This is a genomic window from Gordonia shandongensis DSM 45094 (assembly GCF_000423025.1).
Taxonomy (GTDB): domain Bacteria; phylum Actinomycetota; class Actinomycetes; order Mycobacteriales; family Mycobacteriaceae; genus Gordonia; species Gordonia shandongensis.
Genome location: NZ_KE383969.1, coordinates 24,742 through 82,412, shown reverse-complemented (window position 1 = coordinate 82,412; position 57,671 = coordinate 24,742). Strand labels below are relative to the sequence as shown.

Below are 57,671 nucleotides of genomic sequence, written 5' to 3'. Positions count from 1 at the left end.
CGCCCGACAGCTCGCGCTGCAGGCTGTCGAAGTCGGTATGAGGAGTGGAGTACTTCAGCTGACGAGCAACCTTCGTCTGCTTTGCCTTTGCCCGGCCGCGGCCCATATGGGACCCCCTCGCACAATGACGGGGCGGCCATCGTCGTGGCGGCCCCGTTCTATCCGTTAGTAGTTTTCGTACCAACAGTCTAGCGCGGAGTTCGAATTAAGTCTCATCGCGCAGGAAGTGACCGTGTCACCGGCGGCCGCGCAGCCGGTCGACGGCCGCGCGGCCGGGTGGGACGGCGTCGTCGGAGGTGTAGAGCGAGGCGTCGATCCGTGCGGCGGCCGACTCCGGTGCACCGTCGGCGTCATTCGATTCGGGCGCCCGCACGGTCAGTTCGGCGTCGACGGGGATCGAGCGCTTGACGAGGGCCAGTGCGATGGGTCCGTTCTCGAAGTGGTCGACGACCGTCCCGATCCGGCCGACGGTGCGCCCGCCCGCGGTCACCGGATCGCCGGTGACCGGACGATACGACGACGACCCGTCGAGGTGCAGCAGGACCAGCCGACGTGGGGGACGGCCGAGGTTGGCCACCCGTGCCACCGTCTCCTGCCCCCGGTAGCAGCCCTTGTCGAGGTGGACGGCACCGCCCTCGTCCGGTCCGCCGATCCAGTCGACCTCGTGGGGGATCGTCCGTTCGTCGGTGTCGAGTCCCAGGCGCGGACGCAGGGCGTTGACGCGCAGGGCGTCGTACGCCCACATCCCCGCGGGGACCGCGCCGGCGGCGGTGAGGATGGTCCACCACTCGACGAGATCGGTCTCGGGGATCACCAGATCGACCACGGGGGTCGACGCGCCCTCGCCGAGGGAGGGCATCACGCGCCAGAAGCCGAGGGGCTCGTCGTCGTGCCGGAGCTCCGGGAGATCGCCGGCGCGGTACCGGTCGGCGTCGGCGGGCAGGGCGATGGCCTCCGCGATCGGGCCGGTGAGCACATCGGGTCCGAGCAGCGTCACCACGGCCATGTCGGGGCGGGCGGCCGCGGTGACCTGAGCCCAGAAGATCATCTTGCTGAGGAAGTCGGTGAGCGTCTGCCCGCGGGACGACTCGGTGTCGATCCAGGTGCACTCGTCGATGTCGGTGAGGACGAAGTGATCCTCGATGCGGCCCTGCAGGTCGAGCGACAGGTTCTCGGCGCTGCGGCGGTCGGACAGTTCGGTGAGGTGCTGCGAGGAGACGGTGTGCAGCCACGTGAGCCGCTCGGTGCCGGTGAGTTCGAGGACGAAGCGGTCGGAGCGGTCGACGATCGCGGCGCCCCGCGTGGCGGCCCGTTGTTCGGCGAGCGGATCGCCGTAGTGCCAGGCGACACCCTGGCTCGGGTCTCCTTCGGGAGTCGGGACGGCGCCTGCCACGGCGTTCAGGATGGGCGAACGATCGGACATGCCGCCAGTCTACGAGCCCGCGGGGAATCGCGGGAGGCTGCACTACGCTGACCCCGACCGGACGCGACGGGAAGGCTGGTGGGCGGGTGCGCGAGGACGCGGAGACCCCGGCGGTGGCACGGGGGGCGGTGGTCGTGGATCACGACGGCCGGGTGGCGGGACTCGACGGCCCGCAGGTGTACGTCGACGATCTGGGGCTCGTCCACGGCGACGGACTGTTCGAGACGCTTCTGGTCCGCGGTGGACGCGCCTGCAATCTCGACCGGCATCTGGATCGTCTCGCGAGGGGGTCGGCCGCGATGGACCTCCCGGCGCCGGATCGGCGGCGGTGGACGGCGATGATCGACGCCGGGCTCCGGGCGTGGCGGGAGACCGGGGCGGCCGGCGACCGGGAGGGGATGGCCCGCCTGGTCCGCACCCGGGGGCGGGAGGCCGACCCCGGTGCGGGGCCCACGGAGTACCTGACGATCGCGCCCGTGCCGGATCGGGTGGCCGCGGCGCGGCGTGACGGTGTGCGCGTCGTCAGTCTGCCGACCGCCGTCGACCCCGACCTGGCACGGCGGTCGCCCTGGCTGCTGGCGGGCGTCAAATCTCTGAGCTATGCGGTCAACACCGCGGCGCTGCGTCATGCGCGGTCGTTCGGTGCCGACGACGCACTGCTCCTGTCGTCGACGGGGGCGGTGCTCGAGGGGCCGCGGGGGTCGGTGGTGGCGGTCGTCGACGGTCGGCTGGTGACTCCGCGCCGCGACGGCGGGGTCCTGCCGGGGACCACCCAGGATGCCCTGTTCGCGGCGGCGGATGCGGCCGGCGTCCCGACCGCCGAGTGTGATCTCGACGTGGCCGATCTGATGGCGGCCGACGGGGTGTGGCTGGTCTCGTCGGTGACGCTCGCCGCCCGGGTCACGCACATCGACGGGATCGGTGTGGCCCAGGGGGATCTGCCACAGGGGGATCTGACCGGGGGTGCTGTGATCGGGGTGGCCGCGCTCGTCGATGAGGCGGCGGGCTGAGTCGAGGGTCCGGGGTTGCCTGCGTCACGACCCCTTTCGCATCGACCCCATTACTACTACCGTTTGTAGTACTACCAACCTGTAGTAGTAGCGGTGCGTCGTGGTGACCGTGTACGGCAGCACCGATTCCTCTGACGAAGCGAGGGTCCCGTGGACGTCGTCGACATCTCCCGATGGCAGTTCGGCATCACCACCGTCTACCACTTCATCCTGGTTCCGCTGACGATCGGACTGGCACCGCTCATCGCCGTCATGCAGACGGTGTGGCACCGGACGGGCAACGAACAGTGGCTCCGCGCCACCAAGTTCTTCGGGAAGATCTTCCTGATCAACTTCGCCCTCGGCGTCGCGACCGGCATCGTCCAAGAGTTCCAGTTCGGCATGAACTGGAGTGAGTACAGCCGGTTCGTCGCCGACGTCTTCGGTGCGCCCCTGGCCCTCGAGGGCCTCCTGGCGTTCTTCCTCGAATCGACGTTCATCGGACTGTGGATCTTCGGATGGGGACGCCTGCCGAAACGAGTGCACCTCGCATGCATCTGGCTGGTCGCCATCGGCGTCAACGCCTCGGCGTACTTCATCATCGTCGCGAACTCGTGGATGCAGCATCCCGTCGGCGTCGAATGGGACGCCGATCGCGATCGGCCGATGATGAACAACTTCCTCGCCGTCATCACCAACAACACGACGCTCGTCGCCTTCCCGCACGTCATCATGGGCGCACTCCTGACCGCAGGCACCGTGGTCGCCGTCGTCGGCCTGTGGTGGATGGCCCGCAACGGACACCGCGCCGCGAAGATCGAGGAAGCGGCACGGACCGGAGACGAGTCGATCATCCCGGAGACGACGTCACCCAGCCAGATCGGTGCCACGCCCGAGAAGCTGCGTGAGGACAACGCGACCCTGTGGCGCCCGATCAGCATCCTCGCGCTGTGGGTGATGATCGGCTCCGGACTGGGCCTCGTCGTCACCGGCGACATGCAGGCACAACTCATGTTCACCCAGCAGCCGATGAAGATGGCGGCCGCGGAGTCGCAGTGCGAGACCGAGGTCGGCGCGGCGTTCTCCGTCCTCAGCATCGGCAGACAGAACAACTGCGACCACATCGAACACGTCATCACGATCCCGAACATGCTCTCGTTCCTCGCCGACCACAGCTTCGACAGCGAGGTCAAAGGCGTCAACGAACTCCAGCAGCAGTACCAGGACGCCCTCGGGATGCCGGGGCAGAACTTCGCCCCCAACCTCTTCGTCACCTACTGGAGCTTCCGCGCCATGATCACCTGGGCCCTCGGGTCGGTCGTCGTCGCCGCCGGCGGCCTGTGGTTCCTGCGACGCAGACGCAGCAACGTCCCGCGATGGTTCGGCCGACTCGCACTGTGGATGCTCCCCACCCCCTTCCTCGCGAACGCCTCCGGCTGGATCTTCACCGAGATGGGCCGCCAGCCCTGGGTGGTCGTCCCGAACTGGGCCGACCCCGACGGCATGCCGCTCAAGGTCCACATGCTCGTGCAGGACGGCGTCTCCAACAACACCGCGCCGATGGTCTGGACCACGCTCATCGGCTTCACACTGCTGTACGGCGCGCTCGGCGTCGTCTGGTTCTACCTCGAACGCCGCTACGTCATCGAGGGCCCCGCCGAGAAGGACTCCGTCGCCATCACGTCCACCGACGACGATGACGAGGCGTCCGCCGAACTCTCGTTCGCCTACTAGAAGGAGCATCCGATGACTCTGGAGAACACCTGGTTCGTGATCATCGCCGTGATGTTCACGATGTACTTCGTACTCGAGGGCTTCGACTTCGGCGTCGGCATGCTGATGACGCTGCCCGATCGAGACGACGGGCACGACCCGGTCCTCGCCGACAAGCGTCGACGGGTCCTGCTCAACACCATCGGACCGGTGTGGGACGGCAACGAGGTGTGGCTCATCACCGGCGGAGCCGCGATCTTCGCCGCGTTCGGCGGCTGGTACGCCACCATGTTCTCGGCGTTCTACCTGCCGCTGTTCCTCATCCTCATCGGCCTCATCGTGCGCGTGGTGGCCATCGAATGGCGCGGCAAGATCGACGACGTCCGGTGGCGGCGCTGGTGCGACGTCGGCATCGGCCTCGGCTCGTGGATCCCGGCGATCCTGTGGGGCGTGGCCTTCGCCAACCTGGTCCGCGGTCTGCCGATCGACGCCGAACACCAGTACACGGGCGGATTCTTCAACCTCCTCAATCCGTACGCCCTGCTCGGTGGCGCCACCACGCTGCTCGCCTTCCTCACCCACGGCACCGTCTTCGTCGCCCTCAAGACCTCGGGCGAGATGCGCGACCACGCGCAGGTCCGCGCCGCCCGGCTCGCCGTGCCCACCGCCCTCGTCGCCGCCGCATTCCTGATCTGGACGCAGATCGCGTACGGCCACGCGTGGACCTGGGCGATCGTCGCCGTCGGGGCCCTCGCCGCCACCGGGCTGGTGGTGGCCGCCGCGGCCCGCCGCGAGGGCTGGGCGTTCGCCGCGACGCTGATCGCGATCGCCGGCACCGTCGTCATGCTGTTCGCGTGCCTGTTCCCGAACGTCCTGCCGTCGACGACCGACCCGGCATTCGATCTGACCGTCGCGAACACATCGTCGAGCCACTACACGCTGGTCATCATGACCTGGGCCGCCGGCATCATGACACCGGTCGTCATCGCCTACCAGGCCTACAGCTACTGGGTGTTCCGCAAACGGCTCTCGACCGATCAGATCCCGCCGTCCGTCGGCCTGCCCCTGCGCGCCCCCGACGCGGTGCCCGCCCCCGAGAGCCCACGGGGCTGAGACGATGACCGACCGCAGGCCGCCGCTCGACCCGCGTCTGCTCCGCGCCTCCCGATCGGCCCGGCGGTACGTCGTCGCGGCCTCGGCGTTCACCCTCGGCGACCTGCTGGCCGCCGTCGTCGCGGCCGTCGCGCTCGCCGGACTGCTCGCCGACCTCGTCACCGATCCCACACGCCGCGGCTTCGGCGCCCAGGCGGGGACGTTGACGGTGCTCGCCGTCGCGTTGAGCGGGCGGGCGGCGATGCGCTACGCCGCCGACCGGTACGCGCGACGGGCGGCCCACCGCACCATCGACGAACTGCGGGTCGCCGCCCTCACGGCGGTCACCGACCCCGACCGGACATCGCCGCGGACACTGCTGGCCCGGCGCGATCACGCGCTCACCGTCGTCCTGCGCGGCCTCGACCGGCTCTCGGACTACCTCTCCGGTTATCTGCCCGCGCTCGCGTCGACCGTCCTGGTGACACCCGTCGTGATCGGCGTGATCGCCTGGACCGACTGGGTGTCGGCGGTGATCATCGTCGTCACCATCCCGCTCATCCCGATCTTCATGGTCCTCATCGGACTCGTCACCCGCGATCGGACGCGCCGCAAACTCGACGCGATGAGCCGGCAGACGTCACAGCTCGTCGACCTCATGACCGGGCTGCCGACCCTCCGCGCGCTGGGCCGCGCCCGCGGTCCGGCGGCCCGGGTCTCGGCCCTCGGCGACGACCTGCGACGCAGCACCATGTCGTCGCTGCGCATCGCATTCCTCTCCGGGGCCGTCCTCGAACTCCTGGCGACGCTGTCGGTGGCACTCGTCGCGGTCAGCATCGGGCTGCGCCTCGTCTTCGGGGAGATGAGCCTGTACGCCGGGGTGCTCGCGCTCGTCCTGGCGCCCGAGGCCTACCTGCCGCTGCGGCAGGTCGGCGCACAGTTCCACAACGCCGAGGACGGAGTCGCGGCCGCCGACGACGTCCTCGACCTCATCGACGCTCCCCACCGGTCGACCGGCGCCGGCCGGTCGGTGCGCGTCGCCGGTGCCGCGATCCAGTTCGACGATCTCGGCGTCCGCGGCCGCGACGGCTGGGCGCCGCACGCGTTCACCGCCACGGTCGCGCCGGGAGAGCTCACCGTCCTCACCGGACCCAACGGGAGCGGCAAGTCGACGACCCTCGCGGCCGTCCTCGGACTCGAGCGGCCCGACGCCGGATGCGTCCGCGTGGGCGGCGTCGCCGTCACCGACCTCGACCGTGACGAGTACACGGCCCAGATAGCCTGGCTGCCACAGCATCCCGTCGTCGTGCCGGGAACCGTCGCCGAGAACCTGGCGCTCTTCGACGCCCGCGGCGACGGAGCTCTCGACGAGCGGGCCCTGACCGCCGCGGCTCGTGCGTCGGCGTTCACCGACGTGCTCGCCGACCTCCCCGACGGGTCGCAGACGCTCCTCGGCGCCGGGGGAGCGGGCCTGTCGGCGGGGCAGGTCCAACGCCTCGCCCTCACCCGCACCCTCGCGTCGCCTGCGCCGCTGCTCCTCCTCGACGAGCCGACCGCGCACCTCGACGACGAGACCGGGCGCCGCGTCCTGGACACCCTGATCCGCCGGGCCCGCGACGGCGACACCGTGCTGGTCGTCTCGCACCGCCCCGAGGTCCTCGCCGCCGCCGATCGGGTCATCGCCCCGGCGCACACACCGCAGGAGGCCCGCGATGCCGTCTGACACCGGCCGCACCGGACGCCCGCGCGACCCGATGCTCGCCGCACTCGCCCTCACCGGGATGCGCGGGCGCGCGCTGGCGGTCCCGATCCTGCTCGGGGTCGCCGGGGCGCTCGCCGCACTCGGTCTGGCCGCACTCTCGGCATGGCTGATCACCCGTGCCTGGCAGATGCCGCCGGTCCTCTACCTGTCGGTCGCGGTCACCGCCGTCCGCGGCCTCGGCATCGGCCGCGGGGTGTTCCGCTACCTGGAGCGATTGGCCACCCACGACGTCGCCCTCGCCGCGATGGCTCGGGCGCGCGTGCGCGTCTACCGGGCGCTGGCCGACGGCGACGCCGCACGCACCGTGGGACTTCGCCGCGCCGAACTGCTGTCGCGGACGGCCGACGACGTCGACGAGATCGGGTCGGCGGTGATCCGCGGACTCGTCCCGATGGCGGTCGGTGCGGTCACCTCCCTCAGCGCGGTGGCGATCATGGCGTCGGTGTCCCCGCCGGCCGCGCTGGTCCTCGCCGCCGCACTGCTGGCGAGCGGCGTCGTCGCACCGCGGTGGGCGACGCACGGTGCCGCCCGTCGGGTGCGCGCCGCCGCACGAGCCCGCGAAGACGCGGCGCAGGCCGCGACGACCCTCCTGTGGCACGGGCCGGAACTGGCGGTCACCGGCTCCCGGGAGGCGATGCTGGCCGCGGTGCGCGACGCCGACCGTCGGACCGAGGACGCACAGGAGGGCGGCATGCGCTGGCAGGCGGCCGCGCAGGCCGTCACCCCGCTCTCGCTGGCCGTCAGCGTGATGGCCGCCGCGATCATCGCCGTCGACCTGGCATCCGGACTGACGGGGTCGCTCGCCGACGTCTCCTCGGGCGACGGCGTCACCCCGATGGTGTTCGGTGTCCTCCTGCTGCTGCCGCTGTCGTCATTCGAGACCACCGCCGCGCTCACCGAGGCCGGCCTGGCGTGGGAGAGCGGACGGCAGGCGGCGCGCCGCGTCCTCGACCTGATCGGCGGTGACGTGGACGCCGCCGGGGGCGGTGGTGACGTGGACGCCGCCGGGGGCGGGGGTGATCCGACCGTCGACCCGCGGCCCGTGACGCTCACCGCCCGCGACCTCCGGTGGGGCTGGGACGAGACGATCGGCGGCCCGCTCGACGTCGATCTTCCGCCGGGCGCGCGCCTCGTCGTCACCGGCCCCAGCGGTGTCGGCAAGTCGACGCTGCTGCTCACCCTCGCCGGACTGCTCCCGGCCCGGTCGGGACGGACGCTGGTGTCCGGCGACACCGGAGCATCCGGCGACCCGCGTCGATCGGTGGTCTATCTCGCCCAGGACGCGCACGTCTTCTCCACCACGGTCCGCGAGAACCTGCGCGTCGCGCGCGGCGACGCGACCGAGACCGAGATGCTCGCCGCCGTCGAACGCGTGGGTCTCGGACCGTGGTTGCGGGGCCTGCCCGATGGACTCGACACCGTGCTCACCGGCGGCGAGTCGGCGGTCAGCGGCGGTCAACGGCGTCGTCTCCTGCTGGCGCGGGGACTGCTGCACCCGGCGCCGATCGTCGTACTCGACGAGCCGACCGAACACCTCGACGCCGCCGATGCGGCGGCGGTGCTCGCGGCACTGTGCGCCGACGGCGAGTCGAGTCTGTTCGGGTCGCGGACGGTCGTCGTCGTCACCCACCAGGACGTGACCGGGATCGCGGCGCCGGTGCTGCGCCTGACCTCGGAACGTGCGGCGGACGTGTCCGCGCGGAACGGGGAGCCGGTGGGCCTCAGCCGATGACGCGGCGCAGTTTCGCCGACAGACGCGGGGTGAGCTCGCCCTCGGGATCGACGCGCTCCTCGACGTAGGCGAGGTCGCCGTCGGGCACCAGACCGTACAGGCGTTTGGCGCCCCCGGTGTGCGCGCCGGTCTCGGTGCGGATGGTGACGTCGGTCGTCAGATTCCACGACGTCTGGTTGATCGGGCGCCCGTAGTACAGCTCGATGGAGCCCTCGGCGTGGGTCAGCATCAGCTCGATGTCGTCGCTCTCGCTGATCCGCCAGAAGCCGGCTTCCCGCAGGTCGGGGCGCACGTAGGCGCCGTCCTCGTCGAGCACCCACGAGCGGGACTGCCACGTGAGGTAGTTGCCGCCGTCGTGCGCGACGATGATCTGCTGACCGAACGGGTAGTCCTCGCCGGTCTGCGGGTCGTGACCCTCGCCCTGTCCCTCCCAGACGCCGACGAGCGGCAGGAGTGCGAGCAGACCGTCGTGCAGGTCCGCGCCCTCGCGGAGGTTCGCGGTGTCCGCGGGCACGGGGAGGTCGCCGAACGACGGCAGGTTCTTGCCGGCCGTCTCCTGAGCGCGCTGCTCGGCGTCGGAGATCGCCTCGTTACCGGAGCGGGTCACGATTCGTCGTTCACCAGTCGGTAGACGGTGTAGAGCGCGAACCAGATGATCAGCACGGTCGCGAGCCCGAGCAGGATTTCGAAGAAGAGCACCATGCGCTCGACTTTACCCACCGAGGCGCCCCCGCCGCATCTCGCCCCACCCGCTCGCCCCCCCGCCCCGCTGCGCCCCCGCCCCGCACCCGCCCCGCTGCGCCGCCGCCCCGCCGCCCCACCCGCTCCCGCGTCACTGGAGCACAGCCGCGGTCGATCAACCGGCCGCGGACGTTCTCGAGTGACGCGGGAGCGGCTGTGGATGGCGGTCGGAACCGGAACGGCGCCGCCCGCGTCCAACTGAGTATGTGGACCACCGACGAGAACGGCCTCATCCGACGCACCGAGCTGCTCGACACGGGGGTGCCCGTCCGCGAGATCACCCGGGCCCTCCGCTCGGGCGCACTGGCGCACGTCGCCCGCGGCGTCTACGCGGAGGCGTCGCGGGTGCGCGGCGCCGACTTCCCCGGTCAGTACCTGTACGGCCTGCGGTGCATCGCCGCGGCGACGGCGCCGTCGGACGGTCCGTCACCCGTGCTGAGCCACGAGTCGGCCGCCGTGATCCACGGGTGGCCGCTGCTGCGCCCGTCGCTGACGCACGTGCACGTCACGAGTGGCCGCGAGAGCGGCGGCACGATCCGCCACGAGCGACGGACCCACCCGGGACTGTTCGGGGACGGCGACGTCGTCGAGGTCGGCGGCGTCCGCGTCACCAGCCCGGCGCGAACGGCCGTCGACGTGGCGCGCGGCGTCGACTTCGCCCGCGCGCTCGCCGTGTTCGACGCCGCGCTCGCCGCCGGGACGCCCGACGAGCAGATTCGCGAGCACCTCCGTCGACGGCGCGTCGGGGTCGGACGGGCCCGGTACGCGTACGGGTTCGCCGACGGCCGGTCGGAGTCGCCGGGGGAGTCGTGGAGTCGTGCGCAGATGATCGAGGCGTCACTGCCGTGCCCCGACCTGCAGTCCGTGCACGTCCTCGACGACGGGCGCGAGGCGCGCTGCGACTTCGACTGGGACGGCGTGGTGATCGGTGAGTTCGACGGCCGCGTCAAATACGAGCGGTACCTGCGGCCCGGGGAGCGGCCCCTCGACGCACTCCTGCGCGAGAAGGAGCGCGAGGGTGCGCTGCGTGCCCTCGGCCTGGAGGTGATCCGGTGGACCTGGGCCTCCCTCGAACAGCGTCGGCTGGTCCCGATGCTCCGGACCGTCCTGCCCCGGTTCGGCGTCGCCGTCTGACCGCGCCGCATCTGACCGCGCCCGTCTGACCGCGCTGCGCTCCCGCGTCAGACGACCACGGGCGCGGCCGGTTGATCGGCCGCGGACGGGCCTGGGTGACGCGGGAGGGCTGAGTGACGCGGGAGGGCTGGGTGACGCGGGAGGGCTGGGTCAGGCGGCGGCTTTCGCGCACTCCCAACCGTCGGGCATCGTGCCGCCGTCGAGGAAGTCGCGGAGGAACGCCTGGGCGTCCTCGTCGAGATCGGCGTCGAGGTGCGGGTAGATCACCGGCTCCTCCTTGCTGTTGTGCGCCTCCAACAGGGCGAGCATCGCCGTGCACGCCGAGATCACCTCGCCGCGCTGGGGCTCGACGTCGACGTCGTCGGCGGCCAGTGCCGCGTCGAGCGACGCCATGGTGCGCCACATGTCGCCGTGCTCGCGCAGCATCACCATGATCGGCATCATCAGCGGGCCCGTGCTCAGCTGTGGGAACACCAACTCCTCCTCGAGGTAGATGTGCCGGCGCAGGGCCGTCATCGCGTCGGTCAGCGGCGCGGCCCACTCGGCGACCGACGCCCCGGGCGGCGTCGCGACGAACTTCTCGATCCCGGCGTCGATCGCGCGGTGCTCGACGGTCAAGACCTCGGCCAAGCTGATGGACATGGTGCTCCCTTCATCGACTCGCCATTCCAGCCTACGACCGCGCGGCGCGGTGCGGCCGACGCGAGCCCGGACGGATGCGAAGAACCCCGGCCCGCTCACATGCGGTCCGGGGCTCCTCTGGAAAACGAAGGACTCCTGCCGAATACTCCTACCGAACAGGACCTCTCATCGGATGGGACGTCCTACCGGGTGACGGTCACGTCGTGGACGTGGACGCCGGGGCCCTCCGGGGCGATCTCGGTCTGGCCGTTGCCCTGCGAGCTCAGTGCGCGCAGCGTCCAGTTGCCCGGGGCGGCGAAGAAGCGGAAGTCGCCGGTCGCCGACGCCACCACCTCGGCGGTGAACTCGCCGGTCCCGTCGAGCAGCCGCACGAACGCGCCGGCGACGGGGTCACCGGAGCCGTCGAGGACCTGCCCGGTCAGGACGGTCTCCTTCTCGGCGTCGACGCCGGCGGGAAGGGTCTGCCCCTGTTTGGGTGCACCACACATGTCTGTATTCCTCTCAGATGACTCGGGTGACGGGTCAGAGCTCGATCGGAGCGCCGACCAGCGAGCCGTACTCGACCCAGCTGCCGTCGTAGTTCTTGACGTTCTTCTTGCCCAGGATCTCCTGCAGCACGAACCAGGTGTGGCTCGAACGCTCGCCGATGCGGCAGTAGGCGATCGTGTCGCGGGAGTCGTCGAATCCCTGCTCGGCGTAGAGCGCGGTGAGCTCCTCGTCGGACTTGAACGTGCCGTCCTCGTTCGCGGCCTTCGACCACGGGATGTTGATCGCCCCCGGGACGTGGCCGCGCTGCTGCGCCTGCTCCTGCGGCAGGTGCGCCGGGGCGGAGATCTTGCCGGTGAACTCGTCGGGGCTGCGCACGTCGACGATGTTGACGGTGCCGATGGCGTCGATCACCTGGTCGCGGAAGGCGCGGATCGAGTTGTCGGGCGCCTGGGCGACGTACTCGGTCGCCGGGCGGTTCACCGGGTCGGACGACAGCGGGCGGCCGTCGAGCTCCCACTTCTTGCGTCCACCGTCGAGCAGGCGGACGTCCTTGTGCCCGTAGATCTTGAAGTACCAGTACGCGTACGCGGCGAACCAGTTGTTGTTGCCGCCGTAGAGGACGACGGTGTCGTCGTTCGCGACGCCGCGCTCGCTAAGGAGCTTGGAGAAGTCCTCGGCGTTGAGGAAGTCGCGGCGGGGCGAGTCCTGCAGGTCCTTGCGCCAGTCGAGGCGGATGGCACCCGGCAGGTGGTTGGTGTCGTAGATCGAGGTGTCCTCGTCGACCTCGACGAAGACCACGGAGTCGGTGGTGAGGTTCTGCTCAGCCCAGTCGGCGCTGACCAGGACGTCGGAGCGTGCCATGGGTGTTTCCTTTCACGAGCCGCCGGAACCGGGAGGGACCCGGCGGCGGACCTGGGGTGGGATCCGATGATCGGACCGGGACGACGGCCGGCGCGCAGCGGGCCGCCGACGTGGGCGATCATCGGTCAGTGACAGCAACCGTCGACGATTCGACACAGGTCGATCGCCAGTCGGCGGGTGAGCATCGGCTCACGGCTTCGTTGCATGAACCAGACACTACAACCGGTTTTCGTCAGTGCTCGGGCCATGACGAGAGGTACTCGTCGGGCCGCACCTCGCGGGCTCCGTCGCGTCCCGTGACGATGAGGTCGCTTCCCCTGCTCAGGGCGCTTTTCGGGGGTACCCCCCAGGCCATCGGAAGCTCGGGAAGGGTGGTCGAGAACCGTTTTAATACAGCTGAGCGAAATTCCTCGGGGACGTCGTCGGAGTAGTGCTCCTCGGGGCCGTCGTAGAGGTCGTAGGCCTGGATCCGGACGCGGCCGTCGACCACGCGGACGCGGGCGCTGACGCTGACCTTGACCTTGGGGTGGCGGTATTCGGCCGCCGACGGCGGGAATCGGCCGTCCCGGTCGGGGGAGCCGGGCAGCGGGACGGTGCCGCTCAGCATGATCCCGTCCGTGCGTTCGAGCAGCCCGTCGCCGGGGCCTCCGCCGCCGGGCTCGTCCTCGGGTGCGGGCGTGTTGACGTAGAGGTCGACGATGTTCATCAGCCGACCGAGGTTCGGTGAGTCGATACGCGTCTCGGCGGTCAGCGACGTCCCGGTCAGCGGTGTGCGGGGGCCGATGTCGGCGGTGGGGCCGGTGCGGGCGTCCTCGAGGCGGCCGTCGACCGTCACGGTGCACTCACCGCGGTCGCCGCAGCCGTCCTGGCGGACGCCGCGGGCGCTGACGAGCACCGACGAGAACTCGCCGTCGGACATCCGGGTGAGGAACGGGAACCCGCCCAGCAGCACTTCGGGTTCGAATCGGACGTGCGGCGACGCCTGCACGGCGCGCGCCAGCCGGTGCTCTGCTCGCGATCCGGCGACATCGTTGACGATGAGGGTCGCCACGGCGGCGACGACGACGATCACGCCGAACCACGCGGCGGCGCGCAGTGCGCGGCGGGACGCGGGGCGCGCGGCGCGGCGCGGGGCGGGGTCAACGGGATCGGGCATCGGCGTTATTCTGTCATTCGATAACCGTGTGCTGCGACCAGCGTCGATTGACAGCCCAAGACCACGACGAGATCGGAGTGGTGTGTGGATCTGTTGCTCTTGACCGATGAGCGGTCGCCGGACGCCGTCCTGGCCTCTCTGGCCCTGCTGCCGCATCGTGTCGACCTGCTGCCGGCGACGACCGCGTCGCTGGTGCGGTTGGGTGATGCGGAGATCGTCGTGGTGGACGCCCGGCTCGACCTCGCGGCCGGTCGTGCACTGTGTCGGCTGGTCAGCGACGTGGAGGGGACCCGCGTGATGGCGGTCGTCACCGAGGGCGGCCTGGTGGCGGTGCACGCCGACTGGGGTGTCGACGACTTCGTCCTGCCGGGGACGGGGCCGGCGGAACTGGATGCGCGGGTGCGGTTGATCGCGACGCGGACGCGGGCCGCCGGCGATGACGAGCCGGATCAGGTGATTCTCGGGGAGCTGGTGATCGACGAGTCGACGTACACCGCGCGGTTGCGCGGGCGGCCGATCGATCTCACCTACAAGGAGTTCGAGCTCTTGAAGTTCTTGGCGCAGAACGCCGGCCGAGTGTTCACGCGCGCTCAGCTGCTGCACGAGGTGTGGGGTTACGACTATTTCGGCGGCACGCGGACCGTCGACGTCCATGTGCGGCGGCTCAGAGCGAAGTTGGGCAGCGACCACGAGTCGTTGATCGGGACGGTGCGCAACGTCGGTTACAAGGCGGTCCGGCCGGCCAAACGCGCCGACCGCGATCCGGCGGCGGACATTCCGGACGCCGATGCGGCCGAGATGGATGCCGAGATGGATACAGTGGGGCTCGATGACTGATCAGAGCCCCCGCATCGTCCGCGGCCCGTTGAGCGAGGCCGACATCACCGCCGTCCGCGAACTGTGTGCGCGCGCCGAACGGGTCGACGGGGTCGCCCCGCTGGCCGAGCAGGCGCTCCTGGCCGTCGCCGGCGGCGCCGACCGGCACGTGTTCACCGAGCACGGTTACGCGAACGTGGTGGCCGCCCGCGACGGCGGTGCCGCCATGGTGGAGGCCGTCGTCGACCCCGACCATCGGGGCCGCGGCGAGGGGAGGGCGTTGGTCGACGCCGCCCTCACCGCCGCCGCCGACGTGCCCGGTTCTCAGGGGCCGCGCGTGTGGGCGCACGGCGATCTGCCGGCCGCCGCGGCGGTGGCCGCCCGGCTCGACCTGGTGCGCGCCCGCGAACTGCTGCAGTTGCGGCGGCCGACGGCCGAGCCGCTGCCCGATCTCACGGAGCGCGACGACGTGATCCTGCGGACCTATGCGGGTCCGGCGGACGACGCCGAGATCCTGCGGGTCAACAACGACGCCTTCTCCTGGCATCCGGAGCAGGGCGGGTGGACGCAGGCCGATGTCGATGAGCGGACGGCGTCGTCGTGGTTCGACCCGGCCGGCCTGTTCCTCGCGTTCGACGCCGCGGCCCCGGAGACGCTGTTGGGTTTCCACTGGACCAAGGTGCATCCCGCGCAGGTGGATGCTCCGGCGCTCGGCGAGGTGTACGTGGTCGGTGTGGATTCGGCTGCGCAGGGGCGCGGCCTCGGCGCGTTGCTGACGCTCGCGGGGCTGCATCATCTGGCGGGTCTCGGCGGGCTCGACGAGGTGGAGCTGTACGTGGAGGGCGACAACGCGGCGGCCTTGAACACCTACACCGGGCTCGGCTTCACCCGATACACCGCCGACATCGCCTACCGCCGCGCCTGAGCTCCGTCCGGTCGGTCACCGGACGTTCACCTGACGGCCCGCACTGTTCTCCCGCGCGTCACTCGCCGGCCTCTCCGTCCTAACCGGGCGTCGATAGCTTCGCCTCGACAGCCGTACAGATGGAAAGGCATCCCACCCTCATGAGCGTGTCCCCGAAGCTCGTCCGCAGGTCCTCCGTCGCGCTGGCGACCGTCGCCGCCGCGTCCCTGGCCCTCACCGCCTGCGGTTCGGACTCCGCGTCCGGAACCATCACCGGTGAAGGCTCCACCGCGCAGCAGAAGGCGATGGAGCAGTTCGCCACCGTGCTCACCGACAACGACGGCGCGGTCCTCGACTACACCGGTTCGGGGTCGGGTGACGGCATCAAGAAGTTCCTGAGCGGCGACGTCGATTTCGCGGGCTCGGACTCGCCCCTCAAGGATGACGAGGTCGCGAAGGCCAAGGCGCGGTGCGGCGGCAACGACGCCTGGCATCTGCCGTTGGTCGCCGGTCCGGTGGCGGTGGCGTTCAACGTGCCGGGCGTCGACGATCTGACGCTCGACGCGTCGACTCTCGCGAAGATCTTCGACTCGAAGATCACGCGCTGGGACGACGCCGCGATCAAGGCGCTCAACCCGGGGGTCTCGCTGCCGTCGACGGCGATCGTCCCGGTGCACCGGAGCGACAGTTCGGGCACCACCGACAACTTCACCCGCTACCTGGGGACGGCGGCGCCCGGCGACTGGCCGTACCCGCACTCCAAGGAGTGGGCGGGCACCGGCGGCTCGGGCGCGGCGAAGTCGACGGGCGTCGGCGACACCGTGAAGAAGACGCAGGGCGCCATCACCTATGTGGAGTGGGGCTTCGCGACCGAGAACGATCTCGGTGTCGCGAAGGTCGATTTCGGTGCGGGCGCGACGGAGCTGACGGCGAAGACGGCCGGCAAGGCGCTCGACTCGGTGACCTTCACCAAGCCCGGTCAGCGTGATCTGGTCGTCGACACCGACGCCCTGTACGCGATGAAGGAGGCGGGCGCCTACCCGCTGCTGCTGACCACGTACGAGATCGTGTGCTCCACGGGGTACGACGACTCGGCGGTGTCGGAGACGTTGAAGGCGGCCTTCTCGACGATCCTCGACAAGGGGCAGGACGACCTCGAATCGCTGGGGTACGTGCCGCTGCCCGCTGAGTTCACCAAGACTCTCCGCGGAACGATCGACGCGCTGTGACGGCGCCCGACACTCCCCTGCCGGCGCCGGACGTCTCCGTGAGCACGATCGCCGACCCCGACCGGGAGCCGTCGGCGCCGAAGCGGCCGGAGTCCCGGCCGTCCGGCGGCCCGGACGGGGCGGGTGAGCCGCGCGGTTCGGCTCCCCGCCGTCTCGGCGACCGGGTGCTGACGTCGCTGTCGACGGGATCGGGGCTGCTGGTCTCGATCGTCATCGGTCTGATCGCCGTCTTCCTGCTGCTGCAGGCGATTCCGGCGTTGGCGAAGAACTCGGCGAACTTCTTCACGTTCCAGGGTTCGTGGGTGGTGTCGGGTGACGCCGTCGAGTTCGGGATCCCGCAGCAGTTCTATGCGACGGTCCTGGTGTCGGTGATCGCGTTGTTGATCGCGATGCCCGTCGCCCTGGGCATCGCGGTGTTCGTCACCGAGTACGCGCCGCGGAGGCTCGCCGGTCCGATCGCGGCCGTCGTCGACCTGCTGGCGGCGGTCCCGTCGATCGTCTACGGCCTGTGGGGCATCCTCGTCCTGGGTCCGGCGCTGGTGCCGATGAACCAGTGGATGGTCGACAATCTGGGGTTCCTGCCGTTGTTCGGGATGCCGGAGAACGTCGCCAACATGTCGACGGGCGGCACGCTGCTCACCGCCGGGATCGTGTTGGCGGTGATGATCCTTCCGGTGATCACCGCGGTGACGCGGGAGGTGTTCGCGCAGACTCCGCACGGTCACCGCGAGGCCGCGCTCGCGCTCGGCGCGACCCGCTGGGAGGTCGTGCGGACCGCGGTGCTGCCGTTCGGGTTCTCCGGGTACATCAGCGGGTCGATGCTGGGCCTCGGCCGGGCGCTCGGCGAGACGATGGCCTTGCTGCTGATCATCTCGACGGCCGGGCCGATCGACTTCAACCTCATGGAGAGCGGGCAGACGTTCGCGACGGTGATCGCCAACAATGCCGCCGAGTTCGATTCGCCGATCAAGACCGGCGCCTACATCTCCGCGGGCCTGGTGCTGTTCGCGCTGACGTTCCTGGTGAATGCGGCGGCCCGCGGTGTCATCGCGAGGAGGGCTCGCTCATGACCATGCGATTGAACCGCCCGGCTCCGGTGGGGCTGTCCGGACTGTCGATGCGGCGCCGCGCCACCGACGTCACGGTTCGTGTGCTGGTGACCGGGGCGGTGGCCCTCGCCGTGATCCCCCTCGCCTGGCTGGTGTTCACCCTGGTGGAGCGGGGTATCGGTCCGGTCCTCGACATCGAGTGGTGGACGCAGTCGGAGCGTTACGGGGGTGCGGCGAACGCGATCATCGGCACCCTGGTGCAGACGGCGATCGCGGCGGTCGTCGCCGTGCCGCTCGGCGTCCTCGTCGCGGTGTATCTGGTGGAGTACGCGGCCGATGCGGAGCCGGGGACCTGGCGCGCACGACTGGTGCGGGTCACGACCTTCATGGTCGACGTGCTGTCGGGGGTGCCGTCGATCGTGGCCGCGCTGTTCGTGTACGCGGTGTGGCGCACCACGCTCGATCTTCCGCGGTCGGGTTTCGCGGTCGCGCTGGCGCTGGTCCTGCTGATGATTCCGCTGGTGGTGCGGGCCACCGAGGAGATGCTGAAGGTGGTTCCCGCCGAACTGCGCGAGGCGTCCCTGGCGCTGGGCGTGCCGAAGTGGAAGACGATTCTGCGGATCGTGCTGCCGACGGCCCTGTCGGGCATCATCACCGGGATCATGCTGGCGATAGCCAGGGTGATGGGGGAGTCGGCGCCGGTGTTGATCCTCGTCGGTTCCACGCGCGCGATGAACGTCAACCCCTTCGAGGGGAATCAGCAGTCCCTGCCGCTGATGATGCTGCAGGAATACAACAAGGGTCCGAGTGGATTCGAGACCGTGTGGGGTGCGGCGTTGACGCTGGTGATCGCGGTCGCGATCGTCTACGGCCTCTCACGGGTGCTCGCGCGTTTCACCGGGACCATGAACGGAAAGAGCTGAGATGGCCAAGAGCCTGACAACGACCGATCTGAACATCTACTACGGCGATTTCCACGCCGTGAAGGACGTGTCGCTGAGGATCGCGCCGAAGTCGGTGACGGCGTTCATCGGACCGTCGGGGTGTGGGAAGTCGACGGTGCTGCGGACCCTCAACCGCATGCACGAGGTGACGCCGGGTGCGTATGCGACGGGGTCGGTGATGCTCGACGACATCGACCTGTACGGCGCGGGCGTCGATCCGGTGGGGGTCCGTACGACGGTCGGCATGGTGTTCCAGCGGCCGAATCCGTTTCCGACCATGTCGATCCGCGACAACGTGGTGGCCGGTCTCAAGCTCGCGGGCGTCCGCGACAAGGCTCGTCTCGACGAGGTCGCCGAGACGAGCCTGCGGGGCGCCAATCTGTGGAACGAGGTCAAGGATCGTCTCGACAAGCCGGGCGGCGGCCTGTCGGGCGGGCAGCAGCAGCGGCTGTGCATCGCTCGGGCGATCGCGGTCTCGCCGCAGGTGTTGCTGATGGATGAGCCGTGTTCGGCACTCGATCCGATCTCGACGCTGGCGATCGAGGATCTGGTGGCCGAGCTGAAGAGCACGTACACGATCGTCATCGTCACGCACAACATGCAGCAGGCGGCGCGGGTGAGTGATCGGACCGCGTTCTTCAACCTGTCGGGGGCCGGGCGGCCGGGTGAACTGGTCGAGATCGGCGACACGGCCGACGTGTTCTCGAACCCGGAGTGTTCGCAGACCGAGGATTACATCTCGGGCCGTTTCGGCTGATCCGCCGCGGCATTCCTGTGCTGCGGGTTGTCATTTCCTGAGAGTGTGGTTAGAGTCACCACAGACTTGATCGACTGATCAACTTCGGAGTGACATGGCCCGGCTGACTGTGCAGGAACGACGCGACGCGGCGATCAGCGCCACGATGCGCGTCATCGCGCGCAGCGGTGTCGAAGCCGCGACCACCCGGAGAATCGCCGACGAGGCCGGCGTGGGGCAGTCCAGCCTCTTCTACGCCTTCGACTCCCGAGACGACCTGCTCGCCGCCGTCGTCGAATACGGGATCGCTCAAGAACTGGCCGCCATGGACGGATGGCTCCGTCAAGCATCAGCGATGTTCACCACCTCCCAGGTGAGCATCGCCGACGTCTTGACCGACGCCTTCACCGCGTTCGTGGACGACCTGGTGGAACACTCCGACCGCGAGCACGCGCTGGTGGAACTGGCGCTGTACGCGCAACGCACCGAGGGTTTGCAGCCGCTGGCACAGAAACTGTACGGCGGATACTACGAACTCGTCTCGGGGCTGCTCGTGCACGCCGCGGACTCGGGCGGCATCGCGTGGACGATGCCGGTGGACCATCTGGCGACGCTGACCGTCGCCATGACCGACGGCATGACGCTCTGCTACCTGAGCACCGGTGATCGCAGCCGGGCTCAGCAGATCGCCGACAGTGCCGTCGACCTCCTGCTGCGGTATGTGGCCGAGCAGGAGCAGCCGGAGCAGGCATCGCCTGGACGCCAGGAGCCGACGTGACGTCGCGCTCGACGAGACACGGGGTTGTGTTGTGAGACGAGGACGAGTGTTCACCAGGGTCGCGGCCGTCGCGGCGGCCCTCATCATCGCGGTCGGGACCGACGGCGTGGTCGCCGCGCAGGCCCACGCCGCGCAGGCCGTCCACGCCGGCGGCGGCGTGACCCAGGCCTACCTGACCGACGCCAAACCGGGCACCCGGCTGACGCTGGTCGACGGCGCCGGAAACGTCGCCGGATCGGGCGTCGCCGACTCGCTCGGGTCGCTGATCGTGCGACGCCTCGCGCCGGGGACCTACCGGTTCGTCGGCGACGGCGTCCGGAGCCGGAACGTCACCGTCACCGGACCCGACTCCCCGCCGCCGAACCCCTCGCTGTACCGGCAGAGGCTGCACGAGGGACTCAACTACATCACGATGCGCGACGGCACCGAGCTCGCCGCCACCGTCCGACTGCCCTACGGCAAGAAGCTCTCGGACGGGCCGTTCCCCACGGTCATCGAATACTCCGGCTACCAGAACGCCGCCCCCGGCGACCTCGTGGTCGGTGCGATCGGCGAGAAGGTCGGCGTCCCCGACCCGCAGGCGCCCGCATCGTCGGTGATCGTCGGAGCCACCCTGGCACCGCAGATGCTCGGCTTCGCGACCGTCAGCCTGCAGATGCGGGGAAGCGGCTGCAGCGGCGGCGACTTCGGGCTGTTCGACTACGCGGCCGCCTTCGACGGCTACGACGCCGTCGAGACCGTCGCCCGGCAGAACTGGGTGAAGGGCGGAAAGGTCGGCATGGTCGGCATCTCCTTCTCCGGCATCTCCCAGATGTTCACCGCGGGCACCCGGCCGCCGCACCTGGCGGCCATCGCCCCGATGAGCACCACCGACGACCTGTACTCGACGGGTCTGCCCGGCGGCATCTACAACAAGGGCTTCGCCAACTCGTGGCTGCGCGAGCGCGTCCACGACGCACAGCCGGGACCGCGCGGCGGCCAGCCGTGGGTCGGCGCCCGTATCAAGAGCGGCGACAAGACCTGTGCCGCCAACCAGAAGCTGCGCAAGCAGACCCAGGACGTCTTCGGGCTCATCGAGGAGAACCCGACGCGCGCCGCGCAGGTGTACCAGGAGCGGTCGATCCCCGACTGGGCCGAGAAGATCGACGTCCCGGTGTTCCTCGTCGGCGCCGCGCAGGACGAGCAGACCGGCCCCGGCTGGGTGAACCTGCTCAAGAAGCTCGAGCACAATCCGAACGTGTGGGCCAACATCATCAACGGCCACCACTTCGACTCGCTCGGACCGCAGATCCTGTCGCGCTGGGCGGAGTTCCTCCAGATCTTCGTCGCCGACCAGGTGCCGCACACGCCGCCGACGATGCAGCCGCTCGGCACCGCGGTGTTCCCCGCCGCCACCAGTGCGCCGGGACAGCTGATCCCGCCGATGCGGTTCAGCAACTCGCCGAACGTGGCGGTCGCCAAGAAGCGGTTCGCCAAGGCCACCCCGCGGGTGTGGGCGCTGTTCGACAACGGTGCCGGCGCGGCGGGCCCCGGCGGTCTGTCGTCACCGTGGCAGCGGTCGCTGAACGCGTGGCCGTCGAGCACCGAACGCATGTACCTCGGCGCGAAGGGCAGGTTGGCGACGTCCGCATCGGACGGTGAGGTCTCGTTCGCCCCGAATCCGGCGAACCGTCCCCTCAACACGCTCAAGGACGCGTCGACCGACACGGCCGTCGCGTGGGGCACGAACCCGCCGTACAACTGGAAGCAGGCGCCGGGCCGCAGCGGACTCGGGTTCATCTCGGCGCCGCTGACCCGCGATCGGGTGATGCTCGGCAACGGCTCGGTGACCCTGCGGGTCAAGAGCACCGCGCCGGTCACCGATCTGCAGGTGACGGTGACCGAGGTCGACCGCGCCGGCAAGGAGACGTCGGTCGCCACGGGCGTGCTGCGCTCGAGTTTCCGCGGCGACGGCAGCGCACCGGACTTCACCGTGGAGCGTCCCCTCGACGCCGGTTTCAACACCATCACGATCCCGCTCGACCCGGTGATGCACGGCTTCCGCAAGGGGACGAGGATTCGGGTGCTGGTCTCGGCTCCGGGCGGCGACCTCCCGTCGTGGCAGTTCGCCACTCGACAGACGGGCGGCAAGGTCACCGACACGATCGACCTGTCCGGCTCGTTCGTGACGCTGCCGGTGATCAGCGGGTCGGTGCCGGGTGCCGCCGCGCAGTGCGGATTCCTCCGCGGCTCGGCGTGCCGCCCGTACCGGCGGGCGTTCAACGGCGGCTGACCGGCGGGTGAGACGATCGCGCCCCGCAGCGTGTGAACGCTGCGGGGCGCGATGCCGTCTCGGTCGACTCAGGAGGCCTCGAGCAGCTGCTCGGGCGTCTTGCCGGTCGCCTGGAAGACCACGCGGCGGGCGATGAGCACGGCGTGGTCGGCGAACCGTTCGTAGTACCGGCCCAACAGCGTCACGTCGACGGCGGCCGCCACACCGTGACTCCATTCGCGGTCCATCATGACCGTGAACAGGTGACGGTGCAGATCGTCCATCGCGTCGTCGTCGCCCATGAGCGCCAGCGCGTCGCGGTAGTTCTGATTCTCCAGGACGCGCCGCGAGTTGTGGGCGAGCTCGACGGCCAGGCGGCCCATCTCGGCGAAGTAGCCGGTCACCTCTTCTGGCAACACCTTGGCCGGATGGCGTCGGCGCGCGACCTTCGCGACGTGCAACGCCAGCGCGCCCATCCGGTCGATCTCGGCGACCAGCTGGAACCCGCTGACGATGGAGCGCAGGTCGCCGGCGACGGGGGCCTGCAGGGCCAGCAGTTGGAACGCGAGATCCTCGGCCTCGCCCGACTTGTCGGCGACACCGTCGTGGTCGGAGATCACCTGTTCGGCCAACTCCAGATCGCCCTCGAGGAGGGCCTCGGTGGCCTGCGCCATCGCCGCGCCGACCTCGTCGACCATCTCACCGAGAACCCTGTTGAGCGCAGCCATCTGCTCCTGATATGCCTCACGCATGTCGTCCACCTTACGTTCGGCGTTCTCGCGGCCGCTCCCCGGACGATGAAGTCGGCGTGAACACTTGGCTCACCGTCTGACGCCCCGGTGACCGGACGAGTCGGCGGGTGCCGCCCCTATGAACAGGTGGTGTCGCCGGCGTTCGTCACCGACAGGTCGTTCGGCAGTTTGGAGTCGGAGTGCGCGGGCAGTTCGTCGACCGTCAGCGTGGACCCCGGAGAGGGCGGCGACGCGATGGTCGACGATCCGCCGAAGTCGTCGCCGAGGATCACCTCGACGCCGTACTTCACCGTCCGGTCCTCCTGGATTCGGGCGCCGGGGAACATCGCCGCCACCGTCGCCGCCGAGTTCTTCTCACCCGGGCCGTACCGGACGATCGTGTCGGTGCGCGTCTCCGACGAGTCGGCGATGCCGGGCACGCTGATGCCCTCGTGCAGAAGAACGCTCTGGGTCTCGCCGGCCAGCCCGTCCGCGCCGGTGCCGTTGAGGACCCGGACGCTGAGGTTGGCGGCGTTCTGCGCGGTGAGCTCCTGCGGTGCGGGGGCCTTGGTACTGCTCTTGGTGCGCTTGGGTTTCGGCGGCTTCTTCTCGCCGGGCAGCGGGTCGTCGTCGATGATGGCGTTGAAGATCGCGTCGATGTCGTCGGTGCGCGGGATCTCGTTGTTCTCGCCGTCCGTGGTGGTGCCGCTGGTCGGGATGGTGAGGAAGGTGACGGCGCCGGCGTCCATGCCCTGCATCGACTCGGCGAGCTGGATCAGGGAGTCGGTGTCGACCCGGTCGACGTAGCTGTACTCGATGAACGTCTCGACGATCTTGGTGAGCTTCGACGGGTTCGACAGGACGTCGTTCGAGAGCGTCGACCGCAGCAGCGACGACATGAACAACTGCTGACGCTTGATGCGGCCGTAGTCGCCGTTCGTCTCGTTCTGCACGTGGCGGGCGCGCACATAGTTGAGGGCGAACCGGCCGTTGAGCTTCTTGCGTCCGGCCTTGCGCAGGATCGGACCGAGCTCGTAGTCGTACAGCGGGACGGTGGAGCACACCTCGACGCCGCCGACCGCGCGGACGATCTTCTCGAATCCGGAGAAGTCCATCGCGATGAAGTGGTTGATGTCGAGGCCGCTCATCGCGGTGAGCGTCTTGACCAGGCATTGCGGTCCGCCCTCGGCGTACACGCCGTTGAGCTTCACACCGGTGGCGGCCGGGAGTGAACCCGAATAGGTGGCCGAACTGTTGTCCCAGCCCTGGCAGTCGGGGCGGTCGACGGCGAGGTCGCGCGGCCAGGAGACGGCGACCACGCGGCTGCGGTCGGCGGGGATGTTGACCAGCAGCACGGTGTCGGAGCGAGCGCCCTCCACCAGGTCGGCGCTGCCGGCGCCGACGCGGGAGTTCTTGCCTGCGCGCGAGTCGGTGCCGACGATCAGGTACGTCTCGTCGCCGACCTGGTCCTGCGGCTTGCGGACGTCCTTGCTGTCGGGGTCGAGGGCCTTGATGACGTTCCACGCACCGTTCCAGCCGCGGTTCAGCTTCCACACGTAGCCGGTGCCGACGAGCGACAGCAGGCAGGCCAGCGCGAGCAGGACGCGGCCGGAGTTGGTGGCGTACCGGCGGGTCTTGGTGGTGGCCGCTCCGCTGCGACCGTCACGGGGCCCGCGGGGTTCGCTGATCTGGCGGGGTTCGCGGCCGCGGACCCGCGAGATGGCCTCGGTGAGGTCGGGCGTCGGCTCCAGCGGGTGTCGACGGCGCTGCGGATCAGGGCCCTGGGATTCGGGCGTACGGGGCTCGCCGTGCCGGGGTTCGCCGTGCCGGGCCCCGGCAGACGGCGACTGCTCGGACTCCGGAGACGCGGGCGGACCGACGGGCCCCTGGGCGCGGGACTCCGCCGACAGCCTCGCGGCCGTCGTCTCATCGGACAGGTCGACGGCGGGGGCGTCGGCGACCGGCGGAATCACCTGGGTGACGTCGACGCGCGGTGACGGTTCTGGCTGGAGCGGTTCTGGCTGGGGAGGTTCGGGGTGTGGCGGGCGAGCGGGCGGCCGGGGACGACCGGGCGGATCGGCAGGCGGCTCGTCGACGCCCATCTGCTCCATGAGCTGCCGGACGGTGAGCCGTCCCCGCGGCCGCACGTACCCCTCGCGCGCCGACGGTTCGCGGAGTCCGTCGCGGCGCCGCTGCTCCTGCGCGACCCGATCGTCGTCGGAGCCGACGGCGGGCGTCTCCCCGGTGGCGTCGCCGAAGCGGGTCCGGAAGTCGTACGAGCCCGACGTCCGTCCCGCGCGGCGGGACCGCCGCGGTTGCTGCGGCGTCTCGTCGCCGGGCTCGGGCGAGCCGGGTCGATCTGAACTCACGGTGCTTCTTTCTACTGTGTCCGGTGGGTGCCCACCGCCGGGACGGCGACCGCTAAGGGCGGTCCGAGCGCACAGGCTCGCCACATTTTACCGACGCCACCTGAGAACTCGCCGAGGGCCGCCGCGGGAGTCGCCGTCATCCGCCGGAATGCATGATCTCCGCGCCCTCGGGCACGATGTCTTCCTCGGGATCGTCGAGCCACCCCTCGGGGAGTGCGACCGACGCGGGCGATCCCTGACGGCCGCGCGGTCCGTGCGCGTCGTCGGGGAACGGGACGTCTCGGGGGAGCGATGCGACCAGCTCGCGCAAGTCGTCCATCGTCTTGACCAGCGCCAGCGACGAGCGCAGGCCGGAGCCGGCCGGGAAACCGCGCAGATACCAGGCCACATGCTTGCGGATCTCCCGCATCCCCTTGTCCTCGCCGTGGTGGGCGGCGAGGAGCTCGCCGTGGCGGATCATGATGCGTCCCACCTCGCCGAGGTCGGGCGCCGTCGGCGCCGCCACGCCCCGCAGGCGGGCCGACAGTTCGGCGAACAGCCACGGCCGGCCGAGGCAGCCGCGCCCGATGACGACGCCGTCGCAGCCGGTCTGCCGCATCATCTCCACCGCGTCGTCGGCTTCGAAGATGTCGCCGTTGCCGAGGACCGGGACCGACGTCACGTGCTCCTTCAAGCGCGCGATCTCGTCCCACACGGCGGTGCCCGAATAGCGCTGCGACGCGGTCCGCGCATGCAGTGCGACGGCCTGCGCGCCCTCGTCGGCGGCGATGCGTCCCGCATCGAGGTGCGTGTGGTGTTCGTCGTCGATGCCGATCCGGAACTTCACCGTCACCGGGATGTCGGTGCCCTCGGTGGCCTTGACGGCCGCGGCCACGATCCGCCGGAACAGTCGACGCTTGTACGGGATGGCCGAGCCGCCGCCCTTGCGGGTCACCTTGGGGACGGGACAGCCGAAGTTCATGTCGATGTGGTCGGCGAGGTTCTCGTCGACGATCATCTTCGCGGCCTCGTACGTGTACTCCGGGTCGACGGTGTACAGCTGCATCGACCGCGGTGTCTCGCTGGGGTCGAACGCCGTCATGTGCATCGTCACCGGATGGCGTTCCACGAGGGCTCGCGCGGTCACCATCTCGCACACGTACAGACCCGAGACGGTGCCGGTCCGCTCCATCTCGAGTTCGCGACACAGCACCCGGAACGCGACGTTGGTGACGCCGGCCATCGGGGCGAGCACCACCGGGCTGCCGAGCTCGATGGAGCCGATGCGCAGGGGTGCGCCCGTCGAGTCGGACCGTGCGGACGACACGGCACCGGCGTCTTCGGAGGGATCCGAAGACGCCGGTGCGGTCAACGTGGTGGAGGTCAGGATGCCTGCTTCTCTCGCTTCGCGGCCTCCCGGGCGAGCGCACGGTCGCGCATCTCCTCGAAACGACCCGCATCCTTGTCGAGCTGATCGAGGAAGGCCGCCAACTCCTCGCGGGTCTTCTCGCCCTCGGGGCTGAAGTCGTCCCGGTCGAAGACCTTCCACTTGCGCAGCACCGGCTGCACGACCTCTTCGAGGTGCTGGCGGAGGTCGTAGATGCCGTGCTTGGCCATCAGGACGCCGTGGCGACGGAAGTTCGGCATGCCGGCGCCGGGCATCTCGAAGTTGGTGACGATGTCGGTCACCGCCCGCAGCGTCTGATCGGGCGCCAGGTCCATGCCGGCGCCGCAGATGTTGCGGTAGAAGATCATGTGCAGGTTCTCGTCGGCCGCGATGCGCTGCAGCATCCGGTCGGCGATCGGATCGTTGCACGCCTTACCGGTGTTGCGGTGGCTCACGCGGGTCGCGAGCTCCTGGAAGGTCACGTACGCCACCGAGTGCAGCAGGCCGACCTCGTCGCCCATCTCCTGCATCTCCGCGGCCCGCTCGGCGGCCGCCAGCATCGGGTCGTAACCGTTGGTCATGTGGATCATCCGCGCCTCTTCGAGGGCGACCGGGTCGACGCCGCGGGTGACGACCAGGTAGTCGCGCATCGCGATGCCGTGACGGTTCTCCTCGGCGGTCCACCGGCCCACCCAGTGGCCCCACGCGGAGTCCATCGAGAAGTTCTCGGCGATCACGCGGTGGTACGAGGGCAGGTTGTCCTCGGTGAGGAGGTTCGTGATCATCGCGGCCTTGGCGACCTCGTCGAGCTGCGACTGCTCCGGGTCGTAGTCGACGCCGCCGAGGGCCGCGAAGTTCTGGCCGTCGTCCCACGGCACGTAGTCGTGCGGGTTCCAGTCTCGCGCGATCTTGAGGTGACGGTTGACGTTGTCCTCGGCGATCGGCTCGAGTTCCCGAAGGAGCTCGAGTTGTGTGAGTTGGCGTGCCATCGGTAGTCCTCTGGTCGGGTGTGGGTCGTCTCAAGTCTCTCGGTCGGGCCGCCGCTGAGGCGCGTCCGACATGCGTATTCACTCCAGGCTACGTCACACGCAACACTCTGCCCAAGTCTCGCGGCGGTGCGCGCGGTGAGAAAACGGAGGGATTCGGCAGTCGGTATATCGCGTGTCGCGGGCCCCGCCGTTAACAGACTCCGGCGGTGGGTTACGTCACCGTAGGTTCGGCGGCGACCGTCAATCGTCGCCGAGGACCGGTTCGGTCGGGAACGGCAGGTTGTTCCACGGCGAGTGCGCCGAGTCCATGAACGGACGAACCCACTCGATGGTCTGGACCACCTGCCTGCCGAAGGTGTCGGGGTAGGTGACGATCCGACCGGCGGCGACGCTCAACGCGTACGACCGCCACGACGAATGGTTGACCAGGACGCTGTCGCGGGCGGCGAGCGCGACGTTGCGGACCACGTGCGGTCCGCCCCACCCCATCGCGAGACCCCACTTGGCCACGTTGCCGACACGGACCAGGTCGTAGCCGTCGAGCGCCTCCACCTCCTCGTCGGCGGCGAGCAGGCGTGCCCGGCGCAGCGTGTTCTCGGCGGTCCGGATGTCGACGATCGACTCCACCAGCGCCTGCGCCCACTCCGGCGGCGCCTCGAGCCGCTGCGCCTCCGCCGACAGCTCCTGCGCCCAGGCGGCGTCGTCGAGCACGCTCAGATCGCGTCGACGCTTCGCCTCGGTGCGCACCTTCGCGGCGTGGTAGGCGACGCTGTCGCCGTACCTGCCGTCGAGCAGCGCACCCAACACCTCCATCCAGTACTCCTCGGTGGAGATGCCCCAGTCCTCGGTCAGGGCGTACTCGGCCTGTCGGTCGTGGCCCCAGTTCCCGAGATCGGTCAGGGAGTTCCACCGGACCTCGTTGGGTGCGGCCATCGGCCCCGCCAGCGCCAGCCCCTGGGCGATCGGCCCGTACAGGGTGCCCGCCGGATCCACCGGCAGGACGTGATCGGTGTAGTCGCGGTCGACGGCCGCGGCGATCTGCTCGGGGGTGTCACCCGACGTCGAGCCGACCCTGTCGCGAATTCTGTCGAAGAGAGCCATTCAGTGCAGTCCTTGCCTCGGTACGGAACAGATCCTCACGGTCGGAGGGCGAAGTCGGTGCCGGTCGGGAACTCGAGGTTCCGCCACGGACTGTCGGGCGCGGTCAGCAGTGTCGCCACATGCGGCAGGGCGGCGTCGAAGCCGGCGCGCGGGTCGTCGTCGTTCAGGGCGGCGCCGGCGACGACCGACGCGGCGAACTCGTTCCAGTCGACGAAGTGCCCGGCGGCGACGTCGCGGGCGGCGAGCAGCGTCTGCCGGACGGCGGCGTAGTCGCCGTAGCCCGAGTACGCGCCCCATCGGGCGACGGTCACCGCCCACGAGATCCGATGCCCGACGATGTCGCGGACCTTGATGCCCGGCGCCAGCAGCCCCGTCTCGGTGATCGCCTCGTCGATGTCGGCGACGGCGCCGATGATGCGATCGACGGCGTCGTGCGCCTCGGGCGTCTGACCGTCTTCGGCCAGCCAACGGTGCATCGCGTCGCGCCACAGTCCGACGGTGACCGTCTCGCCGCTGCGCATCATCTCGGCGCGGAAGCCGAGCACCAGGTCGATGTCTCCGGCGTCCGGGTTCAGGGCGTCGCCGACCGCCGCGGCCCAGTCGCCGGTGCAGTTGACGCCCTGTCGGGCGAGGAAGACGCGAGCCGAATACGGTGTCGCGTCGTCGAAGGTCAGCGCGTTCCATGCCTGCTGGCGCTCCACGCGTGCGGCGGCGCCGAGGGCGAGCGCCTGGGCGACCTCGTCGTACAGGGGGCCGTCGGGGTCCACCACGACGGTCGACGACGCGTAGGCGCCCAGATGCTGCGCCGACCCGGGCAGGGCGATCTGCGCGGGTGCGACGTGGCGGCGCTCCACGGTCAGCTCCGGCCGGGGAACGGGATGTTGGTCCACGGGCTGACCGGGCTCGAGAGCAACGAGCGCACGGTGCGCGCCGGGTCGCCGTAATGGGAGTCGGTGGGGTAGCCGCCGAACAGGATCGACGACCCCGCGACGTATGCGGCGCCGAACGACGCCCAGGTCGGATAGCTGGTGATGCCCGACGCGTTGTGGCCGAGCGCGTCGAGCATCTGCGCGACCGTCGCCGGGTCGGCGACGCCCATCCGTGCCCCCGCGTGAACGAGGTAGGCGGCGCTGGCGAGGTCGTGGGCGAACAGGGTGACGAGACGCTCGCCGGCCGGCAGGAGACCGTCGCCGGCGAGTTGTTCCTCCACGTAGTACGACTTCACCGCCAACCGCACCACCAGGTCGGTGTCCTCCTCGGTCCACCCCGAACGCTCGCCGTGGGCGTAGACGGCGGCGACCCAGTCGTCGAGATCCAAGTAGGCGTCGCCGCGCTTCTCGAGTTCCTCGTCCCGGATGTCGAGGGCGGTCTCGGCCGGCATGGATCGGATGCGCTCACCGCGGATCAGCCGGTCGGTGGCGTGCAGCCAGGAGTCGGCACTGTTGATCTGCCACTCGCGTGCCAGCGTCAGCTTCTCCTCGACGGTCACGGTGACACCGCCGCCGGGTATCTCGGGACTGTTCCAGTGCAGACCGAGCCGCGCGGCGATCGGTGCGCTCATCGCGAGCACCGACGCCTGCGGTCCGTGCGCGGGTCCGTGCGGCGACGTGAGTATCGGAACGTCGAATCCGGATGTCACCTCTGGGTCCCCTCCCCGTGGGTATGCGCTGTGCACGATCGGTGGTGACTATATCGCGCCGGTCCGGCGGCGTCGTTCGGGGCGATGACGAGCACCGCCGGCGGTGTCACCTGCGTCGCGCGAACATCGCGCCGGTGGTCTCCATCCACTGGCGGCCGGCGTCGTCGAGCGTGCCGAGTTCGGCGGCGCGCTCGCACCAGCGCCGGGCCATCAGGCCGAACTCCATCGGGTTGTAGACGTCTTCCTCGCACGACCACAGGCCGTCGCCGCCGTAGGTGAGGATGGTGATGTTCGTCGCGGTGAAGACCGAGCCGTCGCCGGGGTCGCGCATCGGGTTGTCGACTTCGCAGATCACGCGGCTCGTCGCCGGATCGACGACGTGCCACAGCGACGGGTACTCCACCATGTGGCTGCCGGGGAAGGCGTGCATCGTCTTGTTGATCCAGGCGCGGATCTCCTCGCGGCCCGTGAAGCGTCCGTATGCGTGCTCGATGTAGGTGGCGTCCTCGGCGAACTGGTCGGCCCAGCGGTCCCAGTCCTTGCTGACGGCCACCTCGGCGACGGTCTGTTGGAACTGGGCGAAGGCGTCGTCGAGCTCGTCAGCGGAGAAGCGTGGGGTCATGGTGGCCGATGGTAGGTCCGAATCGCCTCTGCGGCGCCGGATTCGGCGACCGCGTCCCGTTCGGCCGCTCCTCGGGTGTTCCCGCGTCACCGCGACGCACCCGCGGCTGCAGGAACGGCCGCGGACGCGATCGGGTGACGCGGGAAGGGCAGAGGGCGCGGGTGCCGAGGCAGGGGAGCGGTCATTCAGCGGGCGGAGTCGAGTTGTTCGAGCGCACAGCCGTCCCGGTAGCATTCGGCGGGTCACAAGTCACCTGGCGAAACGGCGGAGGAATGTTCCAGATCGGCGACGAGATCGCGGGCTATCGCATCGAACAGGTACTCGGTGCCGGCGGGATGGGCGAGGTCTACCGGGCCGCGCACCCCCGTCTACCGCGGAGCGATGCGATCAAGGTACTGCGATCGGCACACGGTGCCGACCCCGTGGTCCGCCAGCGCTTCGAGCGCGAGGCCGACCTCATGGCGCCGCTGGCGCACCCCAACCTCGTGCGGGTCTACGACCGCGGTGTGGTCGGCGACGGACTGTGGATCGCGATGGAGTTCGTTCCCGGAACCGACGCGGCCCGCATGTCGCAGAACTCGCCGGGAGGCATGGATCCGCGGCTCGTGGTGGCGATCGTCAACGGCGTCGCCGCCGGCCTCGACGTGGCGCACCGGCACGGTGTGCTGCACCGCGACGTGAAGCCGGCCAACATCCTCATCACGCCCGGTGTCGACCCGGTGAGCCCCGAGGCCGTCAAGGTGACCGACTTCGGGATCGCGCAGGCGTTGGGGGACGCCGGGGCGGCGCTCACCAGCACCGGCACCACCATCGGGACCATGAAGTACTGCTCTCCCGAGCAGATCGACGGCCGCGCGGTCGACGGCCGCAGCGACGTCTACTCGTTGGCGGCGACGGCGCTGGAACTCCTCACCGGCAGTGCGCCGTTCATCTCCGACAGCATCCAGGGGTTGATGACGGCGCACATGTTCTCCGAGCCGCCGCGCGCCTCCGAGCGGGTGCGGTCGCTGCCGCCGGCGGTCGACGACGTCTTGCGCGCGGGGATGTCGAAGGACCCGGCGGGACGTCCGCCGACGGCGATGGCGTTCGCCAACGCCCTGTACTCGGCGTTCACCGGCGGCACCGTCACCCTGCCGCCGCGGCCGTTCGTCACGGCTCCGGGAGCGGCGTTCGCCAACACGCCGGGTGCACCGGTGCCGGGACCGCGGCAGTTCCACGGCGGGCCGTCGGGGCCGATGGCGGCCGGCCCGGTGTCGTGGTACCGGAAGGTGCCGGTGGTGGCGTCGCTCGCGGTGATCGTCGCACTCGGTGCCGGTGTGGGCGGTGCGTTCGCGTGGAACGCCGCCGCCGGTCTGGGGACCCCGTCGGCACCGGATGTGCAGATGGTGCCGGCGGGCGTCGAGATGTCGTGGGACGGCGTGGACGGTGCCGACAGGTATCTGATCAAGGAGGACGACCGGGTCGTCGGGACCACGGCCGAGACCTCCTACACCGTGACCGATCCGACTCCCGGCGAGCGGACCTACTCGGTGGCGGCACGCGGCAGCTCCGACGGCTCGGACTTCTCGCCGGCCGCCGACCTCACCGTGACACAGACGTGGGGACAGTTCCTCGACATCGCGAAGCTGTACCCGGATCTCATCCCGTCCACCCCGGTGAACACGAGCACCTTCGAGTCGTTGGAGTGCCGCGGTCTGGGGGCGTACCCGGCGGGTGACGAGACGGCCGCGCGGGCCATCATCTGCGAGAAGTCCGAGAACGGGACGGAGCTGTACTCGGTCGGCGTCTACGCGGGGACGACGCCGCTGCAGACGCGCTACCTGTCGTACAGCGAGGTCGATCGCAGTACGAGCGACATCTACACCACGACCCGGGGCACGGAGGGGCATCTCCGGGTGGGTACTGCCAACGGCGACGCCAAGGCGATCTTCACCTATCAGTCGACCGATGAGGGGCCGCACACCAACACCTATGTGTCGGTGACCGTGCCGAAGTCCACCGATGAGAAGAAGGCTCGCGAGATCATGGAGAGGCTGCCCCTGTGATGAGTGCACCGAACGCCGTTCGTCACGGCATCAAAGGCAGGACCCTCGCGGTCATCGCGGCCGGGGCCGCTCTCGTTCTGGTGGCCTCACTGTTCGCGGTGCGGGCGATGACTCAGTCGTCGGCGCCGAGCGCGCCGTCCGGCCTCACCCTCTCGATGGAGGGCACGGCGGTGAAGGCGGTGTGGAACTCCGTGTCCGGAGCCGACGAGTACACGCTGGTCCGCGACGACGACGTGGTCGTTTATACGGGGAGCGACACATCGGCGGTCGACAGGTCGGCACGGACCGGGAAGCACTCGTACCGTGTGCGTGCGGCGGACGGCGGTGCGGAGTCGTCCGACAGTGCGCCGGCCGAGTTCACGGTCGAGGCCGGGTGGGGCACCGGTGTGCAGCGGTTGGTCGACATGTTCCCGCGGGTTCTGCCGGAGTCGCCGACGACGACCGGTTTCGATGACATCTCGTGTCGTTCCCTGGTGCAGGGCACCAGCGGTGAGATGGGCGCCGGTGATCGGGGCAGCGACAAGCCGCTGGTGGAGCGGCGTGTCCACTGCTTCACGCCGACGGTGGCGTTGCAGGTGACGCTGGCGACGTCGAAGGAGTCGGCCGACGCGTTGTTGAGTGAGGCCTCGAAGAAGCCGAGCGCCGAGTCGGTGACCTGGCGGTATGGCACGGGATATGTGGTCGAACAGACGGGGATCGCGTATCTGCGGCCGGACACCCACGATGATGTCGTGATCGTCATGCGCATCGATGACGCCGATAAGGAGAAGCTCCTCGAGTTCGCGAACACCCTTCCGCTCGAGTGACGTCGGGCGTGTCTGCTCCGCCGCGGGATTGATCGGTGGCGGTCGTGGAGATGCGTCGTCGATAATTGACACCTCATTACATAAGGCCAGGTCAGCGGTGTTTCTGGTGGCTGCTGGGGGTGTTATCGGGTCGGCGGGCGGTTGAATTGCCAACTATGAGCATGGGTCTTTAGTCCCTGCTATCGTCCCCAGTGGTCAAGGTTCCGCACACCGGTGCGGAGCCGTACACCCGAGAATTCGAGAGGGGAATTCATGAAGAAGGTTGTACGACGGACTGCGGGCGCTGCGGCAGCGGCGGCTCTCACCGTGACGGTGATCGCCGGCTGCAGCGACGACAACAGCAATGACGATTCGACGGCGTCGGACGCCTCGATGTCGATGAGCCAGTCGGAGGACGCCGGCGGCGCCTCGGAGAGCGAGTCGGCGGACAGCGACGCGGCCGACAAGGCCGAGGTGACCGCCGCGGACGGCTCGAAGGTGACTCTCACCGGCGCCATCGCGAAGAAGTACACCTCCGCCACCGAGAAGCAGAAGAGCGATCTCGGCAAGGTGAAGACCGGCGACGACGCTGCGGGCAAGAGCGATAACGGCGTGGTCTTCCAGCAGTTCGAGGGTGGCGTGATCACCGCGAAGAGCGATGACGCGCCCGCGTACATCACGTGGGGCAAGATCCGTGACGCGTGGAACGTCAAGCGTGACGATTCGGGGAAGCCCGATGAGGACGGCAAGGGCGGATCCACCGGTCCGCTGGGCGTTGCGACCAGCGACGAGACCGACGAGGGATCGATGAAGGTGTCGACCTTCGAGAACGGCAAGATCACGTTCGACCCGGCCAAGGACAAGGTCGAGGTGACCGTCGACGGCAAGGTCGTTCCCACCGAGTGATCGGCTGAGCCGACTTCGATGACGAGATCGCCCCGACCGCGTCCCCGCGGTCGGGGCGATCTGTCGTCTCATGGGGGTCTGCGTGCGCTGTCGCCCGACCGACCGCCGGTCCCGGCCGTCACGGAATGACGATCGGGGCCGCGGTCCGGCCCGCGGAACGATCGGCGGCAGTCCAGCGCAGCGGGCCGGCGTTCGGTGTCCAGCCGGCCAGCAGCGCGCTGACCTTCGCATGCATCTGGGCGCCGAGCTTGTCGAACGAATCCCGGTAGTCGTCGCCGACCTCGCCGAGGAGGAGCCACCACGCCCAGGCGACGGCACCGGCGTTGGCGATGAAGTCGGGAACGACGGCGATCCCGCGGGCAGTGAGATCGAGTTCGGCGTCGACCGTGGTCGGTGCGTTCGCGGCTTCGACGACCACCGACGCCTCCACGACGGCACAGTTCTCAGCAGTGATGGCATACGAGACGGCGGCGGGCACCAGAATGTCGCAGTCGACCGCCAACACGGCGTCGCGCGGCAACTGCGCAACCCGCGCCGGAAGGGCCGCGCGATCGATCTCACCGAAACCGTCGCGCATCGCGAGCAGATGCGGAACATCGAGACCGTCGGCGTCGAACAGCGTGCCGCGGGCATCGGCGACGGCCACCACCCGCGCCCCCGCCTCATGGAGATAGAACGCGGCACCGCCGCCCATCGTGCCGACCCCCTGAATCGCCACAGCCGTCCCGTCGACAGCCCACCCCCGCACTCGCGCCGCGGCCAGGCACGCCTGCGCCACACCGTAACCGCCGATCACGTCGCCCAGATCACCGCCGGGCGCCATCGCATGCAGACCGTCGCGGACACGGTCGGCCGTCGCCCCCGGATCCGCCGACCGCTCGATCGCGGCGTGATACGACTGGCGCATCCCGAGCCGCGCGAACACCGTGTCGATCGTCGACTGCGAGACCCCGAGATCCTCCGCCGTCACCCAGTACCGGTCCAGGAACGGACGCATCGCCTCACAGAACCGAGTCAGCACGTCGAGTGCGCGGGGATCCTTCGGATCGAAGTCGATACCGCCCTTCGCGCCACCGACCGGCAAGTCGAAGGCAGCGGTCTTGTTCGACATCCCGCGCGCCAGATCCGCCACCTCGTCGACCGTGCAGCCGGCCCGCATGCGGGTGCCGCCCGTCGCCATACCGCCGACCAGAGAATCGACCACCAGGTAGCCGACGGCCCCCGTCGGCTCGTCGACCCACTCCACACGCAGATACGGCGGACGGCGCAGAGCCGGAGCCGGGACCACCGCCTCCGTGGCCGCCGATGCGGGATTCATCGGGGTGAGTGTCATGGCTCCTGCCCTCCTCACGAGTGCGCTGCGGCAGGCCGCCGGTCGGCACCGCCTGTGCCCTCATCATGGGGCCGACCAGCGCGATCGGTCCATGTGCACTTAGCGCAGACGATCGTTCGGTAAAACCGATTAGAGTTCACGGCATGGAGGTGTCGCTGCACCGGTTGAAGCTGCTCCGAGAGCTTCGGCACCGCGGTACGGTGACCGCGGTGGCCGACGCCCTCCACTACTCGCCGTCCACCGTCTCCCAACAACTCGCCCTCCTGGAACGCGAAGCGCGGACCCCGCTGTTCGAGCGGTACGGGCGTCGCATCACGCTCACCGAAGCCGGTCTCGTCCTCGCCGAACACTCCGAATCGATCCTCGACGCCGTCGAGAACGCGGGGAACGCCATCGAACTCCTGCGCTCCGGGACCGCGGCCACCCTGCGGGTGGGAGTGTGGGCTTCGGTCGCCACCGGACTGCTGCCGACCGGACTCGGAATCCTCGCGCGCAACGCTCCCGACCTGGCCGTCCGATCCGTGGAGCTGGCGCCCGAAGCCGGGTCGGACGCTGTCCGCGACGGCTCGCTCGACCTCGCGTTCGTCATCGACTACACGAACTACGTGATGCCGCACGTCCGCACCCTGGACCGCAGGTTGATCGCCGTGGAGCACCTGTACGTCGCCGCCCGCTCCGGGCTCCTCGGCTCCGAGCCGGTGGAACTGTCGTCGCTCGCCCGGTACGGGTGGATCCTGGCCGACCGGCGGTCGCACTTCGGCCGCGCCGTCCGTCTCGCGTGCCGCGACGCCGGTTTCGAACCCGACGTGCGGCACGCGGTCGGGGAGCAGTCGACCGCCCTGGCGTTGGCGGCCGTCGGCCTCGGCGTCACCCTGGTGTCCGACCTCGGGGCCGCCGACCGGCCGGACGGGGTGACGTTGACGCCGCTCGCCGACGGGGTCGCGCGCAACCTGTCACTCACGTTCCGAGCGCGCGACGCCGAACGTCCCGCCGTCCGGACGTTCACCGACGCGATGGTCGCCGCCGCGGAGGCCGTCGGACTCGAACTGCCCGGCGTCGCTCCGGAGGCTCAGGGGCCCGAGACGTAACCGCGCTGCTTGTCGACCGCCGGACCGGGGACGCCGCCGTCGACCCAGACGCGCAACCGGTCGACGAACTGTCGGGACAGCGTGTCGCGCCACCCGATCACGTCGCCCGACATGTGGGGGCTGACGTGTGCGCCGGGCAGTGTCCACAGCGGGTCGCCGGCGGGCAGGGGTTCGGTCTGCAGCACATCCAGGTGCGCCGCGAGGCGGCCGGAGGCGATCTCGGCGGTGAGAGCGGACTGGTCGACGAGCGCACCGCGTCCCACGTTCACCACGTGGGCGCCGTCGGGCAGCGCGGCCAGTTCGGCGGCGCCGAGCATCCCGCGGGTGGCCTCGGTGAGCGGGGCGACCATCACCAGATGGTCCACGTCGCCGAGATGGTCGGTGAGGCGGGCCGAGTCGACGACGGTCCCGAAGTCGGGGTCGTCGTCGCGGGGGCGCCGTCCCGCGCCGCTCACGTCGAGTCGGACGGCGCGGAGCAGGCGGGCGATCGCGCGGCCGATGCCGCCGGTCCCGACCACCAGGGCGCGGCGTCCCGACACCCGCAGGGTCTCTCGGTGCGCCCACTGTCCGAGTCGGCGGTGCTCCTCGGTCTGGTGGAGGAGCTTGTCGTGAGCCAGGACGCATGCCAGGACGTACTCGGCGATCGGCTCGTCGAAGACGCCGCGAGCATTGGTCACCAGGACGTCGGAGTCGCGCAGCTCGTCGAACAGGACGGCGTCGACGCCGGCGGCGGCGACGTGCATCCAGCGCAGGGAGTCGGCGGCGTGCCAGGCGTCGGCGAGGGCTCCGGAGAAGATGTCCCAGACGAACAGGACGTCGGCGCCGGGCAGCACGTCGGCGAGGGTGTCGGCGGTGGCGGTGCGCACGTCCGCGATCGCGGTGATCGCATCGATGTCGGTGGGCGGCGGGACGTCGTCGGCGGTCAGCAGGACGACCACCGGACGGGCTGTGGGAGCGGGAGAGGGCATGCCTCACCGTATCGCCGCCGGCGTACTGACACACCACCCTCACCGAGATGATTGTCGACAATCAGACCGTTGACAATAACGGGCCCACGGCACAGACTGGCGGCATGAGCAGCGCATCCCTGTCACCGGTCCTCAAGCAGGCGACGCCCGTCGTGGTCGACCACGCCTCCGGGTCGTGGATCCACGGCACCGACGGTCGGCGCTACCTCGACTTCACCACCGGCATCGGCGTGACCAGCACCGGCCACTGCCACCCCGACGTGGTCGCCGCCGCGCAGCAGCAGTGCGCCACGATCATCCACGCGCAATACACCACCGTCATGCACCGACCGCTCCTCGAACTCACCGAGAGGCTCGGCAGCCACCTGCCCGACGGCATCGACTCGGTGTTCTACGCCAACTCCGGATCCGAGGCCGTGGAGGCAGCCGTCCGGCTGGCGCGCATGGCCACCGAACGTCAGTACATCGTCACCGTGCAACGCGGATTCCACGGCCGCACCGTGGCCGCCGCATCGCTGACCACGGCCGGCACCAAGTTCTCCGCCGGCTTCGGCCCCCTCATGGCGGGCGTCGCGACCACCCCGTTCCCCGATGCGATGCGCCTGTCGATGACGGTCGACGACGCCGTCGACTACGCCCTCACCGAATTCGACTACCTCCTCGCGACCCGCGTGAACCCGGCCGAACTGGCCGCAGTGGTCGTCGAACCGTTCCTCGGCGACGGCGGCTACCTGGCCGTGCCGCCCGCATTCCTCGCGGGCCTGCGCGAACGGACCCGCCGCCACGGCGCCCTCCTCGTCCTCGACGAAGTGCAGGCGGGAGTGGGCCGCACCGGCCGGTTCTGGGGCCACCAGCACACCGACGGGCTGGTGCCCGACATCATCATCACCGCCAAGGGCATCGCATCCGGCTTCCCCATCTCGGCGATCGCCGCCCCCGAGGCGATCATGGCGAAGGCATGGCCGGGATCGCAGGGCGGGACGTACGGCGGCAACGCCGTGGCCGCGGCCGCCGGCGTCGCCACCCTCGACGTGATCGAACGCGAGGGCCTCGTCGACAACGCCCGCGTGCGGGGCGCCGAACTCCTCACCGGACTGCGCGACGGACTCGCCGACATCGACGAGGTCTGCGACGTCCGCGGCACCGGACTCATGCTGGCCGTCGAGTTCGGCGACCCGACCGCCGTCGCCGGCAGCCCCGACGCACTGGAGGCGGCCCGCCTCGCGAGCACCGTCCAGCAGGCCTGCATCGACGAGGACCTGCTGACCCTGACCTGCGGCCCCACCGGATCGATCGTCCGGATCATCCCCGCGCTCGTCGTCACCGCCGAGGAGGTCGCCACCGGGACGGAGCGTTTCGTTCGCGCCGTACGCCGCGTGGTGGGAAGGTGAGGCCATGGCCCCACCCGACACGGTCGACCCCGGCACCCGGCGACTCGTGGCGGAACTGCGCACCGAGGGACTGACCGCCGAGCACTCCGCGCGGCGCATCGCCGAATACTCCTACGACGCCTCCAACTACCGAGTGGTGCCCGCGGCCGTCCTGTTCCCGCGCACCGAGGACGAGGTGGCCGCCGCACTCCGGGTGTGCCACCGACTCGGAGTGGCCGCCACCGCGCGCGGCGGCGGCACGTCGATGGCGGGCAACGCCGTCGGCGGCGGCCTGGTGATCGACCTGTCGCGGCACCTGCACCGCGTGCTCGACGTCGACCCCGCCGCACGGACCGCGACGGCCCAGGCCGGCGTGGTCCTCACCGACCTGCGCGCCGCCGTGCACCGCGACGCCGACGGCCTGACCTTCGCCCCCGACCCGTCGAGCCAGTCGCGCGCCTGCCTCGGCGGCGCCATCGGCAACGACGCCTGCGGCAACCACTCCGTGCGCCACGGCCGGACGTCCGACCACGTGGTGGCGCTGAACCTGGTGACTGCCGACGGACTGCGGCTCACCGCGACCCGCACCGGAATCCACGCGACCGACCCCCGCGACACGACCGCCGCGGCGCGCGCCGAACACCTCATCGCCGAACTGACCGCCCTCGTCGACGACCACCGCGCGGCCCTCCGGGTGGAACTGGGCCGCATCCCACGGCAGGTGTCGGGCTACCACCTGTCGCACCTGCTCCCCGAGAACGGCTTCGACGTGGCCCGCGCGCTCGTCGGCAGCGAGGGCACATGCGGCGTCGTCACCTCGGCGACCGTCGCCCTCGTCGACACCGCACCCCGCACCTCGCTGCTCGTCGCCGGCTACACGGACATCGTCGACGCCGCCCGCGACGTCCCCCTGCTGTTGCCCCACCGACCCACCGCGGTCGAAGGCGTCGACGAGGTGATCGTCGCGACGATGCGCGCCCGCCGCGGCCCCGATGCCGTCGCGGACCTCCCCGACGGGCACGCATGGCTGTTCATCGAACTCGACTCGGACGACGCCGACGTCACCGCACTGCACACCGCGCTCATCGACGACGGTCACGCCGTCGACGTGCGGCGGGTCACCGATCCCGACGAGCGCGCCGACCTGTGGCGGGTCCGCGAGGACGGTGCGGGCCTGAGCTCGGCGCTCGTGGACCCCGACACCGGCGAGACGATCCACACCTGGCCCGGCTGGGAGGACGCCGCCGTCCGCCCCGACCTGCTCGCCGACTACCTCGCCGAGTTCCGCGACCTCCTGGACGCCCACGGGCTCACCGGCGTCATGTACGGCCACTTCGGCGCCGGCTGCATGCACATCCGCATCGACTTCGACCTCCGGAGCGAACGGGGCCGCACCGTGTTCCGCGCGTTCTGCACCGACGCCGCACGCCTCGTCGTGCGGTACGAGGGCTCCCTGTCCGGCGAGCACGGCGACGGCCGTGCACGCTCCGAACTGCTGGGGCTCATGTACTCCGCGGAGATGCTCGCGGCGTTCGAACGGTTCGCCGCCGTCTGGGACCCCACCGGCATCCTCGCGCCCGGCGGACTGCGGTCGCCGCGCCCCATCGACGCCGACCTCGCGCTCGCCGGCGTCGACGAGCATCCCGCGCAGGCGTGCATCGGCGTCGGTCGCTGCCGCTCGCACAGCGGCGGCGTGATGTGCCCGTCGTACCGGGCGACCGGCGACGAGAAGGACTCGACCCGCGGCCGGGCCCGCGTGCTGCAGGAGTTCGCGCGCGGCGAGCGCACCGCCGCCGACTGGCGGTCGCCGGCGATCGCCGAATCCCTCGACCTGTGCCTCTCGTGCAAGGCGTGCGCGTCGGACTGCCCGACGGGCGTCGACATGGCGGCCATGAAAGCCGACGTGCTGCACCACCGCTACGCCGGCCGCCTCCGCCCGCGCACCCACTACACGCTCGGCATGCTCCCGACCTGGCTGCGCGTCACCCCGTACGCGGCGGGACCGCTCAACCGGCTGCTCGGCACCCGGGCGGGCCGGACGGCGGCGCGTCTCGGCGGACTCGCCGACGACCGCGTCCTCCCGCAGTTCGCGTCGGCCGCCCGACTGCGCGCCGAACTGCGTCGGGCGCCGGCATCGGTCGGCGGACCCGCACCCGCCGAGATCGTCCTGTTCCTCGACTCCTTCACCCGCGGACTCCGTCCGGAGACCGCAGGCGCCGCCGTCCGCGTCCTCGGCTCCCTGCACGCGTCGGTGGCGTGCAGCGCCCGACACTGCTGCGGGCTCACTCAGATCACCACGGGCCGCCTCGACGCCGCCCGCCGCACACTGAACCGCACGGCCCGCCACCTCGACGCCACCGGCGGCGACGCGCCGATCGTCGTGGTGGAGCCGAGCTGCGCGGCCACCCTGCGCGACGATCTGCCCCGCCTCCTGACCGCCGCCGACGTCGGCGACGACGCCGCCCGCCGCGCCGCACGGGTGAGCGCCCGCATCCGGTCGGTCGCCGCGCACCTCGTCGCCCTCGCCGCCGACGGCCGCACCCCGCCGTGGCCGGGAGGCGCCCCCGACGTCGCCGTGGTTCAGACGCACTGCCACGAGTACGCGACGTTCGGCAACCGCGTTCAGCGGGCCGCCCTCACCGCCCTCGGCGTCGGCAGCGTCGTGGAGGCCACCGGCTGCTGCGGCGTCGCCGGCGACTTCGGGTTCACCGCCGGCCACGAGCGGGTCGCCGACACCGTCGCCCAGCAGGCATTGGCGCCGGCCCTCCGGCGTCACCCGGACGCCGTGGTCCTCACCGACGGATTCTCGTGCGCCACCGCGATCCGTCAGCTCGCCGTCACCGATCCCGCCACCGGAGGCGACCGGCACGGGCACCACCTGCTCGAACTCCTCGACCCCGACCCCGCACAGACCCCGACAACAGGAGGCACACCATGACCCGCTCGCTCGCCGACATCGTCGCCGGACTCGGCACCGGAATCCGCATCGACGGCCGGTGGCGGGATGCGGCGTCGGGCGGAACGTTCGACGTGGAGAACCCCGCGACCGGCGAGATCATCGCGACACCGGCGGACGGCGGCGCCGCCGACGCCGCCGCCGCCATCGATTCGGCCGCCGCGCACCAGCGCGGGTGGGCGGCGACCCCCGCCCGCGACCGCGCCGAGATCCTGCGCCGCGCCTACGAACTGCTCACCGAGCGCGCGGACGAGGTGGCGCTCCTCATGACCTCCGAGATGGGTAAACCGCTCGCCGAAGCCCGCGGCGAGGTGGCCTACGGCGCGGAGTTCTTCCGGTGGTTCGCCGAGGAGGCCCCGCGGATTCGCGGCGACGCCCGCCGCAGCCCCGACGGCGCGTCGCGCTTCATCGTCACCCAGGAGCCCGTCGGCCCGTGCATTCTCATCACGCCGTGGAACTTCCCGCTGGCGATGATCTCCCGCAAGATCGGTCCGGCCATCGCCGCCGGCTGCACGATGGTCTACAAACCGGCACGCCTCACCCCGCTGACCTCCCTGTACGTCGTCGACCTGCTCACGGAGGCCGGACTGCCCGACGGTGTGCTGTCGGTGGTGACCACATCGTCGGCCGGTTCGGTGGTCGGCCCGTGGATCGAGTCGGGCAAGGCCCGGAAACTGTCGTTCACCGGCTCCACCGAGGTCGGCAAGAGTCTCCTCGAGCAGTGCGCCCGCGGCGTCCTGCGCACGTCGATGGAACTCGGCGGCAACGCCCCGTTCATCGTCTGCCGGGACGCCGACATGGACGTCGCGCTCGATGCGGTGATGGCCGCGAAGATGCGGAACATGGGGGAGGCGTGCACATCGGCCAACCGCATCCTGGTGCACCGCAGCGTGCTCGACGACTTCGCCGGCCGCCTCACCCAACGGATGACGAACCTCACGGTCGGCGACGGCGCGGCAGAGGGGACCGACGTGGGGCCGCTCGTGGAGGCCGCCGCCGTCGACAAGGTCGACGAACTGGTCACCGACGCCGTCGACCGCGGCGCTCACGTGCTGTGCGGCGGTGCTCGCCCCGATGGTCCGGGGCACTTCTATCCGCCGACGGTCCTCGCCGACGTCCCGCGGGACGCCCGCGTGATGGAGACCGAGATCTTCGGTCCGGTGGCCGCCCTGATCCCGTTCGACGACGACGACGAGGCCGTCCGCCTCGCCAACGACACCGAGTTCGGCCTCGTCTCGTACGTGATGACCGAATCGGTCGACCGCGGCTTCGCGATCGCCGAACAGCTCGAGGCGGGCATGGTCGGCTTCAACACGGGCCTCGTCTCGAATCCGGCGGCACCGTTCGGCGGCATCAAACAGTCCGGTCTGGGCCGGGAGGGCGGGCCGACCGGCATCGAGGAGTTCCTCGAGACCAAATACGTGTCGATCCCGGTGCGGTGACACCCACCGGCCCGCCGGTCGATGAGGCCGCCGCTAGCCGATGAGGACGCCGCTAGCCGATGAGGCGGGCGAGGCCGTCGCGCATGTGCTCCTCGAGGGTCGCGACGGCCCGCTCGAGGTCACCGGACCGCAGGGCGTCGGCCAGCGCGCGGTGCTCGGAGACCCGATCCTGGCCGGGGCCGTAGGTGGAGCGCATCGCCCGCAGGCACATGCCCGTCTCCACGATGACCGTCTCGTGCACGCGCGAGAGCCGCTCGCTGCGCGCCGACTCGACCAACTCCCGGTGGAACCGCAGATCGGCGTCGGCCATCTCCGCGGAGTCCGGACGATCGTCGAGCGCCGCCATCCGGGCCACCTCGGCGTCGAGCCGGTCGGCGCACGCCGCACCGTCGCCGTTCTCCAGGACCCGTTCGACGGCGGCGCGTTCCACCGTGGTCCGCAGCAGATACATGTCGGAGACGGCGTCGGGCGTCAGATCGGCGACGAACAGCCCGCGATTGCGATGTGAGACCAGCAGTCCCTCCTGGGTGAGGCGCGCCATCGCCTCGCGCAGCGGGCCGCGGCTGACGCCCAACTGCGCGGCCAGCGCCGATTCGCCCAGCTGACTGCCGGGCGCGAAGTCGCCGGCCGAGATCGCCTGCCGCAGCAGTCGGGCGATGATCGCCGGCGTCGACTCCTGAATCACGGGCGCCAACGTCGCACCGGAGCCGCCGCCGGTGAGATCGGTGCGGCTCATCGGACGGCCTCGGCGCACGCGTGGATGCGGGGACGCGGCGTCCGGTCGCCGATGCGTGCGTGCAGCGCCGCCCCCGTCCGGATCACCAGCCGGTCGGCGAACCGAGCGCCCACGAGTTGGACGCCCACCGGCAGTCCGGCATCGGTGACACCGCACGGCACCGACAGCGCGGGTTGCTGGGTCATGTTGAAAATGTAGGTGTACGGCGTCCACGAGGTCCAGTCGGGGCTCGACCAGCCCGGCGGCACGTCGGCGCCCGCGGGAAACGCCGGGATCGGCGTCGTCGGCGTGACGAGCACGTCGTAGTCCAGGTGCACGCGGCCGAGCCGCACGCCCAGCGCCATCCGCACCGCGACCGCATCGAGATAGTCCTGCGCGGTGTACCCGCCGTGCCGTTCGAGGGCGGCGCGGAGACTGGGGTCGACGCGGTCGAGGGCGTCGGGGCCGAAGGGCGCCAGCACCGCCGCGGCACCCGCGAACCACAGGGCGTGGAACGCGTCGACCGGGTCGTCGAGCGCCAGGTCGACGCGGTCGACGTCGGCCCCCAGGTCGGCGAGTGCGCCGACGGCGGCGTCCACCTCCCGCGCCACCTCCGGATGGTTGCGGCCGAACCCGAGGTCGGGACTGTAGGCGATGCGCATGCCGCGCAGCGGATGTTCGCCGAGCGTGCCGTCCAATGCGGCCGCCAGATAGCCGCCCGCTTCGGGTGTCGTCGCCGACGGCGGCACCGCCGACCAGTCGCGGACGTCGGGCCGGATGAGCTGGTCCATGAGGGCGGCGGCGTCCGGGACGGTCCGCGTCATCGGGCCGGCGTGCGCGAGCGTTCCGAACGGGCTCGACGGGAACATCGGGACCACACCGTAGGTCGGCTTCAACGCGACGGTCCCGGTGAACGCCGCCGGGATGCGCACCGACCCGCCGCCGTCGGTGCCGATCGAGAGGGGGCCGATGCCGGCGGCGACCGCCGACGCCGACCCGCCGCTCGACCCGCCCGGGGTGAGGTCGGGGTCGTACGGATTGCGGGTGATTCCGGTCAACGGCGAATCGGTGACGCCCTTCCACGCGAACTCACAGGTCGTCGTCTTCCCGACGGGGACGCAGCCGGCGGCGAGAGCGGCCGCGGTGACGGGGGCGTCGTCGGTGGGCTCGGGGTCGGCGTCGGCCAGGAGTCGCGATCCGCGCAGGGTGGGATGGGCCGCGGTGAGGAAGATGTCTTTGATCGAGATCGGAACGCCGTCGAGGGGGCCGAGCGTCGTACCGCTCCGGTACCGCTCGGTCGCCGCCGTCGCCGCAGCTCGCGCGCCGTCGTGGTCGACGATGCGGAACGCGGTCAGGTGGGCCTCGAGGCGGTCGGTGGCCGCCAGGACGGCATCGGTGGCCTCGACCGGCGACAGGTTTCCCCTGCGGTAGGCCTCGGTCAGCTCCAGTGCGCTCAAGGCGCAGATGTCGGTGTGTTCGGTGCCCATGTCTCGTCCACCCCTTCCACAGTGTCGATTGTCGACAATCGTACAGTCGAGGGGGCGTCGGACGGGTCGTTTCGGCCGCTCGGGCCGTGTCGCCCGGTTGCGGGGGTCCGCGCAGGTGTCCTACTGTGCGGGCAGTCACACCCCGCAATGTCCGTAGCGCACATCACGCCCCAGCCCGCCGCCGAGACCGCTCCACCGCCGGCGCCCGATCAGTTCAAGGAGGCACACCGGTGCCCGATCTCTCCCAAGTCCAACTCCTCACCGAACTCGAGCCCGTCGCCGAGAAGGAACTCAACCGCCACCTCTCCCTCGCCCGCGACTGGCACCCCCACGACTACGTCCCCTGGGACGAGGGACGAAACTTCGCGGCACTCGGCGGTGAGGACTGGGACCCCGAGCAGTCGCGGCTCGACCCCGTGGCCAAGGCGGCGATGACCCTCAACCTCCTCACCGAGGACAACCTGCCGTCCTACCACCGCGAGATCACCGAGTACTTCTCACCCGACGGCGCGTGGGGAACCTGGGTCGGCCGCTGGACCGCCGAGGAGAACCGCCACGCCATCGTGATGCGCGACTACCTCGTCGTCACCCGCGGCGTCGACCCGGTGCAGCTCGAGAACGATCGCATGGCGAACATGACGAAGGGCGCGCACTCCGACGACCTCTACGGACTCCTGCGGGGCGTCGCCTACGTGGCGGTGCAGGAACTCGGCACCCGCATCAGCCACCGCAACACCGGCAAGGCGTGCAACGACCCGATCGCCGACAAGATGCTCCAGCGCATCGCGGCCGACGAGAACCTGCACATGATCTTCTACCGCAACATCTGCGGCGCGGCCCTCGACCTGGCACCCGACCAGGCGATGGAGGCGATCTCCGACGTCGTCACGACCTTCGAGATGCCGGGGATCGGCATGCCGAACTTCCGGAAGATGAGCCTCGTCATGGCCAAACACGGGATCTACGACATCCGCCAGCACCTGGACGACGTCGTGTGGCCGGTTCTGCGCAAGTGGCAGATCTTCGAACGCGACGATTTCACCGGCCGCGGGGAGAAGGCGCGCGACGAACTCGCCGCGTGGCTGGAGAGCACCGAGGCCGACGCCAAGCGCTTCGAGGAGCAGCGCGAGCGGATCCTCGCCCGCGAGGCCGCCAAACGCGACCGCGTCGGCGTCTGACGCGCCCGCAGCGAACAGCCCTGCAGCGAACACCGCTGGGCCGCCCCGGAATTCGGCGCGGCGCTAGAGTGGATTCATGCAGAGGCTGAGCGGCCTGGACGCGTCCTTCCTCTACCTGGAGACGCCGTCGCAGGTGATGAGCGTCGCCGCCGTGGTGCAGATCGACCCGTCGACCATCTCGGGCGGCTACACCTTCGACTCGATGCGCTCCGAGATGGGACGCCGGGTGCGCGGACTGCCCGCACTGCGCCGTCGCCTCGCCGACTCCGTCACCAACGTCGACCATCCCGTGTGGGTGGAGGACGACGACTTCGCGATCGAACGCCACGTGCACCGCATCGCCATCCCGTCGCCCGGCGGCGTCCGGGAGATGGCGCAGATGTGCGGCCACCTGGTGGGGCAGGTGCTCGACCGCACCAAACCCCTGTGGGACCTCTGGGTGCTGGAGGGGATGGCCGACGGGCGCGTGGCGCTGCTGCTGCGGATGCATCACGCGTGCGTCGACGGCGCGACCGTCGCCGACATCCTCGGCGAACTCGCCACCGACACCCCGCATCCGCCGCCCCTCGACCCGGAGCTGGTCAAGCAGACCGCCGGAGGAGGCTCGCGTCTGGACATCGCCGTCGGCGGCGCGGTGAACTTCTTCCTGCAACGGCCCGTGGCCTTCGCACGACTGATCCCGAAGACCGTGCCCGTCCCGTTCGAGTGGATCAGGCGTGCCCGCACCGGCGGCGGGATGCCCGCGCCGTTCCTGGCGCCCCGCACGCGGTTCAACGCGCCGCTGACCGCGCGGCGCACCCTCGCGTTCGCGCAGCTGCCGCTCGACGACGTCAAACGGGTCAAGGACCACTACGGGGTGAAGGTCAACGACGTGGTCCTCGCGATCGCGGGCGGCGCACTGCGCGAGTATCTCGAATCTCGCGGCGAACTGCCCGCGGAGCCGCTGGTCGGTTTGGTGCCGGTCTCGGTGCGCGGGGCCGCCGAGGGCGACCTCGTCGAGGCGGGCACCAACAAGGTGACCGGGATGTTCACGCGGCTGCCGACGTCGGTGGCCGATCCGGTCGATCGGATTCGGGTGGCCGGCGAGTACGGCAGGCAGGCCAAGGGCCACCACGGCGGCATCGACGCCAACATCTTCCGGGGATACGCCGAGTTCGCGCCCGGGAACGTGATGGGCGCGCTGATGCGGATGTACGTCGACCGCAGGCTCTCGGGTCTGCATCCGCCGGTGTTCAACGCCGTCGTCTCCAACGTCGCCGGACCGGATCGGCCGATGTATCTGCTCGGCGGCCGCGTCGAGGCCGTCTACCCGATGGGCCCCATCTTCCACGGGCTCGGACTCAACATCACGGTGATGTCGTCCGACGGCGTCATGAACGTCGGGCTGCTCTCCTGCCCCGACCTCGTGCCCGACCTGTGGGATCTCGTGGAGGCCTTCGGCAGCCAGCTCGATCTGCTGCTGGCGACGGTGCCGGACGCCCCGCCGGACGAGTAGCCGCCGCACCTCACCGCCGTATGTCACTGCCGTATTTCGTGACCCGAATCGGGTAACGAAATACGGCACAGTGCTCTCGGCGGCCAGACGGGGTGGAGCTAGTCGGGGTGGAGTCGACGGAGCCAGGCGGCAGCGGGGGCGTCCGACGGTGCGCGCCAGTCGCCGCGCGGGGAGAGGGAGCCGCCCGAACCGATCTTCGGACCGTTGGGCATCGCCGTCCGCTTGAACTGACTCGCCATGAACCGTGTGAGGAAGACGGTGAGCCAACGGTCGATGGTCGCGTCGTCGTACTCGTGACGCTCGTCGTCGCTCATCATCTCCGACCACGGCCCGCGCGTCCGATCACCCCACGCCTGCTGTGCCAGATACGCGATCTTGTCGGGACGGTAACCGAACCGGGTCAGGTGATAGAGGAAGAAATCGTGCAGCTCGTAGGGGCCCACCTGATCCTGCGTGTTCTGCACGTTCCCGTCGGCGTCGGCGGGGACCAGCTCCGGGGAGATCACATCGTCGAGGATCTCCCGCAGCGCGACGGTGGTCTCCACCGGGTACCGGCCGGTCGAGATCTTCCAGCGGATCAGATGCTGGATCAACGTCTTGGGCACGCTGCCGTTCACGTTGTAATGCGACATCTGATCGCCGACACCGTACGTGCACCAGCCGAGCGCGAGCTCCGACAGATCGCCGGTGCCCAGCACGATGCCGCCGCGATGGTTCGCCAGCCGGAACAGGTGCGACGTCCGTTCGCCGGCCTGCACGTTCTCGAACGTCACGTCGTAGACGGGCTCGCCGTCGGCGAACGGGTGCCCCAGATCGGCGAGCATCTGCCTGCACGACGGCCGGATGTCGAGTTCGGCCCCCGTCACGCCGAGGGAGTCCATCAGCACGTGGCTGCGCGCAAGGGTCGCATCGCTCGTCGCGAACCCCGGCATCGTGTACGCGTGGATGTCGGTGCGGGGCAACCCCATCGTGTCGAAGGCCTGCACCGCGACGAGCAGCGCGAGCGTCGAGTCGAGGCCGCCGGACACCCCGAGCACCACCTTCCGGATCCCGGTGGCCCGCAGCCGCGCGACGAGCCCCTGCACCTGGATTGCGAGAACCTCGCGACACCGTTCGTCGCGGTCGTCGGCGTCCGTCGGCACGAACGGAAATCGTGGGACGGGCCGACGCAGCGGTCCGGAGCCGTCGGGGACGCCGAGGGTGACGTCGATGCGGCGCACGGCGCGAACGCGGTCCGCCATGTCGCCGACCTGGTCGCGCAGCGAGATCATCCGCGCCCGCTCCTGCCGGAGGCGATCGAGGTCCACATCGGCGACGATGAGCTGCGGATCCATCGAGAACGCCTCACTGCGGGTCAGCAGGGTGCCGTTCTCGGCGACCATCGCGTCACCGTCCCACGCCAGATCGGTGGTCGACTCCCCGAAGCCGGCCGACACATACACCTGCGCCGCGACGCAGCGCGCCGAATGCCCGGTCACCAGCGACCGGCGGTAGCTCTGCTTGCCGACCGTCACCGGGCTGCCCGACACGTTGATCAGCACCGTCGCCCCCGCCAGCGCCGCCCACGTGCTCGGCGGGATCGGCACCCAGCCGTCCTCGCAGACCTCCGTGTGAATCCGCAGGCCCGGCACGTCGGACACCTCGATGATGAGGTCGGTGCCGAACGGCACGCGGCGACCGGCGACGAGAGCGGTGTCGCGGACCGCGTCGCGGGCCGCCGCGAAGTACCGCTGCTCGTAGAACTCCCGCTGGTTCGGCAGATACGACTTCGGGGTCACCCCGAGGACCCGGCCGCGATGGATCGTCACCGCGCAGTTGTAGAGCCCGTCGTCGACGCGCAGCGGGGCCCCGACCACCACGATCGGTGTCCGGTCGGCGGTCGCGGCGACCACCGTCGCGAGCGCGGCCTCCACCTCGTCGAGCAGCGCGTCCTGCTGGACCAGATCGTCGACGCTGTACCCGCACAGTCCCAGCTCGGGGAAGGCGACCACGGCGACGGCCTCGCGGTGTGCGCGGTCGATGAGCTCGACGGTCCGGGACGCGTTCTGCCGCGGATCGGCCAGAGCGACCTGCGGGACGGCGGCGGCGAGGCGGACGAATCCGTGTGAGTAGAGCGACACGCATTCAGGTTAATGCGTCGAGGCGTGCCACGATGGATCGCAGGCGGCTCCCGCCGCCTCGGTGTTCCGTGGAGTCACGTCTCACAAGGTCAGGTGTACGCGTATGTCCAGGTTGTTCTCCCGTCTCTCGGCGTTCGCGGTGGTGTCGGCGATGCTCGCCGTGCTCGCCGCCGTCGTCGCCGGTCCCGCGGCCGCCCATTCGGCGCTCGTCGAATCGAATCCGGCCCAGGACGCACAGCTCGACGCGGCGCCCGATCGCGTGGTCCTCACGTTCAACGAGGAACTCAAATCCTCGTACCCCGTGCTCAAGGTGGTCGGCCCGGACAACAACTTCTGGCAGCGCGGTGAGCCGAGCGTCAGCGGACGCGACATGTCGGTGGCGCTCGACGGACTCGGCCCGGTCGGTACCTACAAGGTCAACTACCGCGTCACCTCCGCCGACGGGCACCCCGTCGAGGGACAGGTGACCTTCGAGCTCACCAAGGCGGGCACGGGGACGCCGGGCCCGGTCGCCGACGACTGGGAGCCCGAGACCGATGAGGGCGGGCTGAGCGGTCTGGCGATCACCGGGATCGTCGTCGGCATCGTGGTGGTGCTGGCCCTGATCGTCGGGTCGCTGGTCGTGATGCTCGTGCGCCGTCGCTCCTGATCGCCGGTGATCGACACCGCCGGACTCCGTGCGACCGCGGTCGTCGTCGGCGGGACACTCGCGGCGGTCGGTGCCGCAGCCTGCTGGCTGCTGGCCGACCCGGAGCCGTCGTCGCTGGTCGGTGCGGTCACCCTCGCGGCGGTCAGCCTCCTGGTGGGACTCGGCGGTCTGCCGGTCCTGGGGGCGCGGCCGTCGCCGATCGTCGTGACCGTCGCCGCCGGAGTGTGGGGGATCGGGAGCGTTGTCGGCGGGTGGCTGCAGGTGGCCGAACGCGCCGGGATCTCGCCGCTCGACGTCCGCGGCGATCAGGTGACCGCAGGCGTCGAGTCGGGGCTGCCGGTGCTCGTCGGTGTGCTGGGCGCGGCGGCCGTCCTGTGCTGGGTGGTCGCCGGGTTTCGGACCGACCCGCCGGAGTCGGTGGTGGCGGTGATCGCCGGAGTCGGCGTGATCGCGGTGTCGGTGACCGGGCACGGCGGTCAGTCGTCGTGGCTCCCGGTGGTCCTCGGTGTGCATGCGGTGAGCGCGGCCTGGTGGTTCGGGTCGCTCGGCGCGCTGGTGGTGACCGTGCGGGGACGCGCCGGCTGGGCGCGGAGCCTGCCGGAGTTCTCGCGTCGGGCGCTGCCGGTGGTCGCGGCGCTGACGGTCACCGGGATCGTCGCGGCCGGTGCGCAGCTCGGAGTGGGCCCGCAGCTGTGGGAGACGGGGTACGGGCGCCTGCTGTTCGCCAAGTCCGCGGGGCTCGTCGTGCTCATCGCGATGGCGGCGCGGCATCGTCGGACGTGGGTGCCGCGTGCCGGTCGGCACGCGGGGACCGAACGCGCGTCGATCGTTCGTGCCGGATGCGAGCTGGCGGTGCTGGCCGCGGTCCTCGGGATCGCGGCAGGCCTGGCGACCACCCCGCCCCTGTGAGTTCGGGTCCGGTGAGTGCGGGGCCCGTCAGTTCCAGGCGTTCAGGAGGACGTCGAGCATCTCGACGCTGTTCCCCAGTCCGCTGAGGTGACTCTGGCCGGGGAGGTGGTGCAGTTCGGCGTTCGGCAGGAGCCGCACCATGTGCTCGCCGTGTGAGAACGGAATGATGTTGTCGGCGTCGCCGTGCCACCAGTGCACGTGCGCCCGCACGTCGCCGATCCGGAATCCCCAGTCGCTCACGAAGAGTTGCAGGTCGGCGAAGGGCGCCTCCATTCGCCGACTGCCGCCGTGGAGCAGATCGTCGAGGAACATGGCGCGGAACTCGGGGCGCGAGAGCAGTTCGCGGTCGGCTTCGGGGGACAGTCTGCCGTAGATGCTGATCGCCGGATCGGCGATCGGGCGGGCCACCCCGAGCGCGGTGCTGAGAAGCTTGCCGACGGGGCGTTGCGCCACCTTCATCACCGGGACCATGAACTTGGCCAGTTCGACGGCGCCGCCGGAGGTCGCGTCGGGTCCGTTGATCGGGGCGACGCCGCCGACCACGCCGGTCGAGACGATCCGGTCGGGCAGGAAGTGGGAGACGGCCAGCGCGTACGGACCGCCGCCGGACAGACCGATCACCGAGAAGCGGTCGATGCCGAGGGTGTCGAGCACGGTTCGGAAGTCGACGGTGAAGTCGGCGATGGACGCGTACTGGTGTTCCGTGGACGAGCCGACGCCCGGCCGGTCGAGCCCGATGAGACGGAAGCCGCGGGCCTCCGCGTACTCGCGGGCCTCGGTCGGGATCTGGCGGCGTGCGCCGGGCGTTCCGTGGAGCCACACGACGGCGGGGCCTTCGGGTGCTCCGAACTCGGAGAATCCGATTCGGCGACGACGCTGGTCGCCGACGGCGACGGAGCCCTCGAGCTTGGGGCGATCAATCGGTATCACGTCGAGGGAGTATGTCAGATGCCGCCCGCGGGTGAGACCGATTCGCCGATCAGTCTGACCTGTCTGGTCGGAGAACGTGTGGTCGGACTCAACGTGTGGTCGGCGTCTCGGTCCCGTCATCGTCGCCGGGCGGTGCCGTCTTCGGGTGTAGTTTGGTCTCGTGTCCGCAGTCAGTACTGGTTTCGAGAAGTTCCGGCGGGGGATCACCCACGTGGTCCGCCCCTACCCCGTGACGAACCTTCCGCAGGGGCGGAGGCTCGAACTCCCGGGACGCGGCGAGACGTACATCACCGATTCGGGTCCGCGTGAGGCGCCGACGGTCTTCCTGCTCCACTCGGTCACCACGACCGGTCTGCTGTGCTGGTATCCGGTCATCCCGATCCTCAACCGCGACTTCCGGGTGATCACGATGGATCACCGGTGGCACGGTCGGGGGATCGCCTCGGACGACTTCCGGCTCACCGACTGCGCGGACGATGTCGCCGCCGTCGCCGACCAGCTCGGCATCGAGACGTTCACGGCGGCCGGATTCTCGATGGGCGGAGGCATCGCGCAGCTCGCGTGGCATCGGCATCGCGATCGTGTCGACTCGCTCGTGCTGTGCTCCACCGGACCGTATTTCAGCAGCATCGATCCGCGGCAGCTCGAGGCGGAGGAGCGGCTGTCCCGGATCTTCGGGCGATTCGAGCGGATGATGCCGACTGCGTCGGACGAGAAGCTCGACGACTGGTCCCGGCATCCGGCGATCTGGGGGTTGCGGCAGTTCTCGACCACGAAGATGAGCCGGTACGGGGCGTTCGGCGCCGCGATGGCCGAGTTCGACTCCCGCCCGTGGCTCGCGGAGGTGGCCGTGCCGACGTCGGTGGTGGTCTCGACCCGCGACCGCGTGGTGGAGCCCGAACGGCAGGAACTGCTGGTGGCGGGGATCCCCGACGCCGAGCGTTTCGATGTCGACGGTGGTCACGCATGCTGTGTGATGGGTGCCGAGCGTTTCATCCCCGAGTTCACGTCGGCCGTGCGATCGGTGACGCGCCGACGGGCCGCCGTCGGCTGACTCGGGCGTCGCGTTAAACTCTCTGGGCGCACGCCCCTATAGCTCAGTTGGTAGAGCTACGGACTTTTAATCCGCAGGTCGCAGGTTCGAGCCCTGCTGGGGGCACTGATGAGCCGCCGTCGCGTCGGCGGCGGGAACGAGCACACGAACGAGGATCGGTCTCGGCCGGCTCCGTTGTCGGAGCGGGCCGAGACCGATCAGCGCTGCTCAGTCAGTCCGAAGAACTGGCGCTGTACGAACACGAGGCGGAGGCGCCGGGACCGTTGGCGGTCTGTGAATTCTTCACCGTGCCGTCGACGAGGATCTCACAGGTGATCTTTCCGTTGCCGTCGAACGAGTTCGACGCGGTCAGCGACGCGACCTTTCCGAAGCCGGTAAGAGTCACCTTCTTCTCCCAGGGGAGCGACGCCTCAGTGTCCTGGGCGCTGTTGAAGTTCGCATCGCTGTAGACGATGGACCCGGCGGTGCCGTCACCGGTGACGCGATAGGTGACATCGACCGTGCTCTTGGATTCCTTGTCGATCTCGTTGGCGACGCCACCGACGAAGGCGGCGCATCCGCCGATGATCGCGATGAAGACGACAACGATGATCCCGACGATCCACGGCCACTTCTTCCGCTTCTTCGGCGGCTGGTAGGGCTGCTGGGGCTGGTAGGGCTGATCGGGCTGCTGGGGAGGGAGTGGGGGCCGGGGTCGACGAGCCGATCCTGCGGTGGCCGGAGCGCTTCGTGGCGGGGCGGACCCGGCAACGCAGTTTTCCGTTCCGACCTGCTGATTTGTGTTCTCACACAGACGTGACATAGAGTTTGTCTCGCTCCCAACGAGGAACACCGGCCCCCTTCGTCTAGCGGCCTAGGACGCCGCCCTTTCAAGGCGGTAGCGCGGGTTCGAATCCCGTAGGGGGTACGCCACGAGGGTCTGCTACGGTCTTCGGAGCAACAAAATGAATAAGGCCCTGTGGCGCAGTTGGTTAGCGCGCCGCCCTGTCACGGCGGAGGTCGCGGGTTCGAGTCCCGTCAGGGTCGCTGTGGTTTCGGTTTCTGGCCGGCACCGTCTGGCCAGGTAGCTCAGTTGGTACGAGCGTCCGCCTGAAAAGCGGAAGGTCGCCGGTTCGATCCCGGCCCTGGCCACCGAAAGACCCCCTCGCCCGAGGGGGTCTTTTCGCGTGTCGATCCCGACCCGTCTTCTCCGCGAGTCCGCCGCCCGGCCGACGGCGACTCCGCGTTCCCCGAGGCGCCGCGTAATCTAAGGGTTCAACTACGTGAATCCGCAGCCCTATGGGAGGGTTTCGGAGACAGAACTGATTCTCGAGGAGGGCCGATGGGCAGCGACGGAAAGCCGCAGGAGAACAATCCGGCGCTTGACGTCGTCGACAATGTCGTCGACCGTGAATACACCGTCGAACGGCTGGTGGAGAATCCGGTCGAGAAGGTCGTCGACGTACCGGTGACGATGGAACGGACCGTGGAACGGCTCGTCGTCAACACCGTCGACACGATCATCGACAAACCCGCCACCGTCTCTCGACTCATCGAGAAGCCCGTCGTCACCGTCGTCGACGACATCGTCGACACCCCCGTCGACGTGGTGCGGACCGTCGAACGACCGGTCGTCACCGTCGTCGACGAAGTCGTCGACAAACCCGTGAACATCCACCGCCTCGTCGAAGAGCCCGTCGTCAGCTACATCGACCGCGTCGTGACACCCGAGGTGGAGCTCCCGCGCCAGGTCGAGGAGCCCGTCGTCACCTTCGTCGACGAGTTCACCGAAGTCCCCGTCGACGTCCCGCGCTCCGTGGAGAAGCCGGTCGTGACGGTGGTCGATGAGATCGTCGAGGTTCCCGTCGAGTTGTCGCGGGCGGTGGAGAAGCCGGTCGTGACGGTGGTCGATGAGATCGTCGAGGTTCCTGTCGAGTTGTCGCGGGCGGTGGAGAAGCCGGTCGTGACGGTGGTCGATGAGATCGTCGAGGTTCCCGTCGAGTTGCCGCGGATGGTGGAGAAGCCGGTCGTGACGGTCGTCGACGAGGTCGTCGACGCCGAAGTCGAGATCGGCCGCACCGTCGAGAAGCCGGTCGTCAGCATCCTCGACGAGATCGTCGACAAACCCGTCGAGATCCAACGGCTGGTCGAGAAGCTCCTCGTGACCGTCGTCGACGAGATCGTCGAACGCCCCGTCGAGGTGACCCGCATGGTCGAGAAGCTGCTCGTCGAAATCGTCGACGACGTGGTCGATAAGCCGGTCACCGTGGAACGCATGGTCGAGAAGCCGATCGTGACGATCGTCGACAAGGTCGTCGAAGTCCCCGTCGAATCCATCGTCGAGAAAGTCGTCGAGAAGCCCGTCGAGAAGATCGTCGAAGTGATCGTCGAGAAACCCGTCGAGAAGATCGTCGAGAAAGTCGTCGAAGTCCCCGTCGAGAAGATCGTCTACAAACCCGTCGAAACCGTCGTGGAAAAGGTCGTCGACGTCGCCGAGGAGAACGCCGTCGAAGTTCCCGTCGAAAAGGAACTCGAGATCCCGGTGGAGAAGATCGTCTACAAGCCGGTCGAGAAGGTCGTCGAACGCGTGGTGGAACTCGTCACCGAGAAACCCGAGATCACCACCGTCGAAGTGGCCCGCGAAGTCCCGGTGGAGCGGATCGTCGACAAGCCGGTCGAGAAGCCGGTCGACCACATCGTCGAGCGTGTGGTGGAACGCCCCAACGTCATCGAGAAGGTCGTCGAGAAGCCCGTCGACAAAGTCGTCGAGCGCGTGGTGGAACGCCCCAACGTCATCGAGGACATCATCGAAGACCCGGTCGACCACACCGTCGAACGTCGCGTCGAGAAGCCCAACATCGTCGAGGAGGTCGTCGAGGAGGTCGTCGACCACGTCGTCGAACGGATCGTCGAAGCCCCCAACATCGTCGAGGAGGTCGTCGAGAAGACCGTCGACCACGTCGTCGAGCGCGTGGTGGAGCGCCCGAACATCGTCGAGAAGGTC

The 57,671-nt window shown here is 70.0% G+C and carries 48 protein-coding genes, 4 tRNA genes and 1 pseudogene (1 of these 53 running past the window's edge); 31 read left to right on the top strand and 22 right to left on the bottom strand.

The window, feature by feature from the left end; genetic code table 11:
• Both G528_RS0114875 and ygfZ read right to left on the bottom strand, forming a co-directional pair.
• Positions 1-106, bottom strand: the 5' portion of a protein-coding gene (locus G528_RS0114875; protein ID WP_026919647.1) for a DUF3073 domain-containing protein. Its footprint begins 77 nt before the window's first position; only the first 106 of its 183 coding nucleotides appear in the window; the start codon lies at positions 104-106; the stop codon falls past the left edge of the window.
• Positions 107-235: 129 nt separating this feature from the next.
• Complete coding sequence (gene ygfZ, locus G528_RS0114870; RefSeq protein WP_026919646.1) at positions 236-1,423, bottom strand: CAF17-like 4Fe-4S cluster assembly/insertion protein YgfZ; 1,188 nt, start codon at positions 1,421-1,423, stop codon at positions 236-238.
• A gap of 86 nt (positions 1,424-1,509) precedes the next feature.
• Here ygfZ and G528_RS17785 point away from each other — a divergent pair, with 86 nt between their 5' ends.
• The 5 genes from G528_RS17785 (at position 1,510) to cydC (ending at position 8,711) form a co-directional block, all read left to right on the top strand.
• Positions 1,510-2,433, top strand: a complete 924-nt coding sequence (locus tag G528_RS17785; protein WP_051198870.1) for an aminodeoxychorismate lyase — start codon at positions 1,510-1,512, stop codon at positions 2,431-2,433.
• A gap of 150 nt (positions 2,434-2,583) precedes the next feature.
• A complete protein-coding gene (locus G528_RS0114860; RefSeq protein ID WP_026919645.1) occupies positions 2,584-4,146 on the top strand; it encodes a cytochrome ubiquinol oxidase subunit I in 1,563 nt (520 codons plus the stop codon).
• Between the two features lie 12 nt (positions 4,147-4,158).
• Entirely contained in the window at positions 4,159-5,238 is a 1,080-nt protein-coding gene (gene cydB / locus G528_RS0114855) for a cytochrome d ubiquinol oxidase subunit II (RefSeq protein WP_026919644.1), read from the top strand.
• 4 nt (positions 5,239-5,242) lie between these two features.
• The gene (gene cydD / locus G528_RS0114850; RefSeq protein ID WP_026919643.1) at positions 5,243-6,940 is read left to right on the top strand and encodes a thiol reductant ABC exporter subunit CydD; all 1,698 of its coding nucleotides are present in this window, start codon (positions 5,243-5,245) and stop codon (positions 6,938-6,940) included.
• On the top strand, positions 6,930-8,711 hold the full coding sequence (cydC, locus tag G528_RS17780; protein ID WP_051198869.1) for a thiol reductant ABC exporter subunit CydC: 1,782 nt from the start codon (positions 6,930-6,932) through the stop codon (positions 8,709-8,711). Before cydD ends, cydC begins: the two co-directional genes overlap by 11 nt.
• On the opposite strand, the gene G528_RS18560 is transcribed toward cydC, so the two are convergent.
• Positions 8,701-9,318, bottom strand: coding sequence for a heme-binding beta-barrel domain-containing protein (locus tag G528_RS18560; RefSeq protein ID WP_026919642.1), 618 nt, complete (start codon positions 9,316-9,318; stop codon positions 8,701-8,703). The genes cydC and G528_RS18560 overlap by 11 nt on opposite strands.
• A gap of 338 nt (positions 9,319-9,656) precedes the next feature.
• On the opposite strand from G528_RS18560, the gene G528_RS0114830 reads away from it, so the two are divergent.
• Entirely contained in the window at positions 9,657-10,586 is a 930-nt protein-coding gene (locus G528_RS0114830; protein WP_026919640.1) for a type IV toxin-antitoxin system AbiEi family antitoxin domain-containing protein, read from the top strand.
• Positions 10,587-10,736: 150 nt separating this feature from the next.
• Here G528_RS0114830 and G528_RS0114825 read toward each other — a convergent pair whose 3' ends face one another.
• The 4 genes from G528_RS0114825 to G528_RS0114810 all read right to left on the bottom strand — a co-directional run bounded on the left by G528_RS0114825 (position 10,737) and on the right by G528_RS0114810 (position 13,734).
• Positions 10,737-11,228 carry a hemerythrin domain-containing protein gene (locus G528_RS0114825; RefSeq protein ID WP_026919639.1) on the bottom strand — a complete coding sequence of 164 codons (492 nt, stop codon included), beginning with the start codon at positions 11,226-11,228 and terminating at the stop codon, positions 10,737-10,739.
• A gap of 182 nt (positions 11,229-11,410) precedes the next feature.
• Positions 11,411-11,716, bottom strand: coding sequence for a DUF1416 domain-containing protein (locus G528_RS0114820; RefSeq protein WP_026919638.1), 306 nt, complete (start codon positions 11,714-11,716; stop codon positions 11,411-11,413).
• Between the two features lie 34 nt (positions 11,717-11,750).
• A complete protein-coding gene (locus G528_RS0114815) occupies positions 11,751-12,578 on the bottom strand; it encodes a sulfurtransferase (protein ID WP_026919637.1) in 828 nt (275 codons plus the stop codon).
• A 232-nt stretch (positions 12,579-12,810) separates the two neighbouring features.
• Entirely contained in the window at positions 12,811-13,734 is a 924-nt protein-coding gene (locus G528_RS0114810; protein ID WP_026919636.1) for an LmeA family phospholipid-binding protein, read from the bottom strand.
• Between the two features lie 84 nt (positions 13,735-13,818).
• Between G528_RS0114810 and G528_RS0114805 the strand changes: the two genes are divergently transcribed.
• From G528_RS0114805 to G528_RS0114770, 8 genes are all read left to right on the top strand, one after another.
• The gene (locus tag G528_RS0114805; protein WP_026919635.1) at positions 13,819-14,571 is read left to right on the top strand and encodes a winged helix-turn-helix transcriptional regulator; all 753 of its coding nucleotides are present in this window, start codon (positions 13,819-13,821) and stop codon (positions 14,569-14,571) included.
• Positions 14,564-15,475: a mycothiol synthase gene (gene mshD / locus G528_RS0114800; protein WP_026919634.1), complete on the top strand. Its 912-nt coding sequence runs from the start codon at positions 14,564-14,566 to the stop codon at positions 15,473-15,475. Before G528_RS0114805 ends, mshD begins: the two co-directional genes overlap by 8 nt.
• Before the next feature lie 140 nt (positions 15,476-15,615).
• A complete protein-coding gene (gene pstS / locus G528_RS0114795; RefSeq protein WP_026919633.1) occupies positions 15,616-16,683 on the top strand; it encodes a phosphate ABC transporter substrate-binding protein PstS in 1,068 nt (355 codons plus the stop codon).
• Between the two features lie 38 nt (positions 16,684-16,721).
• Positions 16,722-17,753 carry a phosphate ABC transporter permease subunit PstC gene (gene pstC, locus G528_RS0114790; protein WP_026919632.1) on the top strand — a complete coding sequence of 344 codons (1,032 nt, stop codon included), beginning with the start codon at positions 16,722-16,724 and terminating at the stop codon, positions 17,751-17,753.
• Positions 17,750-18,655, top strand: a complete 906-nt coding sequence (gene pstA / locus G528_RS0114785) for a phosphate ABC transporter permease PstA (protein WP_035720249.1) — start codon at positions 17,750-17,752, stop codon at positions 18,653-18,655. Before pstC ends, pstA begins: the two co-directional genes overlap by 4 nt.
• Before the next feature lies 1 nt (position 18,656).
• The gene (gene pstB / locus G528_RS0114780) at positions 18,657-19,433 is read left to right on the top strand and encodes a phosphate ABC transporter ATP-binding protein PstB (RefSeq protein WP_026919630.1); all 777 of its coding nucleotides are present in this window, start codon (positions 18,657-18,659) and stop codon (positions 19,431-19,433) included.
• A 94-nt stretch (positions 19,434-19,527) separates the two neighbouring features.
• Positions 19,528-20,190 carry a TetR/AcrR family transcriptional regulator gene (locus G528_RS0114775; RefSeq protein WP_035720247.1) on the top strand — a complete coding sequence of 221 codons (663 nt, stop codon included), beginning with the start codon at positions 19,528-19,530 and terminating at the stop codon, positions 20,188-20,190.
• Positions 20,191-20,236: 46 nt separating this feature from the next.
• A complete protein-coding gene (locus G528_RS0114770; RefSeq protein WP_026919628.1) occupies positions 20,237-22,462 on the top strand; it encodes a CocE/NonD family hydrolase in 2,226 nt (741 codons plus the stop codon).
• 68 nt (positions 22,463-22,530) lie between these two features.
• Here G528_RS0114770 and phoU read toward each other — a convergent pair whose 3' ends face one another.
• From phoU to G528_RS0114730, 8 genes are all read right to left on the bottom strand, one after another.
• Positions 22,531-23,193: a phosphate signaling complex protein PhoU gene (phoU, locus tag G528_RS0114765; protein WP_026919627.1), complete on the bottom strand. Its 663-nt coding sequence runs from the start codon at positions 23,191-23,193 to the stop codon at positions 22,531-22,533.
• A gap of 116 nt (positions 23,194-23,309) precedes the next feature.
• Complete coding sequence (locus tag G528_RS0114760) at positions 23,310-25,541, bottom strand: LCP family protein (protein WP_026919626.1); 2,232 nt, start codon at positions 25,539-25,541, stop codon at positions 23,310-23,312.
• A gap of 136 nt (positions 25,542-25,677) precedes the next feature.
• On the bottom strand, positions 25,678-26,847 hold the full coding sequence (gene dusB / locus G528_RS0114755) for a tRNA dihydrouridine synthase DusB (protein ID WP_211220640.1): 1,170 nt from the start codon (positions 26,845-26,847) through the stop codon (positions 25,678-25,680).
• 56 nt (positions 26,848-26,903) lie between these two features.
• A complete protein-coding gene (locus G528_RS0114750) occupies positions 26,904-27,896 on the bottom strand; it encodes an acyl-ACP desaturase (RefSeq protein WP_026919624.1) in 993 nt (330 codons plus the stop codon).
• Positions 27,897-28,136: 240 nt separating this feature from the next.
• Positions 28,137-28,997 (bottom strand): DUF1266 domain-containing protein, encoded by an 861-nt coding sequence (locus G528_RS0114745; RefSeq protein ID WP_026919623.1) that lies wholly within the window; start codon positions 28,995-28,997, stop codon positions 28,137-28,139.
• Positions 28,998-29,032: 35 nt separating this feature from the next.
• Positions 29,033-29,887: a DUF1266 domain-containing protein gene (locus tag G528_RS0114740; protein WP_026919622.1), complete on the bottom strand. Its 855-nt coding sequence runs from the start codon at positions 29,885-29,887 to the stop codon at positions 29,033-29,035.
• On the bottom strand, positions 29,854-30,636 hold the full coding sequence (locus tag G528_RS0114735) for a DUF1266 domain-containing protein (protein ID WP_026919621.1): 783 nt from the start codon (positions 30,634-30,636) through the stop codon (positions 29,854-29,856). Before G528_RS0114735 ends, G528_RS0114740 begins: the two co-directional genes overlap by 34 nt.
• Before the next feature lie 106 nt (positions 30,637-30,742).
• A complete protein-coding gene (locus G528_RS0114730; RefSeq protein ID WP_026919620.1) occupies positions 30,743-31,258 on the bottom strand; it encodes a nuclear transport factor 2 family protein in 516 nt (171 codons plus the stop codon).
• A 272-nt stretch (positions 31,259-31,530) separates the two neighbouring features.
• On the opposite strand from G528_RS0114730, the gene G528_RS0114725 reads away from it, so the two are divergent.
• From G528_RS0114725 to G528_RS0114715, 3 genes are all read left to right on the top strand, one after another.
• A complete protein-coding gene (locus tag G528_RS0114725; protein ID WP_026919619.1) occupies positions 31,531-33,303 on the top strand; it encodes a serine/threonine-protein kinase in 1,773 nt (590 codons plus the stop codon).
• Positions 33,303-34,109: a hypothetical protein gene (locus G528_RS0114720; RefSeq protein ID WP_026919618.1), complete on the top strand. Its 807-nt coding sequence runs from the start codon at positions 33,303-33,305 to the stop codon at positions 34,107-34,109. Before G528_RS0114725 ends, G528_RS0114720 begins: the two co-directional genes overlap by 1 nt.
• Before the next feature lie 252 nt (positions 34,110-34,361).
• Complete coding sequence (locus tag G528_RS0114715) at positions 34,362-34,994, top strand: LGFP repeat-containing protein (RefSeq protein WP_026919617.1); 633 nt, start codon at positions 34,362-34,364, stop codon at positions 34,992-34,994.
• A 118-nt stretch (positions 34,995-35,112) separates the two neighbouring features.
• Here the strand turns inward: G528_RS0114715 and G528_RS0114710 are convergent, their stop codons facing one another.
• Entirely contained in the window at positions 35,113-36,327 is a 1,215-nt protein-coding gene (locus tag G528_RS0114710; RefSeq protein WP_026919616.1) for a Glu/Leu/Phe/Val dehydrogenase dimerization domain-containing protein, read from the bottom strand.
• A 143-nt stretch (positions 36,328-36,470) separates the two neighbouring features.
• Here G528_RS0114710 and G528_RS0114705 point away from each other — a divergent pair, with 143 nt between their 5' ends.
• Positions 36,471-37,415: a LysR substrate-binding domain-containing protein gene (locus G528_RS0114705; protein WP_026919615.1), complete on the top strand. Its 945-nt coding sequence runs from the start codon at positions 36,471-36,473 to the stop codon at positions 37,413-37,415.
• Here G528_RS0114705 and G528_RS0114700 read toward each other — a convergent pair.
• Positions 37,397-38,383, bottom strand: a complete 987-nt coding sequence (locus G528_RS0114700) for a D-2-hydroxyacid dehydrogenase (protein ID WP_026919614.1) — start codon at positions 38,381-38,383, stop codon at positions 37,397-37,399. The two genes, G528_RS0114705 and G528_RS0114700, sit on opposite strands and share 19 nt — an antisense overlap.
• Before the next feature lie 104 nt (positions 38,384-38,487).
• On the opposite strand from G528_RS0114700, the gene G528_RS0114695 reads away from it, so the two are divergent.
• Genes G528_RS0114695 through G528_RS0114685 form a run of 3 tightly spaced genes read left to right on the top strand, consistent with a single transcriptional unit; the run spans position 38,488 to position 44,151 of the window.
• Positions 38,488-39,774, top strand: coding sequence for an aspartate aminotransferase family protein (locus G528_RS0114695; RefSeq protein ID WP_026919613.1), 1,287 nt, complete (start codon positions 38,488-38,490; stop codon positions 39,772-39,774).
• 4 nt (positions 39,775-39,778) lie between these two features.
• Positions 39,779-42,691 (top strand): FAD-binding and (Fe-S)-binding domain-containing protein, encoded by a 2,913-nt coding sequence (locus G528_RS17775; protein WP_051198868.1) that lies wholly within the window; start codon positions 39,779-39,781, stop codon positions 42,689-42,691.
• The gene (locus tag G528_RS0114685; RefSeq protein WP_026919612.1) at positions 42,688-44,151 is read left to right on the top strand and encodes an NAD-dependent succinate-semialdehyde dehydrogenase; all 1,464 of its coding nucleotides are present in this window, start codon (positions 42,688-42,690) and stop codon (positions 44,149-44,151) included. The genes G528_RS17775 and G528_RS0114685 overlap by 4 nt, the downstream gene beginning before the upstream one ends.
• A 52-nt stretch (positions 44,152-44,203) precedes the next feature.
• Here the strand turns inward: G528_RS0114685 and G528_RS0114680 are convergent, their stop codons facing one another.
• Both G528_RS0114680 and G528_RS0114675 read right to left on the bottom strand, forming a co-directional pair.
• On the bottom strand, positions 44,204-44,887 hold the full coding sequence (locus tag G528_RS0114680) for a GntR family transcriptional regulator (protein ID WP_026919611.1): 684 nt from the start codon (positions 44,885-44,887) through the stop codon (positions 44,204-44,206).
• Complete coding sequence (locus tag G528_RS0114675; protein ID WP_026919610.1) at positions 44,884-46,353, bottom strand: amidase; 1,470 nt, start codon at positions 46,351-46,353, stop codon at positions 44,884-44,886. Before G528_RS0114675 ends, G528_RS0114680 begins: the two co-directional genes overlap by 4 nt.
• A 230-nt stretch (positions 46,354-46,583) precedes the next feature.
• On the opposite strand from G528_RS0114675, the gene G528_RS0114670 reads away from it, so the two are divergent.
• Entirely contained in the window at positions 46,584-47,531 is a 948-nt protein-coding gene (locus G528_RS0114670) for an acyl-ACP desaturase (RefSeq protein ID WP_026919609.1), read from the top strand.
• A 76-nt stretch (positions 47,532-47,607) separates the two neighbouring features.
• Complete coding sequence (locus G528_RS0114665; RefSeq protein WP_026919608.1) at positions 47,608-49,026, top strand: WS/DGAT/MGAT family O-acyltransferase; 1,419 nt, start codon at positions 47,608-47,610, stop codon at positions 49,024-49,026.
• A gap of 98 nt (positions 49,027-49,124) precedes the next feature.
• On the opposite strand, the gene G528_RS0114660 is transcribed toward G528_RS0114665, so the two are convergent.
• Positions 49,125-51,146, bottom strand: a complete 2,022-nt coding sequence (locus tag G528_RS0114660; RefSeq protein WP_026919607.1) for an NAD(+) synthase — start codon at positions 51,144-51,146, stop codon at positions 49,125-49,127.
• A 103-nt stretch (positions 51,147-51,249) separates the two neighbouring features.
• Here G528_RS0114660 and G528_RS0114655 point away from each other — a divergent pair, with 103 nt between their 5' ends.
• Both G528_RS0114655 and G528_RS0114650 read left to right on the top strand, forming a co-directional pair.
• Entirely contained in the window at positions 51,250-51,795 is a 546-nt protein-coding gene (locus G528_RS0114655) for a copper resistance CopC family protein (RefSeq protein ID WP_035720243.1), read from the top strand.
• 6 nt (positions 51,796-51,801) lie between these two features.
• Positions 51,802-52,704, top strand: coding sequence for a copper resistance D family protein (locus G528_RS0114650; RefSeq protein ID WP_026919605.1), 903 nt, complete (start codon positions 51,802-51,804; stop codon positions 52,702-52,704).
• A 27-nt stretch (positions 52,705-52,731) separates the two neighbouring features.
• Here the strand turns inward: G528_RS0114650 and G528_RS0114645 are convergent, their stop codons facing one another.
• A complete protein-coding gene (locus tag G528_RS0114645) occupies positions 52,732-53,634 on the bottom strand; it encodes an alpha/beta fold hydrolase (RefSeq protein WP_026919604.1) in 903 nt (300 codons plus the stop codon).
• Between the two features lie 160 nt (positions 53,635-53,794).
• On the opposite strand from G528_RS0114645, the gene G528_RS17770 reads away from it, so the two are divergent.
• Together G528_RS17770 and G528_RS0114635 are read left to right on the top strand one after the other, a co-directional pair.
• Positions 53,795-54,688, top strand: a complete 894-nt coding sequence (locus G528_RS17770) for an alpha/beta fold hydrolase (RefSeq protein WP_035720242.1) — start codon at positions 53,795-53,797, stop codon at positions 54,686-54,688.
• A gap of 32 nt (positions 54,689-54,720) precedes the next feature.
• Positions 54,721-54,793, top strand: a tRNA-Lys gene (locus G528_RS0114635).
• A gap of 106 nt (positions 54,794-54,899) precedes the next feature.
• Here G528_RS0114635 and G528_RS17765 read toward each other — a convergent pair.
• Positions 54,900-55,490, bottom strand: coding sequence for an MmpS family transport accessory protein (locus tag G528_RS17765; protein ID WP_084638251.1), 591 nt, complete (start codon positions 55,488-55,490; stop codon positions 54,900-54,902).
• A 32-nt stretch (positions 55,491-55,522) separates the two neighbouring features.
• Between G528_RS17765 and G528_RS0114625 the strand changes: the two genes are divergently transcribed.
• The 4 genes and pseudogenes from G528_RS0114625 to G528_RS18670 form a co-directional block, all read left to right on the top strand.
• Positions 55,523-55,595: transfer RNA gene (locus G528_RS0114625), tRNA-Glu, on the top strand.
• Between the two features lie 45 nt (positions 55,596-55,640).
• Positions 55,641-55,714: transfer RNA gene (locus G528_RS0114620), tRNA-Asp, on the top strand.
• A gap of 31 nt (positions 55,715-55,745) precedes the next feature.
• Positions 55,746-55,819 (top strand) — tRNA-Phe (locus tag G528_RS0114615).
• Positions 55,820-56,009: 190 nt separating this feature from the next.
• Positions 56,010-57,671, top strand: a pseudogene (locus G528_RS18670) (hypothetical protein); the annotation flags it as partial.

Bases quoted from the DNA above. Each gene is read 5' to 3' on its own strand.
- G528_RS0114695 (WP_026919613.1), top strand. From the start codon at position 38,488: ATGAGCAGCGCATCCCTGTCACCGGTCCTCAAGCAGGCGACGCCCGTC.
- G528_RS0114685 (WP_026919612.1), top strand. From the start codon at position 42,688: ATGACCCGCTCGCTCGCCGACATCGTCGCCGGACTCGGCACCGGAATC.
- G528_RS0114775 (WP_035720247.1), top strand. From the start codon at position 19,528: ATGGCCCGGCTGACTGTGCAGGAACGACGCGACGCGGCGATCAGCGCC.
- pstB (WP_026919630.1), top strand. From the start codon at position 18,657: ATGGCCAAGAGCCTGACAACGACCGATCTGAACATCTACTACGGCGAT.
- G528_RS0114815 (WP_026919637.1), bottom strand. From the start codon at position 12,578: ATGGCACGCTCCGACGTCCTGGTCAGCGCCGACTGGGCTGAGCAGAAC.
- G528_RS0114710 (WP_026919616.1), bottom strand. From the start codon at position 36,327: ATGACACTCACCCCGATGAATCCCGCATCGGCGGCCACGGAGGCGGTG.
- G528_RS0114820 (WP_026919638.1), bottom strand. From the start codon at position 11,716: ATGTGTGGTGCACCCAAACAGGGGCAGACCCTTCCCGCCGGCGTCGAC.
- G528_RS0114675 (WP_026919610.1), bottom strand. From the start codon at position 46,353: ATGGGCACCGAACACACCGACATCTGCGCCTTGAGCGCACTGGAGCTG.
- G528_RS0114720 (WP_026919618.1), top strand. From the start codon at position 33,303: ATGAGTGCACCGAACGCCGTTCGTCACGGCATCAAAGGCAGGACCCTC.
- G528_RS0114830 (WP_026919640.1), top strand. From the start codon at position 9,657: ATGTGGACCACCGACGAGAACGGCCTCATCCGACGCACCGAGCTGCTC.
- pstA (WP_035720249.1), top strand. From the start codon at position 17,750: ATGACCATGCGATTGAACCGCCCGGCTCCGGTGGGGCTGTCCGGACTG.
- G528_RS17775 (WP_051198868.1), top strand. From the start codon at position 39,779: ATGGCCCCACCCGACACGGTCGACCCCGGCACCCGGCGACTCGTGGCG.
- G528_RS0114715 (WP_026919617.1), top strand. From the start codon at position 34,362: ATGAAGAAGGTTGTACGACGGACTGCGGGCGCTGCGGCAGCGGCGGCT.
- G528_RS0114655 (WP_035720243.1), top strand. From the start codon at position 51,250: ATGTCCAGGTTGTTCTCCCGTCTCTCGGCGTTCGCGGTGGTGTCGGCG.
- cydD (WP_026919643.1), top strand. From the start codon at position 5,243: ATGACCGACCGCAGGCCGCCGCTCGACCCGCGTCTGCTCCGCGCCTCC.
- G528_RS0114665 (WP_026919608.1), top strand. From the start codon at position 47,608: ATGCAGAGGCTGAGCGGCCTGGACGCGTCCTTCCTCTACCTGGAGACG.
- G528_RS0114680 (WP_026919611.1), bottom strand. From the start codon at position 44,887: ATGAGCCGCACCGATCTCACCGGCGGCGGCTCCGGTGCGACGTTGGCG.
- phoU (WP_026919627.1), bottom strand. From the start codon at position 23,193: ATGCGTGAGGCATATCAGGAGCAGATGGCTGCGCTCAACAGGGTTCTC.
- G528_RS0114700 (WP_026919614.1), bottom strand. From the start codon at position 38,383: ATGCCCTCTCCCGCTCCCACAGCCCGTCCGGTGGTCGTCCTGCTGACC.
- cydB (WP_026919644.1), top strand. From the start codon at position 4,159: ATGACTCTGGAGAACACCTGGTTCGTGATCATCGCCGTGATGTTCACG.
- G528_RS0114825 (WP_026919639.1), bottom strand. From the start codon at position 11,228: ATGTCCATCAGCTTGGCCGAGGTCTTGACCGTCGAGCACCGCGCGATC.
- G528_RS0114725 (WP_026919619.1), top strand. From the start codon at position 31,531: ATGTTCCAGATCGGCGACGAGATCGCGGGCTATCGCATCGAACAGGTA.
- G528_RS0114810 (WP_026919636.1), bottom strand. From the start codon at position 13,734: ATGCCCGATCCCGTTGACCCCGCCCCGCGCCGCGCCGCGCGCCCCGCG.
- G528_RS0114750 (WP_026919624.1), bottom strand. From the start codon at position 27,896: ATGGCACGCCAACTCACACAACTCGAGCTCCTTCGGGAACTCGAGCCG.
- G528_RS0114730 (WP_026919620.1), bottom strand. From the start codon at position 31,258: ATGACCCCACGCTTCTCCGCTGACGAGCTCGACGACGCCTTCGCCCAG.
- G528_RS17765 (WP_084638251.1), bottom strand. From the start codon at position 55,490: ATGTCACGTCTGTGTGAGAACACAAATCAGCAGGTCGGAACGGAAAAC.
- pstS (WP_026919633.1), top strand. From the start codon at position 15,616: ATGAGCGTGTCCCCGAAGCTCGTCCGCAGGTCCTCCGTCGCGCTGGCG.
- G528_RS0114705 (WP_026919615.1), top strand. From the start codon at position 36,471: ATGGAGGTGTCGCTGCACCGGTTGAAGCTGCTCCGAGAGCTTCGGCAC.
- mshD (WP_026919634.1), top strand. From the start codon at position 14,564: ATGACTGATCAGAGCCCCCGCATCGTCCGCGGCCCGTTGAGCGAGGCC.
- G528_RS0114745 (WP_026919623.1), bottom strand. From the start codon at position 28,997: ATGGCTCTCTTCGACAGAATTCGCGACAGGGTCGGCTCGACGTCGGGT.
- cydC (WP_051198869.1), top strand. From the start codon at position 6,930: ATGCCGTCTGACACCGGCCGCACCGGACGCCCGCGCGACCCGATGCTC.
- ygfZ (WP_026919646.1), bottom strand. From the start codon at position 1,423: ATGTCCGATCGTTCGCCCATCCTGAACGCCGTGGCAGGCGCCGTCCCG.